Origin of the sequence: Pseudomonas sp. AU12215 (assembly GCF_001675465.2) — a bacterium.
In the GTDB taxonomy this organism is placed as follows: Bacteria; Pseudomonadota; Gammaproteobacteria; order Pseudomonadales; family Pseudomonadaceae; genus Pseudomonas; species Pseudomonas nitroreducens.
The window spans coordinates 1-56,800 of the sequence record NZ_MACM02000190.1; the positions used below are offsets into that span (position 1 = coordinate 1).

Sequence of the window (56,800 nt, forward strand, 5' to 3'; positions counted from 1 at the left end):
AGCCGGCASCACGGCATGGCGCTGTTCGGCCTGCTGCTGGCGCTGCTCTATCCGCTGATCGTCAGTGAGAAACGCATCGCCCCGGTCGCCGCCGCCGAAGCGCCGCGCCAGGTGGGCGGGCGTTCCCTGCGCAGCCTGTTCGGCAGCCGTTCGGTGATCGCCGCCTACCTGGGCAGTGGCCTGCAACTGTTCGTCGCTGCCGCCGTCATGGTGTGGATTCCCAGCTACCTGAACCGCTACTACCACCTGGACACCGGCAAGGCCGGACTGATCTCGGCGGTGATCGTGCTGGTCGGTGGCAGCGGCATGGTGCTCTGCGGCATCCTTTGCGACCGCCTGGGCCGCGCCAACCCGCCGCGCAAGATCATCCTCGCCATCGGCTTCTGCCTGGTCAGCTGCGTGCTGCTGTCCATCGCCTTCCACCTGTCACCGGGCACCACGCAGCTGAGTCTGATCTGCCTGGGCATGCTGGTCGCCGCCGGTACTTCCGGGCCGTCCGGCGCCATGGTCGCCAACCTCACCGCGCCGGCGGTGCATGGCACCGCCTTCGCCACCCTGACCCTGGCCAACAACTTGCTGGGCCTGGCCCCCGGCCCGCTGCTCACCGGTGTGTTGGCCGATCATATCGGCCTGGATCGCGCCTTCCAGCTCATCCCGCTGCTGAGCATCCTCGCCGCGCTGGTGTTCATCTATGCCCGCCGCCACTACCACAACGACATGCGCCGCCTGCGCGGTGAAGAGGAGGGCGCCTGATGCCGACTCTGAACCTGGAAATGACCTTCGACTTCATCTGTCCCTGGTGCCTGATCGGCAAGCGCAACCTCGACGCCGCGTTGCGACTGCTGGCACGCCAGCGTCCGGAGCTGAACGTGCGGGTGAGCTGGCTCGGCCTGCAGCTGCTGCCGCAGATTGCCATGGAGGGCGAGCCCTTTGCCGAGTTCTACCAGCGCCGCCTGGGCGGCAAGCGTGCGGTGAAGGCACGCATGGGCGAGGTGCGGCGGGCGGCGGAGGGCGCGAAGGTTGATCTTGACCTCGAACGCATCCTCACCATGCCCAACACCACCTATGCGCACCGGGTATTCCAGCGCGCGGTGCACGTGGGCAGCGACAACCAGAAGGAACAGTTGCTGGAGATGATCTTTCGCGCGCACTTCCAGCTCGGCCAGGACATCGGCCAGCGCGATACCCTGCGCCGCCTGCTGCGCGCCTGCGATTTCAACGTGGTCGACTTCGACGACGCGCTGGCCGATGGCGCGCGGCAGTTCATCGGCCGCCGCGTGGCCCTGGCCGACTCCAGCGTGCCGATGTTCCTCCTCGAGGGCCGCGCGTTCGCCCTCGGCGGGCAGAGCCCGGAACAGCTGCTGGCGGCGCTCTATCGTGCGCTGGAACGGCAGTTCCCGGAGGCGATTCCGGCATGAGCGGTGTGGTCCGTATTCCCGCTGAACGCCTGCCGGCGCGCGGCGGCAGAAGCCTGTTCCATCATGAGAACGGCATCTTCCTGTTGTTCGATATCGACGGTGAGCTGCATGCCATCGAAGACAGCTGCCCCCACGCCGGCGCGTCGCTGTTCAGCGGGCGCCTGGATGGCCCCTGGTTGCAGTGCCCGGCCCATGGCCTGCGCTTCGACCTGGCCACGGGTTGCCCGGCGGGCATCAAGGGTTTCGGCCTGCGCCGGCACGGGATTTCCTGGATTGCCGGCGAGTGTCATGTGGTGATCGCCGATCAGGAGGTGCCTGCATGACCGTGCTGACGATTTCCGCACTTGGCACGCGCAGCCGCACGCTGCTGCCGGGCCTGCTGGTCAGCGCCATGGTGGCGGCGGCCGCGACCTTCCTCTCCGAACACTACGGCGCGCCGGTGATGCTCTTCGCGTTGCTGCTCGGCCTGGCGATGAATTTCCTCGCGGCCGACAGCGTGTGCAAGGCCGGCATCGAATTCACCGCCCGTGAAATCCTGCGCCTGGGCGTGGCGCTGCTCGGTATCCGTATCACCTTCGGGCAGATCGCCGAACTGGGCTGGCAGCCGGTGGTCATGGTGGTGGTGCTGGTGACGGTGACGATCCTGGTTTCCATTGCGGCGGCGCGCGCCATGGGCTTCAACTTCCTCTTCGGCCTGCTCACCGGTGGCGCCACCGCCATCTGCGGCGCCTCGGCGGCCCTGGCGCTGGCCGCGGCGCTGCCGGCGCACACGCAGAAGGAAAAGGCCACGCTGTTCACCGTGCTTGGCGTGTCGGCATTGTCGACCCTGGCGATGATCCTCTACCCGATGATCGTCCGTGCACTGGGCCTGCCGCCACTGCAGGCGGGGATCTTCCTCGGCGGCACCATCCATGACGTGGCCCAGGTGGTCGGCGCCGGTTACAGCATCTCGAAGGAAGTCGGTGACAGTGCCACGGTAGTCAAGCTGATGCGTGTGGCCATGCTGCTGCCGGTGATCCTCTGCGCGGCGATGATCACCCGCGCCCGCGGCGTAGAACCGGGCGACAAACGTCCGCCGCTGTTGCCGTGGTTTGCCGTGGGCTTCGTGCTGCTGGCGGCGGTGAACAGCACCGGCTATCTGCCGTCGATGCTGGTAGAGGCCGGCGGGAAGCTGTCGCAGTGGTGCCTGGTGATTTCCATCGCGGCGCTGGGCATGAAGACCCAGCTCAAGGCTTTGGCGACGGTGGGGGTGAAGCCGATCCTGCTGATGGTGGGGGAGACGGTGTTCCTGGCCCTGTTGGTGTTGGGGATGTTGAAGGTCGCGGGGTGAGCCGATCCGCCCTACGTACTTTGCTCTTGAAGATTTCCAGAGAAACTTCCGCGTACGCCGAGGCCTCCTGAACGGGGCGTTCGAAGCGCGCTGACGTTTATCTGGAAGTCTTGCAAAGCCAAAGCCAAAGCCAAAGCCAAAGCCAAAGCCAAAGCCAAAGCCAAAGCCAAAGCCAGGGCGTGCTCTTGCAGGAGCGAGCTTGCTCGCGAACCGCACGGCACCGTTCCCCTCAGGGAAAAATTACTCCCCCTCCCGCCCCAGATGCTCCTTGCGCCACGCCGCCGGCGACATCCCGTACTGCACGGCGAACCAGCGGGTGAAGGAGCTGGGCATCGAATACCCCAGCAAATCCGCGATGCGCCCCAGCGAATAGCGCGGGTTCTCCATGTAGCGCAGCACCAGCTCGCGGCGGACCTCGTTGATCAGGTCGGAGAAGGTCACTCCGTTGTCTTCCAGGCGCCGTTGCAGCGTGCGCACGTTCAACCCCAGCGACTGGGCGATCTGCTCGATGGTCGCGCGGCCCATGGGCAGCAGCAGGTAGATGGACTTGCGCACCTCGTTCAGCGTGCTGCCGTCGGTGGCGCCGGGCAGGGAGTCGACGAAGCTGCGCGCATGCCGGGCCATGGCCGGGTCGGCCATGGGGTTGGCGGCGTCCAGGTCGGCGGCGGGGATGACGATGCCGTTGAACTCGCTGCCGAACTCGATCTTGCAGCCGAACAGCCGGCGGTGCACCTGCAGGTCCGCCGGGGCGTCGTGGCTGAAGTTGACGCTGATCGGTCGCCAGTGCGGGCCGAGGAGTGCGGCGCAGAGGCGGTACAGCGTGCCCAGGGCCAGCTCCAGGCCCTGGCGCATGGGCATTGGCGGTACGGTGAGGAGCTCTTCGCGCAGGATCGCCATCTTGCCTTCCTGGTCGACGTACAGCGCCAGGGATTCGTTGAGCAGGTGCCGATAGCGAATGATGGTATCCATCGCCTCGCGTAGCGTCGCCTGGTGCGACAACAGCAGGCTGATCACGCCAAAGTCGGCGAGCTGGCGCGATTCGGCCATGCGCAGGCCGAAGGTTTCGCAGCCGCTGATGCGCGCCGACTCTTCCAGCAGGGTCACTGCCGTTGCAACGGGAATGCGCTGCTCCGGGTGCTCGAGCATGGATTGGGAAAGGCCCACCGCACTCAGTTGTTGCTGCGGGTTGAGGCCCAGATGCCTGGCCACTTCCAGGTAGTTGGTGAGGGCCGCAATGCGAACCATTGGGGTCATGCGTGAATCGCCTTCTTGTTCTTGTGGTTGCTCCGTGCCGGCAGGGTTCATGGACACCTGGCGACCGGGGCGCACGCTGGCTGGGTCGATGACATCAGATTCTAGCGACAGCTGTAACCAAGCGTGTACGAAAGTTCGTGCTTCGGCCAGTGCTTCCGGCGCTCTGGAATGCACCGTACGTCCCGTAACGCACGGCCCCTGGCTCAGCGACGACATGCCGGGTGGGGGGCAGGCTGTCATCAAATGCGAAGTGCCTGACGCTCAATGCAAAGCACCGCCACCGGGGCATCTCTACTGTCTGTCCAACAAGTTCGAAATCACTGAAAGGTGAACCGGTGAACAACAATAAATCTTCCACCACCGTCCTCATGGTTCCCGGCCTGCGCGACCACGTGGCCGAGCACTGGCAGACCCTGCTCCAGCAGCGCCTGCCCAATGTTCGCAGCGTGCCGCCACTGACCGAGAACAAACTCGACCTGAACGCCCGTATCGAAGCCATTCAGTGCGAGCTTGAAGGCATCGACGGCGAGGTGATCCTGGTGGCCCACAGCGCCGGTGTGCTGATGGTCGCGCACTGGGCGGCGCGCTACAGCCGGCCGATCAAGGGCGCGCTGCTGGCAACCCCGCCGGACCTGGACGGCGACTGGCCGGCCCACTATCCCAGGCCTGCCGTGCTTGCCGAGATGGGGTGGGCACCGCTGCCGCAACAGCCTCTGCCGTTCCCGACCCTGGTGGCGTGCAGCGACAACGATCCGCTGGCCACGCCCGATGCCGTACGGCGACTGGCCGAGGCCTGGGGCGCGAGCCTGGTAGAGCTGGGCCGTGTCGGCCACCTCAATCCCGCTTCGGGGTTCGGCGACTGGCCAGAGGCCGAAGCACTGATCCAGATGCTGGACCACTGATCCACCACACCTGACTCAACGACAACCCCCGGTTCCGGCGTTCGCGCCGGGGCAGGCCCTCGTGCGCCCCGGCGCACGCCCTTCCAGAGCAAAGAATGGGCCGCGGGACGGGCCCGGAAAGCGTCCCGACCACAACAAGAAACGGAGCACACGCATGCATCACCAGAGCAATCCGAATCGTCCCCTGCAGCGTTGCCTGCTGGCGACCGCAGTCCTCGCCGCCATGGCCGGCCAGCCCCTGCAGGCCTTCGAGCTGGACACCGGCAACCCGGACCTGTCGATCCGCTTCGACAACACCGTCAAGCTCAGCTACGGGCAGAGGGTCGAGTCACCTAACAGCAAGATCGCCGGTACCGCCAACACCAACGACGGCGACCGCAACTTTTCGTCCGGTACTCCGGTGACCCAGCGCTTCGACCTGCTCAGCGAACTGGACTTCGTCTACCGCGACAGCATGGGCTTCCGCCTTTCCGCCGCCGGCTGGTACGACCATGCCTACGATGATGTCGGCGCGAGCAACCCGTTCCCCGGCCAGAAAGGCAACGCCGGCCATCTGGTCACCCGCAACGGCACGGTGGTTTCCCCGCGTGGCGCACAACCGGCCACCCATGGCCTGAGCAACTTCGCCGACCGTTACTACAACGGCCCGTCCGGCGAGCTGCTCGATGCCTTCGTCTTCGCCAGCCACCAGGTCGGCGACGACATGCAGCTCAGCGGCAAGCTCGGCCGCCACACCATCTACTGGGGCGAGACGCTATTCAGCGCCGCCAACGGCATCAACTACGGCCAGTCGGCCCTGGACCTGGGCAAGCTGTACAACGTGCCCGGCACCGAGGCGAAAGAGCTGTTCATGCCGCGCAACCAGCTGTCCGCCTCGCTGACGGTGAACCCCGAGCTGACCCTGGCCGCGCAGTACTTCCTCGAGTTCGAGAACTCGCGCTTCCCCGAAGGCGGCACCTACATGGGCCCCTACGACATGCTCAACGACGGCGGCAACGTCTTCTGGCTGCCGCTGCCCGCGCAGAACGCCTTCTACGGCGCCGCGCGCGGCCATGACCGCAAGCCCGACAACACCGGTGACTTTGGCCTGATGGCCAAGTGGAGCCCGGAATGGCTCGACGGCACCCTGGGCTTCTACTACCGCAAGACATCCGACACCCTGCCGGCGGTACTCATCGACGCACCGAACCTGCACAAGCCCGGCCTCGCCGGCCTGCAGGGGATGAACTACATCACCGCCTATGCCGACGACATCGATATCTACGGCATCAGCCTGTCCAAGGAAATCGCCGGCGTGAGCGTCGGCATGGACCTGAACTACCGCGAGAACATGCCGCTGGCGAGCAACTTCACCACGGTCAACTCCACGCTCTACGCAGCGGCCAAGCGCGGCGCGATCAACGGCGCCAACCTGATCGGCGAGCTGCCCAGCGACGGCGACACGGGCCTTGCCCGCGGCAAGACCTTCCACGTCGTGCTCAACGGCCTGGTGACCTTCGGCGCCACTCCGCTGTGGGACGCCTCGTCGCTGGCGGTGGAAGGCACCCTGACGCACCTGATCGACGTCACCGAAGGCGAGCAGACCTTCAAGGGCGACTCCAGCTACCACGGTGTCGACAAGGTCACCACCAACGCCTACGCCATGTCGGCCAACTTCACTCCGACCTGGTACCAGGCTTTCCCCGGCGTCGACCTGTCCATGCCCATGTCCTACAACGTCGGCCTGCACGGCAACTCGGCGGTGCAACTGGGCGGCAACGAGGACGCCGGCAGCTACTCCGTTGGCGTGGCCGCGGACTTCCACCAGAAGTACCGCCTGGACCTGAAATACGTTGACGCCTTCGGCCCCTTCGATACCTGCGAGAGCGGCCGCGACAACAACACCCCCGGCGCCAACGGCCAGTACCAGTGCATCCCCGGCCAGATCACCTCGCAAGGCGGCCTCGCGCCCCTGCTGAAGGACCGCGGCATGGTCACCGCCTCCCTGAAGGCCACCTTCTGATTTCACGTAAGGCTTCGCTCTCGAAGCAGGAGAAACCCAGCATGAACTTCAAACCCACCCTGATCGCCACCGCCCTCGGCCTGACCCTCTGCGGTCTGGCCCAGGCCGCTGTCTCCCCGCAGGACGCTGCCCAGCTGGGCAGCACCCTGACCCTGGTCGGCGCCGAGAAAGCCGCCAGCAGCGACGGCTCGATTCCCGCCTACGCCGGCGGTCTGACCAGCGCCCCGGCCGGCTTCAAGGCCGGCGATTCCATGCGCCCGGACCCATTCGCCGGCGAGAAGCCGCTGCTGGTGATCGATGGCAAGAACGTCGAGCAGTACAAGAATCAGCTGTCGGCCACCACCGTCGAGCTGGCCAAGCGTTATCCGACCTTCCGCGTCGACGTCTATCCGACCCACCGTAGCGCCGCGCTGCCGGATACCGTGCTGGAAAACAGCAGGAAGAACGCCGTCACCGCGCAGTCCCTGGAAGGCGGCACGGCCATCGACAACGCGCTGCCGGGCGTGCCGTTCCCGATTCCGCAGACTGGCGCGGAAGCCATGTGGAACTTCCTGCTGCGCTACCAGGGCGTGAACATCAAGGCCAAGTACGACTCCTGGAACGTCGACGCCTCGGGCAGCGCGAACCTTGCCACCACCGGCCAGGCCTTCATTAATTACCCGGTGTACGAAGACCTCACCCAGCCGGTGAAAGGCTCCGAGGTCTACTACCAGATGAAGCTGTACTACAGCGGCCCGGCCCGTCGCGCCGGCGAGGCGATGATGCTCAAGGACGCTGCCAACCCGCTGCAGCAGCCGCGCCGCGCCTGGCAGTACCTGCCCGGCCAGCGCCGTGTGAAGCTGGCGCCGAACCTCGCCTACGACACCCCGAACCCCGGCATGGCCGGCGCCGGCACCTACGACGACGTGTTCGTCTTCAACGGTGCGCTGGACCGCTACGACTGGAAGCTGGTGGGCAAGCAGGCAATGATCGTGCCCTACAACACCTACCGCCTGACCTATGCCAGTGACATCAAGCCGGTGGTCACGCCCAACCACCTGTCGCCGGATTACGTGCGCTGGGAGAAGCACCGCGTGTGGGTCGTCGAAGGCACCCTGAAGTCCGGCGCGCGGCACATCTACGCCAAGCGTCGCTTCTACCTCGACGAAGACAGCTGGGTGGCCCTGGCCTCCGACCAGTACGACGCCCGCGGCCAGCTCTATCGCGGCTCCTTCGCCTTCCTCAGCCAGAGCTACGACAAGCGTATCCCGGACGCCACGCCGTTCATGATCTACGACCTGACCGCCGGCTCCTACAACATCAACGGCGTGGTCGGCCCGTACGGCGGCATCAGCTACATCGACCCGCTGGCCAAGACCCAGTGGTCCCCCGAGGCGCTGGCCGGTAGCGGTATTCGCTGACGAAAGAAGTGGCGGCTCCCCCCGGAGCCGCCGCTGCTCTACCCGAGGAAAGCTCCATGCAGATCCCCTTCAAGCGCCTGTTATTCCTGGGCGCGTTGCTGCTGGCGGGCGGCGTCCAGGCTGGCGAACAGGCTGATGGTTTTGTCGACGTGCTCGACCTGCCGGCGGCCTACAGCAACGCACCGAGCCGCGTACCGCTGCTGGCCGTCACCCGTGCCGGCAACAGGCTGGTGAGCGTCGGCCAGCGCGGCCATATCCTGTACTCCGACGACGGCGGCAGCCACTGGCGCCAGGCCGAAGTGCCGGTCAGCTCGGACCTGACTGCCGTCTACTTCCCGACGCCGAACGAGGGTTGGGCCGTGGGCCACGATGGCGTGGTGCTGCACAGCGCCGACGGTGGCATCCACTGGGGGCGCCAGCTCGATGGCCGGCAGATCGGCCAGCTGATGCTCGACTACTACGCCGCCCATCCGCAGCCGGACAACGCCACCTGGCTGGAGCAGGCGCGGCGATTCAAGGAGGAGGGCGCCGACAAGCCGTTCCTCGACCTGTGGTTCCGCGATGCCAATGAAGGCTTCGTGGTCGGTGCCTTCAACCTGATCCTGCATACCCGCGACGGCGGGCGCACCTGGGAGCCCTGGAACCATCGCGTCGACAACCCGCAGGCGTTGCACCTGACCGCCATCGCAGCCAGCGGCGATGACCTGTTCATCGTCGGCGAGCAGGGCCTGTTGCTGCGCCTTTCCCACCAGCAGGAGGGCCAGCAGGAACGCTTCGTCGCCCTGCCATCGCCCTATGCCGGCAGCTTCTTCGGCGTGGTCGCGCGGCCTGGCCTGGTGTTCGCCTACGGCCTGCGCGGGCACGCGGTGCGCAGTGTCGACGGTGGAGAGAGCTGGAGCGCGGTCGACACCGGCCTGCCGGTGAGCCTGACCGCCGCCAACTTCGACGCCAGCGGCCGGCTGTACCTGTTCAGCCAGGCTGGCCAGGGGCTGGTCAGCGATGACCGCGGTGTCAGCTTCAAACCGCTGGAACTGGCCGAGCGCCTGCCCGTCAGCGGCGCCGTGGCTGGTCCCGGTCGCCTGCTGCTGGTCGGCACCCGCGGCGTTCGCGAGAACGCCATGCCGGTGCGCTGAGTGCGCCGACCCTTCATAAGAACAAGAGAAAGAGAGACAGCCTGATGGTCGACCTCAAGCAAGGCGAGATGCCTGTAGTCCGCGAACTGCGGGACTTCGACGCCCACAGCGGCAACCTGCTGGAGCGCCTGGTGTTCAACCACCGTGCGCTGTTCATCGCCCTGATTGCCCTGGTCACCCTGGTGCTGGGCTACATGGCCGTGACCCGCCTGGAGATGCGCCCGGCCTTCGAGAAGATGATCCCCCACGGCGATCCCTACATCCGCAACTACCTGGACAACCGCGCCGCGCTGCGCGGCCTGGGCAACTCGGTGCGGGTGGTGGTGGAGAACCCCAACGGCGACATCTTCGACCCGGCCTACCTCTCCAGCCTGCGGCAGATCAGTGACCAGCTGTTCCTCAGCCACGGCGTCGACCGCGCCTGGATGAAGTCGCTGTGGTCGCCGGCGGTGCGCTGGACCGAGGTCACCGAGGAAGGCTTCCAGGGCGGCCCGGTGATGCCCGACGGCTACGACGGCAAGCCCGAGGCCATCGGCCAGTTGCGCCAGAACATCGCCCGCGCCGGCATCGTCGGCAGCCTGGTGGGCAATGACTTCCGCTCCAGCATGCTGGTGGTGCCGTTGCTGGACCGCGACTCGGCCACCGGTAAGGGCATCGACTACCGCGAATTCTCCCACGCCCTCGACGAGCTGCGCCTGAAGTACGAATACCTGGGCGATGCCCGGGCCTTCGCCGCTGGCGAAGAGGGCAAGGGCGCAGTACGCCTGCACGTGATCGGCTTCGCCAAGCTGGTGGGCGACCTGATCGACGGCCTGCTGCGGGTGATGCTGTTCTTCGGCCTGGCGGTGGTCACCGCCTTCGTCATCATCGTCTTCTACACCCGCTGCCTGCGCAGCAGCCTGCTGGTGATCGGCTGCTCGCTGCTGGCGGTGGTCTGGCAGCTCGGCCTGGTGGCGTGGCTGGGCTATGCGCTGGACCCGTACTCGATCCTGGTGCCGTTCCTGATCTTCGCCATCGGCGTGTCCCACGCCACCCAGAAGATGAACGGGATCATGCAGGACATCGGCCGCGGTACCCACAAGCAGGTGGCCGCGCGCAACACCTTCCGCCGCCTGTTCCTGGCCGGCGTCACCGCGCTGCTGTCGGATGCGGTGGGCTTCGCCGTGCTGATGCTGATCGACATCCCGGTGATCCAGGACCTGGCCATCGCCGCCAGCATCGGCGTAGCCGTGCTGATCTTCACTTCGCTGCTGATGATGCCGGTGGCGCTGTCCTATGTCGGTGTCAGCCAGCGTGCCGCCGAGCGCGCCCTGCGCGAGGAACGTCAGGTGGATCGCCGGCAGGGCCTCGGCAAGCTGTGGGCGCTACTGGATCACTTCACCGAGCGACGCTGGGCGACTATCGCGCTGGCCGTGGCGGCGCTGCTGGGCTCGGGTGGCCTGCTGGTCAGCCAGCACCTGCAGATCGGCGACCTCGACGCCGGCGCTCCGGAGCTGCGCGCCGACTCGCGCTACAACCGCGACAACGCCTACATCACCAGCCATTACGCACTTTCCAGCGACCTCTTCGCGGTAATGGTGAAGACCGCGCCGGAAGGCTGCCTGAACTACCGCACGCTGATCCTCGCCGACCGCCTCGGCTGGGCGCTGCAACAGCACGACGGTGTGCAGGCGACGACCTCGCTGGTCAACGCGGTGCGCCAGATCACCGCCGGCACCTACGAGGGCAACCCCAAGTTCGCCAGCCTGCAGCGCAACCAGGACGTGCTCAACTACGCCGCCCAGCAGGCCTCGGTGAACACCCCGGAGCTGTTCAATACCGAATGCTCGCTGATGCCGGTGATCGCCTTCCTCAAGGACCACAAGGCGCAAACCCTGGACGAAGTGGCCGGCATCGCCGAGAACTTCGCCCGCGCCAACAGCACCCCGGACCGCCAGTTCCTCCTCGCCGCCGGCAGCGCCGGCATCGAGGCGGCGACCAACCGCGTGGTGCGCGAGGCCAACCACCGCATGCTGTTCTACGTCTATGCGGCGGTCGGCATCTTCTGCCTGATCACCTTCCGCAGCTGGCGCGCAACCCTGGTCGCGCTGCTGCCGCTGGTGCTCACCTCGATTCTCTGCGAGGCGCTGATGGTGATGATGGGCATCGGCGTGAAGGTCGCCACGCTGCCGGTGATCGCCCTGGGCGTGGGGATTGGAGTGGATTACGCGCTCTACCTGCTCAGCGTGCAGCTGCAGTTGCAGCGGGCCGGGCTGCCACTGTCGGTGGCGTATCAGCAGGCGGTCGCCTTCACCGGCAAGGTGGTCGCGCTGGTTGGCGTGACCCTGGCAGCGGGTGTGATCACCTGGGCCTGGTCGCCGATCAAGTTCCAGGCGGACATGGGCATCCTGCTGACCTTCATGTTCCTCTGGAACATGCTCGGGGCGCTGATCCTGATTCCGGCGTTGTCGCATTTCCTGCTCGGTGGGCGGAAGCTCTGAGGACATAGCCGCCCGCCACAGCGGGTCTTTGTTCGCGAGCAAGCTCGCTCCTACAGGGTGCGCCATGGTGCTCTTTGTAGGAGCGAGCTTGCTCGCGAACGCCCAACGCGGGCCCTGCCGGATAGCCTCCACCCATCCTACAAGAGCATTTCGCTCCTCAATCAAACGCCGGAATCGCCTCCAGCTCGTGCAGCAACCAATCTGCGAACTCTCGCGCCAGGGCCTGGTTGCCGTGGGGCGGGATGATCAGGAAGTAGGGGTGGGGCGCTGGGAAGTCGATGTCGAACAGGCGCACCAGGCGGCCCTCGGCCAGCTCCTCGCCGGCCAGGATGTGGTCGCTGATGGTCACGCCGCCGCCGGCCAGCGCGGCGCGGATGGTCAGGTAGGCGTCGGGCAGGAAGACGTTCTGCCGCGCCTGCAGGCCGGGTACGCCGGCGGCGAGGAAGTAGCGGCTCCAGTCGAAACCATCGTCCTCGTGCAATAGCACCTGGCGCGCCAGGTCGCGCGGTTTGCGCAGGTGTTCCTGGGTGTTGAGCAGGCGCGGGCTGCATACCGGGAAGTAGCGGATGTCGCCCAGCGCGGCGAAGCGCTGGCCCTCGATGTGCGTCTCGCCGAAGGAAATCACCATGTCCACCTGGCCCAGGTCGCTGCTCATCGGCAGCAGGTGCAGGGCGACTTCCTGGTAGTTGCGCAGGAATTTCTCCAGCAGCGACGACACCCGCGCGAGCAGCGCCGGGGCGCAGGCGATGCGCAGTTCGCCGGCGGGTTCCTCGCTGGGCAGGGCACGGCGGATGTCGCGCAACTGGTCGAAGGCGCTGCTGATCTGCTGGCTCAGCTGGCGCCCGGCGGCGGTCAGTTTCACGCCCTTGCCCTGGCGCTCCACCAGCGCCATGCCCAGCTCTTCTTCCAGCTTCTTCACCTGGTGGCTGACCGCCCCGTGGGTGACGTGCAGCTCCAGCGCCGCACGGCTGATGCTGCCTTGCCGGACCAGTGCCTCGAAAGCGCGCAGGGCGATGAGGGAGGGCATTCGGAACGCACTGTTCTGACGCATGGAAGACCTTTTTGTGTGAATTTGACTAACGATTCAGGCGGAAATCTATTGAATTGTCGTTAGTTAAATTTGCACAGAAGATGGCCCCAAGCCAATACAAAAAAAGCACCAAGCCAACACCGATCAACAAGAAAAACGGCTGGAGACCCGCCATGCAGCATCTCGTCGACTTGCTCGGCCTGGGCAAGCGCTACGGCAACCTGCAGGTCCTGAGCGACCTCAGCCTGAGCATTCGCCAGGGCGAATTCCTCACGCTGCTCGGCCCTTCGGGCTCGGGCAAGAGCACCACGCTGATGATGCTCGCCGGCTTCGTCGAGCCCAGCGAAGGGCATATCGAGATGGACGGCCGCGATATCACCCAGCTGTCGCCGGACCAGCGCGATTTCGGCGTGGTGTTCCAGGGCTACGCGCTGTTCCCGCACATGAGCGTGGCGCAGAACGTCGCCTACCCGCTGCGCATCCGCAAGGTGCCGGGCGCGGAGATCGAGCGCCGGGTGGCCGAGGTGCTGGAGCGCGTCGGCCTGGCCGGCATGGGCAATCGCGGCATCGCCCAGCTCTCCGGCGGCCAGCAGCAGCGCGTGGCGCTGGCCCGTGCGCTGGTGTTCAAACCCAGGCTCTTGCTGCTCGACGAACCGCTGTCCGCCCTCGACCGTCGCCTGCGCCAGGAAATGCAGGGCGAGCTGGCGCGCATGCACAAGGATTTCGGCACCACCTTCGTCTTCGTCACCCACGACCAGGAAGAAGCCCTGGCGCTGTCCGACCGTATCGCCGTGTTCAACAAGGGCCGCCTGGAGCAGGTCGGCACCCCGCGCGAAGTCTACGAACGCCCGGCCAGCCGTTTCGTCGCCAATTTCCTCGGTGACACCAACCTGCTGGAGGTCGGCGTGGTACGACGCGAAGCCGAGGCCACGCTCTGCGATTTCCGTGGCCAGCACCTGCGCGTGGCCCATTCGGCCCAGGCGAACCAGGGCGGCAAGAGCTGGCTGGCGGTGCGCCCGGAGCATATCGACCTGCGCCCGCTGCAGGACGCCGGCCGCGACAACGGCCTGTGCGCCACCGTCGGCAATGCCACTTACCAGGGGGCCCAAGTCAACCTCGAACTGACCCTGGAGCAGGGCGAGCGCCTCGACCTGCGCCTGCCGGTCGCGCACCCGCTGCTGGCCGATCTGCGCAGCGGCCAGCGCTACTGGTGCAGCTGGTCGCCGCAGCACTGCCACCTGTTGTCCGCCTGACAACCACATAACGAAAACAACGATCGGGGAGCAATCACCATGAAAGAACGCCAAGGCTTCATCGAAGACGCCATCGAAATCGCTGCCCAGAAGGGCGAGCGCGCCGGCATCAGCCGCCGCGATTTCAACCGCAGCCTGCTGCTGCTCGCCGCCGCCAGCGCGCTGCCGTTCGGCACCGGCGGCCGCGCCTTTGCTGCCGGCGGCAACCTGGTGGTGGCCAACTGGGGGGGGGATGCGGTGCCGGCCTTCGAGAAGAGCTTCGGCGGCTTCAACGAGGTGGCAGGGCTGACGCTGAAGATCGATGGCAGCGGCCCCACCGAGGGTGCGCTGAAGACTCAGGTCAGCAGCGGCGCGGTGCGCTGGGACGTGTGCGACGGCGAGATGTATTCGTCCTATCGCCTGGGCAAGGACAAGTTCCTCGCGCCCATCGATTTCGGCATCGTCGACAAGTCGCTGATCGGCTACGGCGACGTGCATGATTTCGGCCTCGCCAACTACACCTACAGCTACGTGATCGGCTACGACCACGAGCAGTTTGGCAAGAACCCGCCCAAGTCCTGGGCCGACTTCTGGGACGTGAAGAAGTACCCGGGCAAACGCACCCTCTACAAATGGATGAGCGCCAACCTCGAATGCGCCCTGCTGGCCGACGGTGTGCCGCCGGAGCAGCTCTACCCGCTGGATGTGGACCGCGCCCTGCGCAAGATCGAGGAACTGCTGCCGCACATCGCCACCCACTGGTCCACCGGCGCCGAGTCGCAGCAGCTGATCCGCGATGGCGAAGTGAGCATGGCGCAGATGTGGCACACCCGCGCCGAGCTGGTGAAGAACGACACCGGCGGCAAGATCGACTGGAGCTTCGACGGCGGCATCGTCTCGCCTTCGGTGTGGATGGTGCCCAAGGGCAACCCGGCCGGCGCCAAGGCGGCCATGGAGTTCATCGCCTACGCGCTGCGGCCGGAAGTGCAGGCCAAGCTCATGGAGGTCTACAACATGGGACCGGTGAACCTTGCGGCCAACGACCTGCTCAGCGCCCAGCTGCAGGCGATCAACCCCACCGCGCCGGACAACCTGAAGAAGCAGGTGTCGCTGAACAACAAGTGGCATGCCGAACACTACGGCGAAACCCTGGAGCGCTACCTCGCGCTGATCGGTGGCTGAGATGCGACGTTTCGCACCGGGCGTGCTGCCGGTCTACGGCCTGCTGATCCTGCCGCTGCCATTGCTGGTGGTGGTCGGCTACCTGCTGCCGACCCTCGGCGTGCTGGGCTGGAGCTTCAGCCTGCCGGAGTGGGGCACGCAGAACTACGCGGCGATTGCCGACAACGCCAACCTGCAGGCCGTGATCTGGCGCACCCTGCGCATCTGCCTGCTGACCACCGCGATCAGCGTCGCCATCGCCTACCTGATCGCCTACCGCTGGCGGTTCGCGACGCCGCGCGGCCGGCAACTGATCGAGCTGTTCGTGCTGCTGCCGTTCTGGCTGTCGATGCTGATCCGCGCCTTCGCCTGGCTGGTGCTGCTGCGCAACGGTGGGCTGGTCAGCCAGGGGCTGATGGCCACCGGCTGGTTCGACGCGCCGCCGCCGCTGGTGCGCAACGAACTGGGCGCGCTGATCGGCATGGTGCACTTCATGGTGCCCTATGCGGTGCTGCCACTGCTGTCGTCGCTCAAGCAGGTGGACGACAGCCTGCTGCGCGCATCCAGCAGCCTGGGCGCCAGCCACTGGCAGACGCTGAAGGACATCTTCATCCCGCTGACGCTGCCCGGTGTGGTCGCCGCATCGGCCATCGTCTTCGTCTTCAGCCTCGGCTGCTTCGTCACCCCGGCGCTGCTGGGCGGCGGCAAGGCGGCAATGCTCGCGGAGTACATCTACGTGCAGATGTTCCAGCTGTCCAACTGGGGCCTGGGCGCCGCGCTGAGCATCGTGCTGATGCTGCTGGTGGTCGGTTGCGCGCTGCTGTTCGGACAACTCATCGGCTACCGCCGCCTGCTTGGGAGGGCTGAGCTGTGACTCCGCAGGGAACCTATCTCTCCGCCATGCCCAAGGGCGTGAAAAAGCCGCAACTGCCACGCCCGCAGATCGGCCGCTGGCTGTCCTGGGCCGCCCTGGCGCTGTCCGCGCTGTTCCTGCTGCTGCCGATCCTGGTGATCGTCCCGCTGTCGTTCGGCAACCAGCGCTACCTGGCCTTCCCGGACGGCGGCTGGTCGCTGCGTCACTATGCGACGCTGTTCGACGGCGCCTGGCTGGTGTCGATCCTGCAGAGCCTGGGCCTGGCCCTGGTGGTCGGTGCGCTCTCCACGGCGCTGGCTTTCCTGTTCGCCACCGGCATCTGGCTGCAGCGCCGGCACCGCACGCTGCTGACCGCCATCGTGCTGCTGCCGATGATCGTCCCGCAGGTGGTCTCGGCCATGTCGATCTACTACCTCGATGCGCGCCTGGGCGTGCTCGACAGCCTGCTGGGCGTCGGTTTCGGCCACCTGCTGATGGCGCTGCCGTACTCGGTGATCGCCATGCTGGTGGCCTACGCGCGGCTCGACCAGAGCCTGTACAAGGCCTCGCGCTCCCTCGGTGCCGGGCTCTGGCCGACGCTGTGGAACGTGCTGCTGCCCAACGTGCGCGGCGGTGTGCTCGGCAGCTTCTTCATGGGCTTCGTGATGAGCTGGGAAGAAGTGGTGGTGACCCTGTTCACCAGCGGCCTGAACGTGGTGACGCTGCCCAAGCGCATCTGGGACGGCCTGCGCTACAACCTCGACCCGGCGATTGCCGCCGTGTCCACCCTGATGATCGTCCTCACCCTGGTGGTGATGCTGGTACGCCTGTACCTGGCGCGACAGCAACCACCCAGCTGACTGTTTCAACCCAGCATACGGCCGCTGGATGGCGGCCCCAAACAACAACACCTGTGTCGCTTGCACCTTGTCCCTGAGGAGGGAATCCCCATGCTTACTGCTTTCCCCGCTCGCACCTACCGTCAACGCGTCGAAGCCGTCAAACGCCGCATGGCCGACCGTGGCCTGGATGCCCTGGTGGTCAACTACCCGGACAACATCAACTACCTGAGCGGCTTCGACAGCCTGGGCTTCCTCTGGTACCAGGCGCTGATCATCTCGCCGAAGCTGGCCGAGCCGGTGTTCCTCACCCGCACCAGCGAAGAGCCCTGCACCTGGGAGCTGTCGTGCATCAACGAGGCGATCTTCTATGACATCGCCAAGCAGGACCCGCTGAAGATCGTTGCCGACGTGCTGGCCCAGGCGGGTTTGAGCCAGGCGCGCATCGGCCTGGAGATGACCGCTTCGACCTTCTCTCCGGCACAATACAACGCGCTGCTCGGTTATATGCCAGAAGCCCGTTTCGAAGACGCCGGCCCGCTGGTCGCCGAGAACCGCCTGATCAAGACCGCCGAGGAAATCGAGTACCAGCGCAGCGCCGCGCGCATGGCCGACCAGGGCATGCTGGCCGCCTTCGAGGCACTGCGTCCGGGCATCTCCGAGGTGGAAGTAGCGGGCATCGTCGCCAACGCCCTGGGCCGCGCCGGCAGCGAGTACTCGGCGATCAGCCCGATGTGCGCCACCGGCCGCCGCAGCACCATGACCCACGCCATGCCGCACCGCCAGACCATCAGCCATGGCGACGTGGTGATCCTCGAACACGCCGGCGTGTGCAACCGCTACCACGCCATCCTCATGCGCACCGCAGTGATCGGCAAACCCAGCCCGCGCGTGAAGGAAGTCGCGACCCTGCTCACCGAGGCGTTCAACGCCGCCATCGAGATCGCCAAGCCGGGCACCCCGGTGGGCGAGGCCAACCGCGTGTGCAACCAGATCCTCGACCGCATCGACCTCTCGCGTACCCGCGTGCACCGCATCGGCTACAGCCTGGGCCTGGCCTACCCGCCGACCTGGCTGGAAGCGATGATGGTGGACGAGGCCGACGACCACGTGTTCCAGCCGAACATGTCGTTCTCCATCGAGCCCAACCTGTCCTTGTACAACGAAGGCTTCGGCATCAAGCTCGGCGACACCGTGCTGTGCGGCGAGAAGGGCTCGGCGAGCCTTTCCGAGCTGGCGCCGGAACTCACCATCATCGATTGATGGGCGTTCGCCCCCGGTCTGGCCGGGGGCGAACTTGTGTCAGTTGTCTGCGCCTGCGCGCGCAGTGATGGAAACCGAGGGCTTCTGATGAGTCACACGATGGATGTTTTCTGGCACGACGACGTGTTGCGCCACGACACCGCCGCCGGCGTGTTCGAGGCGCCGCCCAGCGACCTGCTGGCCGAACAGCTGCTGCACCCGGAGAGCAATCCCCGGCTGCTCAACATGCGCGCCATCCTCCAGCGCGGGCCGGTGGCCGGCTCGCTGCGTTGGCACGAAGGCCGCCACGCCAGCGAAGAAGATCTGCTGAGCTTCCACGATGCCGACTACCTGCGCGGCATCTTCGAGGCGGACGCCGCCGGCAAGCGCTTCAGCAGCACCACGCTGATGTCCGCCGGCAGTCTCGCCGGGCTGCTGGCCGCTGCCGGCACCAGCCTGGCGGCGCTGGAAAGCGTCCTGGCCAGCGGCCATCCGGCCATGGCCCTGGTGCGTCCGCCGGGTCACCACGCCGCGCCGGCCATGGCCGACGGCTACTGCTTCTTCAACCACGCCGGGATTGCCGCGCGCGCCGCACAGGCGGCTGGCCTGGAACGCGTCGCCATCGTCGACTGGGACGTGCACCACGGCAACGGTACGCAGGAAGGCTTCTACGACGATCCCTCGGTGTTCACCGTCTCGCTGCACATGGACCACGGCGCCTGGGGCCCGAGCCACCCGCAGACCGGCGCGGTGGACGAGCGCGGCTTTGGCGCGGGACTGGGCAGCAATCTCAACCTGCCGCTGCCGATGGGCTCTGGCGACCAGCTCTATGAGATGGTCTTCAGCCGCTTTGTCGAGCCGGCGTTGCGCGCGTTCAAGCCGGACCTGCTGATCATCGCCAACGGCCTGGACGCGTCTCAGTTCGACCCCAACGGCCGCCAACTGGTGACCATGCAGGGCTTCAACCGCCTGGCCCGCCGTGCCCGTGCGCTGGCCGACGAGCTGTGCGCCGGGCGGCTGCTGGTGGTGCAGGAGGGCGGCTACAACCCGGCGTATAGCGCTTACTGCCTGCACGCGGCGACCGAAGGCTTCCTCGGCCAGCCGTCCTCGCTGCCCGATCCGCTGGCCTACATGCCGGAACCGGCAGCGCGGGTGGAGGCCGACCTCGCTACGCTGGATGCGCGGCTGGCGGCGGCGGGGTGGACGTTCGGCTGAAGCCTTGGCGCCCTTCGTAGGGCGCATAACGCGTCAGCGTTATCCGCCGAAAAGCCGGCGGATAACTTGTTCCAGGTTATGCGCCCTACATGCTTGCTCGCGAGCCGCCTCCGTCCCCGGCGCCCTACGGATGGTTGCGATAGCGCTCGGTCAGGGACTGCACGCGGGCGACGTAGGTTTGCGTCTCGGCGTAGGGCGGTATCCCGTTGTACTTGTCGACCGTCATTTCACCCGCGTTGTAACTGGCCAGCGCCAGCCGCTGATTGCCGTTGAAGCGCTTGAGCAGCCACGCCAGGTAGCGCACGCCGCCTCGGATGTTCTGCCGCGCGTCGAACGGATCGCTCACGTTGAAGCGCTCGGCGGTGTCGGGCATCAACTGCATCAGGCCCTGGGCGCCGGCGATGGAAATGGCATTGGGCTGGAATGCCGATTCGGCATGGATGACGGCGCGCACCAGCGCCCTGTCGACACCGTAGCGCACCGATGCGGCCTCGATCTCCCTGCGATAGGAACGGGTGTCCAGGCGCAGTGTGGCGACGTTGAAATCCTTCGGCGCCATGCACAGGTAGCAGCCCTTGATGTAATACACCTCGATCACATCGACTCGCGCTGAAATGCCGACCGGGCGTCGGCTCACATACTGGCGAACGCCCTTGTGAACGAAGGTGTACACGCGAATCCGATCTGCCCCCTGGCTGTTGCCCCGCTCCAACGTGGATGCGGTCCTTGCCCGGGTGCTGCCAGCGGTGCTCGCCGGGTCTTTCTGGCGAGTGCAGTGCGCGCCGGCGATGGCCTGGCTGCTGAGGCTGACGGTTCCGTCCCGTGCCTGGCACTTGAACAGGGCGTTGGCGTAAAGCGGCGCGACCAGCAATGCCAGTCCGATGCAGCCAGGAAGGCTCCTGCGAGCCCATCGCCAGGTTCTGGAACTCATCACACCGCTCCGCGCCGCGGGCGCCGATCAGGCTGGGGCGCCTGATCCGGGCAAATGGGAAATGCCAATAGGGGCTGCCGTTGCTGGGTTCATCCCCGGCAGCCCGCCGTTTCGGTTCGCTAGTTATAGCCCTTTCAAACGGCAGTGGAACTTTGGGGGACGTACGGCCTGCGGGGAGTGTGGGGCAAGGCTTACGTCTGCGCGAAGGAAGCAGGTTCGGGGGCGCAGTAGAGGCAGGGCGGAATCGTCAACGGCGATGCCAGTGTGCAGGCTGTTCGCGAGCAAGCCCGCACCTGCCGGCAAGCTCCGAAGCTGGCCGCACCGGTAGGACCGAGGGAACGTCTGGGCCTTGCTCGCGAACAATAGGCAAACGCTGAAGTTACCCGAGAATGAAATACACCTTGCGCACCGGCGTGAGGTTTTCCCAGGTGCCCTTGAAGCCCGCTGCCACGACGAACGAGTCCCCCGGGCCAAAGGTCTTCGCCACGCCGTCCGTGTCGGTCAGGCGCACGGTGCCTTCGAGGATGTGGCACAGCTCGTCGTAGTCGCACTCGCAGCGCTCCAGATGCACGCCGGCTTCCCAGATGCCGGCGATGGCGTTCTTTTCGGGGGCGCTGAAGTGCCGCCAGCTGCGGCTCTGGTAGGGCGCATCGACGATGGCCGGGTCGTTGATCTCGCGCTCCTGCGGGGCAAGGGCGGGGTTGGCGAAGTCGATGACGTGGCGGGGCAGGGTGGACATGAAGTTCTCCATCAGGAATCGAAACCGATGCCAAAGGCATCGCAGGTCTTGAGCAGCAGGTCGCGGCGGCCGGTGCGGTCTTCCTTGGCCAGCGAGCGTTGGGCGAGCTTCACGCCGAGGTAGCGCAGCGGCTCGGGCGGGAAGGGGAAGGGCTTCTGCGAGGTCATGCGCAGCTGGGTGCGTTCGGTGCGCTCGCTACCTAGCTGGTCGAGCATGTTCAGCGCGGCGAAACGGCTGGCCGACACGCCCTGGCCGGTGAAGCCCAGCGCATAGGCGACGCGGCCGCCCAGCACACAGCCGGTGAACAGCGTGGTGCGCGCCGAGGTGTCGATGATGCCGCCCCAGGCATGGCTGAACTCGACCGGGCCGAGCTGCGGGAAAGCCTCGCGGAACTGCCCGGCCAGGCGCTCGAAGCTTTCCGGGCGCTGGGTCAGGGACTCGTCGCGGCGGTTGCCGAAGTGGTAGATGGCGTCGAAGCCTGCCCAGAGGATGCGGTTATCAGCGGTCTTGCGCAGGTAATGGAACTGGTTGCCGGCGTCGGCGATACCGTAGCGGTCGACCCAGCCGATGGCACGCAGCTGCTCGTCAGTGAGCGGCTGGGTGACCAACGAATAGTCGTACACCGGGATCACGCTGGAATTCAGGTGGCCGAGCAGCGGCGGTGCAATATTGGTCGCCAGGGCGATCTGCCCGGCCTCCAGCTCGCCACGATCGCAGCGCAGCATCAGGCGGTTGCCGCGCTGGTGCAGCTCGTGCACGGGGGTGTTCTCGAACAGCTCGACGCCTTGTTCCAGGCAGACGCGACGCAGCTCGGCGGCCATTTTCGCCGGGTTGAGCAGTGCATAGTTGGGCTCGAACACGCCGGCCTGGTAGGCGGGTGAGTCCAGTTTGTCGGCCAGTTGCGCCTTGTCGAGAAACTCCGAGGCGATGCCAAAGCGCTCGTAGTTCCGCTGCATGCTGCGCAGGCCGTCGACCTGCCAGGGTTGGGCGGCAACGCTGAGCTTGCCGCGGCGCTCGAATTCGACGTCCATGCCGAAGCGCTTCAGGTCCGCTTCGAATTCGTCGAGGTTCTGTCGGCCCAGGCGTACCAGGGTTTCGGCTTCTTCCGGCCAACGGCGCAGGGCATTGCCGACGCCGTGGGAAATGCTCGGCGCGCAGAAGCCGCCGTTGCGCCCACTGGCTTCGCCGCCGCAGCGCCGCGCCTCAACCACCGCGATGCTTGCACCAGGCCAGCGCAAGCGGGCGTGGAGGGCGGTCCAGAGACCGGTGAAGCCGCCGCCGACCACCACCAGGTCGAAGCGGCGATCCGCTTCCAGCGCCGGTGCGGCGGGAGCGGGGTCGAGGGTGTCGAGCCAGTAGGGTCTGGGAGTGGCGTGCGCAAGTGGGGCGGATGTCATCGGAAAACTCCGGCAGAATGTCGGAAGAAAAAGCGGTCTTCGGGCCGCGTCCGAGTTTTGTAATCGCTCCGGGGGGCCAGGCATACGGTCCGCTGCTCTTTGCGGGCACGCCCGGAGCAGGAAATGCCGGCCGAGACCGGCAGGGGAAAACAATGATCGAAGAACAGGGCTGGAGCTCCACGCTCGACGGGACGACTCACCAGCCCGACCCGGCCAGCGCCGCTACACACGCGGTGGTCATGCGCTACCACCAGGCCTGGCGACGCCACGACATCGAGGCCCTGATGGCGCTGTTCGACCCGCAGGTGGAGTACAACGATTTCTTCCAGGGGCGGCGGATCGCGCCGAGCGAACTGCGCGAGTACCTGCAGACCAGCATGCCGGCGGCGGGAGATGAGTCGCAGGTCTACACCGATCGCCTGCGGGTGGACGGTGACACGGCCTTCCTGCAGTACCAGGTGACACTGCGCGGCACGCAAGGGCTGGTGTCCTTCCGCACCACCGAGGCCTATACCGTGCGCGATGGCCTGATCATCCGGGTCAACGAGCACGCCGCGTTGATCGGTCAGCCGCAGAAAGCGGCCAGTGAGCCGCAACCGCGCATGGCCGACAGCCGGCTGGGGCTCTCAGCGCGGCAGCTGAGCCAGCTCGGCGGCGATATCCAGCAGTATTTCCAGCAGAACCGGCCGTTCCTCAATCCCGACCTGGACATGCCCCAGGTCGCAGCGGCCACCGGCTATACGCGCAACCAGATTTCCTACTTCCTCAACCAGGTGCTGGGCCTGAGCTTCTACCAGTACCTGAACCAGCTGCGCCTGCGCCACCTGCTCGGCCAACTCGACGGCGCCACCAGCGTCACGCGCATCGATGAACTGGCACGAGCCGCAGGGTTCCGTTCGCTGTCGACCTTCTACCGCTGCTTCCGCGAGGAGACGGGGCTGTCGCCCAAGGCCTATCTGGAGCAGAAGGCAGCGCTGTAGTTGAAGGTGCTGCCCCTGGCTATCCTGCTGTAGGCGGCAAGGGGCGGCTTACTTACCTATCAAGGATGATGCTATGAACCTGTTGAAGTGGGCGATCTGCCTGATCATGCTCGCTGCCTTCGCGAAGATGTGCAGCATGGAGTCCGATAGCCGCAATGGTCCCAGGGCCGATGCCGTGGTGGAGAGCACCGAGGTAGTGCGCGAGTTGGGGTCGAAGAACAGTTCTCCGCCAGCGAAATACCACGTCTACGCACACTACGTTTATGAGGTCGGCGGCAGGGAGTATCGTGCCCGCTATCTGGTCGCAATCACGGCACGCGAGTCGCGCGCTAACCAGGAAGCGGCCCAGTTTCCCGCTGGGCGGCCCATTACGATTGGCTACAACCCGAAGAAGCCTGCTTATTCGGTCATCGTCGTGCCGGAGATTCCACGCTTCCACGCGGTTCTTTGAGGTCGGGTGCGGGTCGTTGCGCGCTTCCCGGGCGTCCGCTCCGCGCGTGCCCGCATGCACGGCGCCCGCGTTCTCAACCCCGTGTCCATTTCCCTATGCTCGCCCGACAAGCATTCCAACAAGCTCAGGAGACCTTCGCATGCGCGACCAGCTCTATATCGATGGCCAGTGGCAGGCACCCGCACAGGGCGGCCGCTTCGAGGTGTACGAACCGTCCAGCGAAGCGGTGCTGACCGAGGTTGCCGCCGCTACCGGTGAGGATGTGGATGGTGCCGTGAAGTCTGCGCGTCGGGCCTTCGATGAAGGCGAATGGGGCCGGAGCACCGGCAAGGAGCGCGCCGGCTACCTGCGCGCCATCGCCGACAACCTGCGTGGCCGCCGCGAAGACCTGGCCCGCCTGGAAGTGCAGGACAACGGCAAGCCGCTTCCCGAAGCACAGTGGGATATCGACGACGCCATCGGCTGCTTCGACTACTACGCCGAGCTGGCCGAGGGGCTGAACGGCGAGGGCGAAGTGGTGGCGCTGCCCGACGAGCGTTTCGCCTGCCGCGTGCTGCGCGAGCCGGTCGGCGTGGCCGGGCAGATCATCCCGTGGAACTACCCGCTGCTGATGGCTTCGTGGAAGGTCGCGCCGGCGCTGGCCGCAGGCTGCACCGCCGTGCTCAAGCCTTCGGAACTGACTCCGCTGACCGCTCTGGAACTGGCCGCCGCCGCCGATGCCGTGGGCCTGCCCAAGGGCGTGCTCAACGTGGTCACCGGCCTGGGTCGCGGCGCCGGCTCGCCGCTTTCGGCGCATCCGGGCGTGGACAAGCTGGCCTTCACCGGCAGCGTGCCTACCGGGCGCGCGATCATGCAGGCGGCAGCCCAGGACATCAAGAACGTCAGCCTGGAGCTGGGTGGCAAGTCGGCCTTCATCGTTTTCGATGATGCGGATGTCGAAGCGGCCGTGGAGTGGATCCTGTTCGGCATCTTCTGGAACCAGGGCCAGGTGTGCAGCGCCACCTCGCGCCTGCTGGTGCAGGATGGCCTGCATGACCGGCTGATCGAACGCCTGGTGGAGGAAACCCGTCGCATCACCATCGGCAATGGCCTGGAGCCGGGCGTGCTGCTCGGCCCGCTGGTCAGCGCCGGCCAGCACGCCAAGGTGCTGCAGGCCATCGAAGCCGGCGTGCGCGATGGCGCAAAGCTGGCCACCGGCGGCAAGCGCCCGGCGCATCGGGACAAGGGCTGGTTCGTCGAGCCGACGGTGTTCATCGATTCGCCGCTGGAGAGCGCCCTGTGGCGCGAGGAAATCTTCGGCCCGGTGCTCGCCGTGCGCCGCTTCAAGGATGAAGCCGAGGCGCTGCGCCTGGCCAACGACAGCCAGTTCGGCCTGGCGGCGGCGGTAATGTCCGCCGACCCGGCGCGTTGCCAGCGCGTGAGCCGTGGCCTGCGCGCCGGCATCGTCTGGGTCAACTGCTCGCAACCGACCTTCACCCAGGCGCCCTGGGGCGGCTACAAGCAGAGCGGCATCGGCCGCGAGCTGGGCGTGTGGGGCCTGGACAACTACCTGGAGACCAAGCAGGTCACCGAGTACCTCAGCGACCAGCCTTGGGGCTGGTACATCAAGTAAGCTGAAACTACCGGCTCAACGTCGAGCATTTGCGTATGAGCGGAGGTCGTCCGCGATCGATACCCGGCGGCTCTGGGCTGGCCGGTGACACATCGCGGACAAAGTCCGCTCCTGCGTTCGACGGGAGCCGCGCCGGTTTCCTGTAGGAGTGGGCGATGCCCGCGATCACACATACGGCGTGCTTCTTCAGGTCAGTGCCATCGTTTCGGCTAAATCAGCCCCTTCCCCTGCAAATGCTCGCGCAGGTAGTCGATGAACACCCGCACCTTGCGCGTGCTCCTTCGGTGCGGCAGGTAGAGCACATGCACCCATGGCCCGAATGCACTCTGGTCGCGCCAGCAATCCGGTAGTTGCTCCACCAGCTCGCCGCGTTCGAGGTAGGGCAACGCGCTCCATTGCGGCAGGAATTGCAGGCCCTGGCCATCCAGCAGGCACGACAGCAGGAAGTCGTAGTTGTCGCTGGCCACGCGCGGTATCGGCTGGCGGATACGGATGCGCTCGCCGTCACGCTGCACCCACCAGAAATTCCGGTTCAGCAACGGGTGGCGGAAGATCAGCCAGTCGTGCTGCTCGTAGTTCTCCAGGGTCACATCCAGGCCCTTGCGCGCCAGGTATGTCGGGCTCGCGCAGAGCAGCAGGCGGTTTTCCAGCAGTGGCTGGGCGATCACGTCCGGCAGGTCGATGGGGCCGTCGCGCAGGGCGAGGTCGTAGCCGCCTTCCACCAGATCGGCGAACTCGTCGGCCAGGTCGACCTCCAGGCGCACTTGCGGGTGTTCGCGCAGGAAGCGGCAGCACACGGCATTGAAGAAGGCCGGCGCGAAGGAGGGCGGGGCGGCGATGCGCAGGCTGCCGCGCAATTCGGTCTGCAACTGCTCCACTTCCTCCTCGGCTCGCTGCAGTTGCACCAGCGCCTGGCGCGCACCTTCCAGGTAGATGTGCCCGGCCTCGGTCAGCGCCATGCGCCGCGTGGTGCGTTCGAACAGGCGCTGGCCCAGTTCGGCCTCCAGCTGTGCGACGCCCTTGGTGATCGCCGAGGGCGTCTTGCCCAGCTGTTCGGCGGCGCGGCTGAAGCCGCCATGGTCGGCGGTGGCGACGAACATCGTCAGGGCGGTCATCTTGTCCATGGATTGCTTCCTGACAGGAACAGAAGTTGTGCGGGAAGTCGGTGTTAAAGGCGCCGGGGCTTTTGCTTAACCTTCTTCGCAGACCAACAATAACGAAGGCTTTGCGATGAAACTACTGATTCCGGCGCTGGTATCCGCCGCTTGCGCTTTTTCCTCGATGGAAACGATGGCCGCCGCCGACCTGATCTTCCATGGCGGCAAGGTCTACACCGCCGAACCCGGCCAGGCACTGCAGCAGGCGGTGGCGGTGGAGAACGGCCGCATTCTCGCCGTCGGTTCCGACGCGCAGATCTTCAAGCTCAAGCAACCGGAAACGACCGTCATCGACCTGCATGGCCAGGTGCTGATGCCCGGTTTCATTGACGCTCATACCCACCTGGTCAAGGGTGGCCTGCAGATGCTCCAGGCCAACCTGGACAACCAGGACCTGCCGCTCGCCGAGTTCGAGGGCAAGCTGCGGCAGTGGCGCGAGGATGGCCGCGCGCGACGTGGCCAGTTCCTCTATGTCGGCGGCGTGCCCACGGCGTACTGGGACGAAATCGGTGAGCTGCAGCGGCGCTTCAACCAGGGCGAATGGGCTGATCAGCCGATCCTCCTGGCCGGTGGCGACTACCACACCGGCTGGGCCAACCAGGCGTTGCTGAAACTGGCCGGCATCGACGCCGCCAAGGTCAAGTCGTTGCAGGGCGAGGAGCAGGCCACCATCGGCCACGGTGCCGACGGTACGCCCAATGGTTTCCTGGTGGACGCCGGTCTCTATCCGGTGCAGGCACTGCTGCCGCTGCCGAGCGATGACGAGCTGCTCAAGGCGCTGAAAGGCGCGCAGAGCTATTACCATGAGCTGGGTATCACCGGCTGGATGGAGCCCCTGGCGAACGAGAATCCCGGTGGCGACATCCACAACGACTCTGTTGGCGTGCTGCCGGCCTACAAGCTGCTGGCGGAGCAGGGTGGGCTGACCGCGCATGTCGCTGCGCTGCTGATGGCCGATTCGAAGGCGACCCCGGCTGACCTCGACGAACTGGACAAGGTGCGCCAGCAGTTCATCGATGTCCCCAACCTGACGCTGCCGGGCATCAAGATCTTCGCTGACGGCGTGGCCGAGGTGCCGGCGCAGAGCGCGGCAATGCTCGAGCCCTACAGCAACTCGAAGAAGTACGGCGAACTGCTGATCGACCCCAAGCACTTCGGCGAACTGGTCAGCGCCGCCGACGCCCGCGGCTGGCTGGTGCACATCCACGCCATCGGCGATCGGGCGGTGCGCGAATCGCTCAATGGCATCGAGCAGGCGCGCAAGGATCGCCATAGCGGCATCCCGCACTCGATCACCCACCTGCAGATGGTCAACCCGAAGGATTTCCCGCGCTTCAAGGCGCTCGACGTGATCGCTGCCATGCAGCTCTATTGGGCGGCCGCCGACGAGAACAGCGTCGATCTGGTCAAGCCCTACGTCAGTGCCATGGCTTTCCTGCACATGTACCCGGCACGCTCGCTGCTGAAGCATGGCGCGACCATCTCCGGCGCCAGCGACTGGCCGATCACCACACCCGATCCGTGGAAGGCCATCTACCAGGCGATCCAGCGCGTCGGCCCGAAAGGCGTGCTCAACGCCGCCGAGGACATCGACCGGCAGACCATGTTCCAGGCCTATACCCTCAACGCCGCGCGCACCATCCGCCTGGAGGACCGCATTGGCTCGCTGAAGCCGGGCAAGCAGGCTGACCTGATCCTGCTCGACCGCGATGTGTTCACGGTCAAGCCGGAAGCGCTGCGTGACACCCGGGTGCTCAAGACCTGGTTCGCCGGCCGCGAAGTCTATAGTCGTTCGAGCGACAAACTCTGATCCAGCCAGAGCGCCGCGGCGCTCTGGCTTCTTGAAATAAAGCAATTGCAGGAGCCTTGCCGTGATCCTTCACACCTTCACCACCGACATCCGCGACCCGCTGCAGCGTGGCCGGCAGATCGGCGAAACCTTCTCCGAGCAGATCCGCCAGACCGTGGCGCTGTACCTGGACTTCTTCCCGCGCGTCGGCGTGGAGATCGACAAGGCACGGGCCATCGGCGAGGGCAGCCTGTCCGCGCTGGCCGACTGGTGCCCGGCGCTGGCGAAGGAAGTGGAGGGCCTGGCCCTGGGCGCCGGCCTGCCGCTGTGGCAGCTGGCAGCGCTGAATGCGCGCACCGAAGTGCTGGCGGTGATGCCCGCACAGCCGGTGGAGGGCGAGTGCTCCACTTCCGTCCATGCGCCCGCCGGCGCCATCGCACCGCGCAGCCTGCAGACCTGGGACTGGCACGACAGCCTGGTGCCCCACGGCCTGCTGCTGGGCTTCACCGGCAGCACCGGCCTGACCGCCAAGTTGTTCACCGAGTTCGGCATGCTCGGCAAGATCGGCGTGAACAGCGCGGGCCTGGGCGTGCACTTCAACATCCTGCACCACGAGAGCGACAACGGTAGCGCCGGTGTGCCGGTACACGCCATCGCCCGCCGCGTGCTGGAAGAAGCCACCAGCGTCACCGAGGCCATCGACATGGCGCGCTCGGCGCGGGTCAGTGCGTCCACCGTGCTCAGCGTGTTCACCCGCAACGATGTGCGCGCGCGTGCCGCGAGCATCGAGATGAGCCCGGCGCACACCGCCGTGGTGGTGCCGCGCGAAGATGGCTGGCTATTGCATACCAACCACTTCCTCGACGGCGAACTGAGCTGGGGGGAGCGTACCGCGGATGTCTCCACCACCTACGCGCGCCTGGAGCACCTCAAGGCGGGCACCACCGGCATGACCGGCAAGGCCCTGCGCGAACGTGCCGACGCCTTCTGTGGCGCCGACGGCGACCAGGCGGTGGTGTGCTTCCATCCGGACATGTCCGAGCCGGACACCGAGCGCTGGGAAACCCTGCTGAGCATCGGCCTGGACACCGCCGGTTGCGCGCTGGAGTACGTGGCTGGTACGCCGAAGAAAATGGCCGATGAGGGCTTCCTGCGGTTCTAGAGGCAAACGGGTGAGGGCAATGTCCGAGCGCTGAAGTTCGCTTCACCGCCGATCGTAAAACGTCACAACGCAACTACTCAATTTCAGAACTTACGCCCCCGTGGCAGCCCACCGGCCGCCGCGCGGGCTTCGTATTGCCACAAAAACAAGAGTGAACCGCCATGATCGACCACACGCCCGCCGCGCCGGGCTCGCGCTCGGCCTTTCGCACCTTCTGCGTCTCCGGCATGGGCACCGCGCTGGAGTTCTACGACTTCGTCATCTACGGCTACGCCGCCGCGCTGATCTTCCCGCAACTGTTCTTCCCTGGCATGGACCGGCTGACCGCCGTACTGGTGGCCTTCGCGGCCTTTGGAGCCGGCTTCTTCGCCCGGCCATTGGGCGGCGTGGTGTTCGGGCACCTGGGCGATCGTTATGGCCGGCAGAAGGCGCTGGTCGCCACCCTGATGCTGATGGGCCTGAGCACCTTGCTGATCGGCTTCCTGCCGACCCACGCCAGCATCGGTGCCGCCGCGCCCGTTCTGTTGGTGTTGCTGCGCCTGGTGCAGGGTTTCGCCGCCGGTGGCGAGTGGGGCGGGGCGGCGCTGTTCGGCATTGAGGTCGCACCTGAAGGCCGCCGCGGCCTGTGGGGCAGCTTCACCAGCATGGGTATCGGCATCGGCGGCATCTTCGGTTCGGCGGTGTTCGCCATCGTCAGCTTCGCCTTCGACGATGACCTGAGCGGTATTGCCTGGCGCATTCCGTTCTGGCTCGGTGGCCTGCTGGTGCTGATCGGTCTCTACGCGCGCCTGCAGAACACCGCGCCGCAGCCCAAGGCCGCGCCGAAAGCCGAGGCGCGCATGCCGCTGATGGAAGCTTTCCGCCGCCGGCCGCGCGAGCTGTTGCTGTGCATCGGCATCGCCTTCGGCTACGTCACCATCGCCTATATCGGCAGCACCTTCTTCCTCGCCTACGCGACCGACATCGGCTACAGCAGCAGCCACGCCCTGCTGTTCGACTTCTCGCTGTCGGTGGCCATCGTCGCGTCCGCGCCGTTCTTCGGTCACTTGTCGGACCGTTTCGGCAGGCGTGCAGTGATGATCTTCGGCGCGGCGATCATGGCGCTCGGGCTGTTCGCCTTCTTCCCGCTGATCGGCTTGCACAACCTGCCGCTGGCGTTGCTGGCGTATATCGCCGTGGGCTTCTTCATGGGGGCGACCCAGGGGCCGATCCCGGCTTTCCTCGCCGAGCAGTTCCCGCGGGAGATGCGCTACTCGGGGATTTCCTTCAGCTACCAGATCGGTGCGGCACTGGGTGGCGGCACGGCCTCGAGCATCGCTACCGCCATTCTCATCGCTACCGGGCGCAACCCGTTCGGCGTCGCGCTTTACGGCGCGGCAGCGCTATTGCTGGTGGCGATCTGTTCCTGGCTGCTGCGCGAAACCTCGCATCTGCCGATGGAGCTGATCGACCGCGATGACGCCTCGCCGGGTGTCGCCCAGGCTCAGGTCGGTTAAGTCACGGCGCGGGCTTTGGTGCCGGGCACCAGGCCGAGCACCAGGGCGCAGCCGATCAGGATGATCAGCGCGCCCACGCCCTGCACCAGCGACAGGCTCTCGCCCAGCACCAGGGCGCCGATCAGGACGGCGACCACGGTGACGACGAACTCCACGCTGATGGTTCTGGTCGCGCCGATTCGCGAGACGAGCTGGAAGTAGACGACGTAGTTCACCGCGCTGAATATGCAGCCGCAGATCAGCAGGAAGAACACATCAATCGGTTGCGGCGTGCCGGGCACCGGCACCCAGATCAGCAAGGGCAGGGTCAGCAGGCCGCCGATCCCGAACGCGCCGCAGGTCACTTCCCAGGGGCCGGCGGTGCGCAGCTTCAGGCTGGCGTAATTGCTGCCGAAGGCCGCGCAGACGGCGCCGAACACGGAGGCTGCGCTGCCGAGCATGAACTCGTGGGTGATCGGCACCGCCGGGAAGCCCACCAGCAGCACCATGCCGAAGAAACCCAGCACCAGCCCGCCGAGGCCGCTCCAGGTGATGCGTTCCAGGCCCCAGAGGCGGCCGATGAGCATCGAGAACAGCGGAATCCCGGCGACGAAGATCGCTGCCATGGCGGTGCCGATGCGCGGGGTGGCGTAGGTCATGCCGATCAGTTGCCCGGCCACCGTGGTGGCGCCAACCACGCACAGCGGCTTCCACAGCCCTGCGAAGTTCAGCTGGCGCCCGGCCAGCCGTGCCACGGCGAACAGCGTGAAGCTGGCGATCAGCGCGCGGAAGCTGACCGCGCCAACCCAGCCGAAGCCGGCGATGGCCTTGAGCAGCACAAGGAAGGACAGCCCCCAGCCGACGGCGAGGAACAGGTAGGCGGCAAGGTCGCGCGGTTGCATACGACTCCGGTGGCACAAGGCAGCAGGGGCCGCCAAAGCGTGGCAGCGAATGCCGCTATCTTGCCGGTCGCGCTTGACGCTTGGGAAGGCAGCACGCCGAGGTTTTCCGCCTGCCTGTGCCGCCCTGCGCTGGCGGTGGCGGCGCCAGGTGGCTGGTACTATGATTTTCAGCTCCTCACTTCAGCACGTCGCTGTCCTGCCACTCCCGCCAAGCGAGCCTTGTGAAGCCTTCGACCATCTGTGCAGCCTTGCTCTGTTCATTGCTCAATGCCGGGGCCTGGGCAGGGGACTATCGGGTCGTCACCGAAGAGTGGGCGCCTTACAACTACGTCGAGAACGGCCAGCTCACCGGCATGGCGACGGACATCGTCAAGGCCATCATGGGGCTGACCGGCGATGATTTCGCGATCGAGCTGTTGCCCAGCATGCGCACCAGCCTGGCCCTGCAGTCGCAGCCGAAGACCATCATGTTTTCCATGTTCCGCACGCCGGCGCGCGAGCCGCTGTACAAATGGGTAGGCCCGATCGTCGAAGAGTCGATCCATCCCTATCAGTTGGCCAATGCGCGCCAGCCGGCGAATACCCTGAGCGACCTGCGGGGCGCTCCGCGCATTACCACCCGGCATGCCGGGCTGGTTCCGGAGACGCTGGAGGCCATGGGCTTCGACAATCTCGACAAGCGCGCCACCGGCAGCCCGCAGCTCTATCTCATGTTGCTGGCCGGGCGTACCGACATCATCGTCGGCGACACCGATGCCGGCGTCGCGTATTACAGCCGCCAGTTGGGCCTGTCGCCCGGCACATTGCGCCAGGTGCCGGTCGAGCTGTTTCGCTCCACGCTCTACATCGCCTTCAGCCGCGACAGCGACGACCAGCGAGTCGCCGCCTGGAGTCGCGCGCTGGAGCGGTTGCGCGAGTCCGGCGAGCTGGCGCGCATTCAGCGTCGATACGAGAGCCCGGACCTGCAGTGAGATCGTCCGGGTACTTGCGTCGCGCCTTGTCCGTGTGCGGGAGGCTCAGCCCGCGATGTCCCGATACGGACGTGGCTCGCCGGGGGACTGGCTCGGCGGGCCAAGCTCAAGACGCCAGTAGCCCACGTCGTGCCATTGGCCGAGCTTGAAACCGACCTGCGGGAAGGTGCCGACATGCTGGAAACCCAACCGCTCATGCAGGCCGACACTGGCTGCATTGGGCAGGGCAATGCCGGCATAGGCGGCGGTGAATCCCTGCCTGGCCAGGATGGGGAGCAGCTCGGCATAGAGGCTGCGGCCCACACCCGAGCGCCGCTCGCTCTCCGCGATGTAGACCGTGACATCCACTGCCCATCGATAAGCAGCGCGCGCCCGGTGCTGGCTCGCATAGGCGTAGCCGGCCATGCGCCCATCGCGTAACGCAACCAGGTACGGGTAAGTCTGCAGGGTCGTGCAGATCCTCTGCCGAATCTCTGCGGCACTCGGCGGCACCTCTTCGAAGGAGATCGCCGTTCCACTCACGATCGGCGCGTAGATGGCCTGGATTGCTGGTGCATCCTCGGGGCGCGCCTCCCTGATTTCGCTGGGCATGGTCACCTCAGATCGAGCGCTGATTCACACGGGCGGACAGCTGCTCGGCATTCTCCTTGCGCTCCGAATAACGATCCACCAGGAACTCCTGGCGATCCCGCAGCAGCAGGGTGAACTTCACCAGCTCCTCCATGACGTCGACCACGCGGTCGTAGTACGCCGAGGGCTTCATCCGGCCCGCCTCGTCGAACTCCAGGTAGGCCTTGGGMACMGAGGAYTGGTTGGGRATGGTGAACATGCGCATCCARCGGCCAAGKACGCGCARYTGGTTGACCACGTTGAACGACTGCGAGCCGCCGCAGACCTGCATCACCGCCAGCGTCTTACCCTGGGTGGGGCGCACGGCGCCGAGTGCCAGGGGAATCCAGTCGATCTGCGCCTTGAACACGGCCGAAAGCGCTCCGTGGCGCTCCGGCGAGCACCACACCTGGCCTTCCGACCACAGCACCAGATCACGCAGTTCCTGCACCTTGGGATGCTCCACCGGCACGTCGTCAGGTAGCGGCAGGCCCGAAGGATTGAAGATGCGCGTCTCGGCGCCGAAGTGCTCCAGTAAGCGCGAGGCTTCTTCAATCAGCAGGCGGCTGAAGGAGCGTTCGCGCGTAGATCCATAGAGCAGCAGGATGCGTGGCTTGTGCTCACTGGTGCGGGTTGCCGCTGGCGGCAGGTCGAACAGCGAAAGGTCGAGGTTGGGCAGTTGCTCGGACATGTTTCCTCCTGCTCAGAGAGCGCCGATGCGATCCAGCTCGCGCTTGAGTTCGTCGCGGCCGAGGGTGGCGAAAGGAAGGCCGAAGAAGGCCCGGCAGCGCAGCTCGATGCGAGCCAGCGTGGCGCGGAAGGCGGCGTTGATCGAAGCCTCGTCCCCCTCGATATCCGACGGGTCTTCCAGTCCCCAGTGGGACCTGAGCGCCGGGCCAAAGTACACCGGGCAGGCTTCGCCGGCAGCCTTGTCACAAACGGTGATGACGATGTCCGGCGGGGTGCCTTCGAAGGCATCGTTGCCCTTGCTGCTCAGGTCCGCCGTGGAGATGCCGGCCTGCTGCAGGGTAGTGAGGCTGCGCGGCAACACCTGGCCCTTGGGGAAGCTGCCGGAGCTGACCGCCTCGAAGCCTTCSGGCGCCAGGTGRTTGAACAGCGCYTCGGAGAGGATGCTGCGGCAGCTGTTGGCCGTGCACATGAACAGGACTCGCATGGAGGTCTCCTCCGCTCAACGCGGACGTCAGAGGCTCAGGCGCAGCGCCAGGGCCGAAAGGGTGATCAGCAGGACGGGCAGGGTCAGCAGGATGCCGACCTTGAAGTAGTAGCCCCAGGTGATGCGCATGCCTTTACGCTCCAGCACATGCAGCCAGAGCAGCGTGGCGAGGCTGCCGATGGGGGTGATCTTCGGGCCGAGRTCRCAGCCGATSACGTTGGCGTAGATCATCGCCTCGCGCACCAGGCCTTCCGCRCCGCTGGCCTGGATCGACARSGCGCCGACCAGCACGCTGGGCATGTTGTTCATCACCGATGACAGCAGCGCCGAGAGCAGGCCGGTACCGATGGCAGCGCTCCACAAACCCTGTTCGGCAAGGTGGTCGAGCAGGTGGGTGAGGAACTCCGTGAGGCCGGCATTCTTCAGGCCGTATACCACCAGGTACATGCCGAGGGAGAAGATCACCACCTGCCAGGGCGCTTCGCGCAGCACGCGGCGGGTGGAGATGCGGTGCCCGCGAGCGGCGACGGTAAACAGAATGGCCGCACAGGCAACGGCCACCGCGCTGACCGGAATGCCCAGCGGTTCCAGGGCGAACAGGCCGACCAGCAGCACCAGCAACGTCCACCAGCCGACAATGAAGGTGGCGCGGTCGTGTATCGCCGCCTTCGGCTCCTTCAGCGCGTCGAGCGCGTACTGCCTCGGGATATCGCGGCGGAAGAACAGGAACAGCACCAGCAGGGTGGCGGCGACACTGGCGAGGTTCACCGGCACCATCACCGAGGCGTACTCGGCAAAGCCCAGGCCGAAGTAATCAGCCGAGACAATATTCACCAGGTTGGAGACCACCAGCGGCAGGCTCGCTGTGTCGGCGATGAAGCCCGCAGCCATGACGAAGGCCAAGGTTGCGGCCGGCGAGAAGCGCAGGGCGAGCAGCATCGACATGACAATGGGCGTGAGGATCAGTGCAGCACCATCGTTGGCGAACAGCGCCGAGACAGCAGCGCCGAGCAGTATGCAGAAGGCAAACAGCCGGTAGCCGCTGCCATTCGCCCAGCGCGCGACGTGCAACGCGGCCCACTCGAAGAACCCGGCCTCATCCAGCAGCAGGCTGATGATGATGACGGCGATGAACGTGGCGGTGGCGTTCCAGACAATCGCCCACACGGTCGGGATGTCATGCAGCGAAACCGCGCCGGCGGCCAGGGCGATGATCGCTCCCAGCGCGGCACTCCAGCCGACGCCGAGGCCCTTGGGTTGCCAGATGACCAGAACGAGGGTGAAGACGAAGACAGCAACGGCGACCAGCATGGAAGACTCGCTCGAGGGGATCAGCAGCAGGCGGCATCACGGACGGGGCGGCCGTCCATGTTCTGCAGGCGGAGGGTGTTGTCGGCCAGCCATTGCGCGTTGGCTCGCAGGGTGACCTGCAGCATCTCGTGTACCCAGTCAGGCAGCTCGGGGTTGAGGCGGTAATACACCCACTGGCCCTGGCGRCGATCCAGCAGCAGGCCGCTGCTGCGYAGYTGTGCCAGGTGGCGGCTGATCTTCGGCTGGCTGTCGTCCAGCGCGCACATCAGCTCGCAGACGCAGAGTTCGCCCAGACTGGCGATGAGCAGGGTGGCGCGAACACGGGTCTCGTCGGCCAGGCTCTTGAAGACTTCGGGCGGAGTGATCATGACTGCACCTCGCATATTCAAAATCGAATATACGTATATCCATATGTTTAATGCAAGAGCATCACCTAAAAATGCCGGTTGATGGCTGTCAGGTGTTCTGCAGCTAATCGCCTATTGCAGCGCTACTGCCGTCAATCACACGGAGACTTCCCGCTCGTGGATTAAGCAAATATCAGTGTTCAACTCAGTTTTCGGCAGTAGCAATAGAGGAATTTCTGCACCGTCCCGAAGGGGGTTCTGTGGTCTTCCTTAGCATGCCCCAGCAGTTGGTAGTCGGCACCGAACTCCCCATGCAGAGCTTCCGCGCTGTAGCGCCTTACAGGCAAACCGCTGCACTTCTTAGGGCCGTCCTCAGCAAAGGTCCCGATGATGACAAAGCCGCCGGGCTTCACCGCGCGGTCGACTACCTGGAGGTACCGCAGCCTATCCTGCGGCCCTGTCAAAAAGTGGTAAACAGCGCGATCGTGCCAGAGATCGAACTGGTGTCGCTGGAGCTCCACCTGGGTTATGTCCGCCTCCAACCAATGGACATCGCAGGCTTTAGTACCAAGCCGTGCCTTCGCTACTGCTAACGCGGAGGCCGAGATGTCGAGGACGGTCAGATCGTTGAAGCCCAACCCCAGAAGATCATCCACCAAAGTTGACGCCCCGCCGCCTACATCAATGACAGCAGACGCCGGGTTAACACCCAACTGGCGGATCAAGGCAACCGAGCTGTCGGCATGTTCCTGGTACCAACTCACTGCTTCGGCGCTTTTCTCGGTATACACGCGCTCCCAATGGGATTTGCTCTTCATCATCTGTTCCTGGGCTAACGAAGCAAGTGCAAGCATCTTTCGGAAAAACTCAGTCGATCAACTCAACCTCTGGGATACCAGCCGCGGTTGTCTCCTTGAGCAGCGAAATGAACTCCGTCAGATACGGCTTGCTGCTCTCGGAGGGCAAGGTCGCTGCCCAGATTTCCGATGTCAGTCCTTCTCGGGTAATCGGTTTGGCGGTCACGTATTGCCGTTGCAGATAACTCTGAACGGCCCAGCGAGGCAATACTGCTATCCCGCGCCCTGTGGCGACCAGCATCAGGATCGCCACGGTCAGCTCCGTGGTGCGTCGGACCGGCTTGATGCCAGCTGGGCGGAGCAGCAAGCGAACAACATCCAGGGCGTCGTCTTCCACCGGGTAAGTCACCAGGGTTTCGTCACGGAAGTCTTCCGCCTCCAGGTGGGCCTTCTGCGACAGCGCATGGTCGTTTGCCACCAACCCCACAAGGCGATAGCGGAACAGGCCATGAAAATCGACACCCTGCTCGTCCTTGTCCGCGCAGGAAACTAGCGCGAGATCGGCACGACCTTGATGAAGCAACCCGATCGGATCGGCGTGGTAACCCGACACCAGATCGATCTCCACCTCGGGCCAGCGCGCACGGAATGCATCCACCGCCGGCATCAGCCAGTCGAAACAGGTGTGGCACTCGATGGCGATCCGCAGCGTGCCGCTGACGCCGCTAGTCATGCGCAGCAGATCGCGAGTGGTCTGGTTGAGGATGGGAACGACCTGGTCCGCAGCTTCCAGCAGACGCCGCCCAGCGGGCGTGAACATCACGGGAGAGGATTTGCGCACGAACAATGACACGCCGTAAAAATCCTCCAACGCCTTGATGTGGTGGGACAGCGCACCCTGCGTCAGACGCATCCAGGTCGCAGCCTTGGACACACTGCCGCTGTCGCGCAGGGCAATCAGCGTTTGCAGGTGGCGAATATCGATGGGAATCCGATCCATTAAAAATACTGAGATCAAGTCGAGTGATTATTCGTTTGAATAATATTCGCTCAATTCCAATACTTCCACTCCTTGATCGTCGCCACTGCCACTTCCGGCAGACGACCTCCGGAACCCAACCCAGGCCCCGCAATGTTCAGACAATCCATGCACCGCCAGGTGCTCATCCTCGCCATCGCCCAAGCCTTGTTCCAGACCGTTTCGGTACTGGTGATGACGGTCGGCGGCTTGGCGGGCAGCCATCTCTCTTCCCGGCCGGAATTGGCCACAACGCCCATTGCCAGCATGTTCCTGGGGACCGCAGTGGCCATGTTCCCCGCGTCCATCTGGATGACCCTGGTCGGTAGACGTGCAGGTTTTCTGGTGGGTAGCTCGCTGGGTGTACTGGCCGGACTGGTCGCCGCGCTCGGCATCTGGATGGGCTCATTAGCGGTACTTGCGCTGGGCACCTTCCTGGTCGGCACGTACCAGGCCTTCGCTCAGTTCTATCGCTTCGCGGCCAGCGAGGTCGCCAACGACAGCTTCCGTCCCAAGGCGATTTCATTAGTCCTGGGTGGAGGCATCGTCGCGGCGCTGCTTGGCCCTACCCTGGGGCGATTCGGCGGTCCGCTACTGGAGCCGCTCTATCTGGGCTCGTTCCTTTTGCTAGCGGTGGTTTCGTTGGTGGCAATGGGCGTTCTGTTCTTCCTTGAAATGCCCAAAGGAGAGATTGCGCAGATCGATCACGACCAAGGCCGCCCCTGGGGGCAGATCGTGAGGCAGCCGACCTACCTGGTGTCGCTCTTCGGCGCAGCAACTGGCTACGGAATCATGATCCTGGCGATGACCGCCACCCCGCTCGCCATGGTGCATCATCAGCATGGTCTGGGCGCTGCCGCCACCGTCATCCAACTGCACGTACTGGGCATGTTCCTACCTTCGTTCTTTACAGGTGCGCTGATCTCACGCCTGGGAGTGTTGTGGGTAATGTTGCTGGGCGTGCTGCTGCTCGCCACCCATGTGCTGATGACCTGGACAGGGACCGGCTTCAACTCCTTTGCCAGTGCTCTGGTGCTGTTAGGTATGGGCTGGAACTTCCTCTACATCGGCGGGACGACGCTGCTCACCAGTACCTACAGCCCCGCCGAAAAAGGCCGGGCGCAGGCCACCAACGACATGACCATCTTCGCGGTGGGCCTGGCCTGTTCTTTCAGCGCTGGCGGCCTTCTGCAGCTGCTGGGCTGGCAGACACTGAATCTGCTGCTGTTGCCATGGCTGGTTCTTGCAGCGCTGGCAATTGTCTGGTTGAAGGTTCGCGCGTCTATCCAGTAGTAGCCTACCGGCAGGCGCATGACTGTAGTGAAAGCTGCTTCAGGCATCTGGCCGCCCGGCCCTGATCAATGCCGGAATGGCTCGCAGGTAGATCAGCTCACCCACCAGCTCCACCAGGGTTTGAGTTATCACGGCAGCCGCTGCCATCAGGCGCACTGACTCCGGGAGCGCCATGGCAAGGGGTAACACCACCAGAGAGTTTCGAGTGGCGGCGCTAAAGGCCACAGCCCGTCTCTCTGGAATCGCCAATCCCCAGGCTTTCGCGCAAAGTGCGCCGGTCGCAGGGGCCAGTACCATGAACGCGGCGTATATCGGCAACAGCGGCGCCAGTGTTTGCAGTTGGCCAATCACGGTAGCGATTTGCGACCCGACCACGGCGATCAGTACTCCCGCCATGGCGGGAACCGGCATCCAGGCCCAGGCCGCACTCCAGCTTGCAGCCGCACTCCAGCGCTGGGCCGTTGCCTGGGATATTACGGCGAGCAGCAATGGCACCACGATCAGCAACACGAACGCTTCGGCAAAGGGCATCAGGTCGATGACCACAGCCGAAGCGCCGCCGAGCATGAGAGAAAGGTAGAGCGGCAACAGAATCAGTTGCAGCAGCAGTAGAACCGGAGTTGCCGCCAGCACCAGCCGTGAATCGCCTTTTCCCAGATGGGTAAATACCACCACATAGTCGATACAGGGCGTCAACAGGACCAGCAGGGCCCCAACCAGCAGAGCACGATCTCCAGCGACAGGCAGCGTCAGCAGCCAGACCAGTAGCGGTACGACCACGAAGTTTGCCGTTAGCAGGGCCCCATGAATCGCCAATTGCCGAACGCCTGGCGCAGCTCCAGAAAAGGGATCTGCAGGAACATCGCGTACATGAGTATCGCGATCATTGGCTTGATTGCCGCCGTAGCGATGCCGGCGAAACTTGGCGACAGCAGTCCCGCCAAGGCAGCCAAGCCAACCGAAGCAAAGTAAACAGCGATCTGATAACGCTCCAATGAATCGCGAGTCACGCCTATGTCCGCCTTTTCCAAGTTATCGAGGGGCGCTCATTCTTGCAGAGACGTAGTTGATATTCCTCTTCGCCGTCACAACGAAATTCTCACCGGCCTCAGGTATCGTGCTGTTTCGACTTCCACCCCGGACACTGACACCTCCCATGGCTAACGCAGCCTCTTCCACCCTCAGCGTGTTCCTCGCCTTTCTACGCCTGGGCCTGACCTCCTTTGGTGGCCCGATCGCCCATATCGGTTACTTCCGCGAAGAGTTCGTGGTGCGGCGGCGCTGGCTGGAAGAGCGAACCTTCACCGACCTGGTTGCGCTATGCCAATTCCTTCCAGGCCCGGCCAGCAGCCAAGTGGGAATGGCCATCGGGCTGTCCCGGGCAGGCTATGGCGGAGCCATGGCTGCCTGGGTCGGTTTCACGCTTCCCTCGGCCGTCGTGCTGATTCTTTTCGCGCTGGGCCTGTCCCAGCATGCGCAGTGGATTCCCTCCGGCGCCCTGCATGGTTTGAAAGTCGTCGCGGTCGCCGTGGTCGCCCAAGCGGTCTGGGGCATGGCCCGCAACATGTGTCCGGATGCACCCAGAATCACGCTGATGTTGGGGGCAGCGGTTGCGGCGCTGATGTCCGCCTCTGCCTGGACGCAAGTAGGGATCATCCTGCTGACCGGCGCCGTCGGCGCGATATTGTTCAGACCTGCGCAAAGCAACGGGCACGAAGCACTGCGCATTCCCATCAGCGCTCGAACCGGCGCGCTGTGGCTGGCCGCCTTCGTCGCGCTGCTGCTAATCCTGCCCGTTCTCGCATCGTTGACCGCCAACCCAGTGCTGACCCGAATCGACGCTTTCTACCGTACCGGCTCCCTGGTTTTCGGTGGTGGCCACGTCGTACTGCCGCTGCTACAGGCCGAGGTCGTCGAGCCCGGCTGGGTCAGCAACGAAACCTTCCTCGCCGGCTACGGCGCGACCCAGGCGGTACCGGGCCCGTTGTTCAGCTTCGCTGCCTTCCTCGGCGCCTCGATGCAGAGCGGCCCCACCGGCTGGGGCGGCGGGCTGCTCTATCTTCTGGCAGTCTTCCTGCCCTCCTTCCTGCTGATCGCCGGCGCGCTGCCCTTCTGGGAACGGCTGCGTCGCTATCGACGAGCGCAGGCAGGCATGCTGGGTGTAAACGCAGGAGTGGTCGGATTGCTGCTTGCAGCGCTTTACCAGCCGGTCTGGACCAGCGCGATTCTCGATACCGGAGACTTCATACTGGCGTTACTGGCACTGGCAGCTTTGCAGTGGTGGAAACTACCGGCATGGCTGGTGGTGTGTGCCACCGCCGTAAGCGGTGCTGTGATGCAGGCCTCTAACTAGCCTTTGCCGTTGACGCAAACCTCTGCCGAAGGCCTGGCCAGGGGCATAAAAAAAGGCGCCCGTTAAGGGCGCCTAATAAATTCACCTCTTCCAAAGGAGCAATTAAGCTTCAAAGGTGAACTCTAGGGTAGAACCCGGCCTTGCGACCGGGCAGAACAATGCCGACAAAATCAAAAAAGGTTGAATCGCACAGAAATATTAACGATTCCCCTCTGACATGAAGATGGAGGCAACATTAAATTCCTGTCATCTTTCCTGCCGTGATTTCAGTGATCAGAGAACCGAGAGCGGGTACTCCACGATCAGACGAGTTTCATCGAGATCGGACTCGAACTGGGTTGCACGAGTGGTTGCCTGACGCAGTCGGAAGGACAAGTCTTTGAACTGTCCAGTCTGCACTACATATTTGGCTTCGATATCTCGCTCCCAGCGCTTCTGGTTGGTCAGCGGATTACCGTCGGCATCGCGGCGCATATAAACGCTGTTGGCGTTGGAGTAGTCGATATCGCTGCCGCGACCGTAACGGGTCATGAAGGTCAGGCCGGGCACGCCGTAACGCTCCATATCCAGGTCGTAACGCACCATCCACGACTTCTCCTTGGGCGAGTTGAAGTCGCTGTACTGGATGGAGTTGTCCAAGAAGATCGAGTCCGACTGGCGCAGGTAGTCGAAATCGTCGTTGCCGTTGTTCTGCTGGTGAGAAACGGAAACGGTATGGGCGCCAAACTGCAGCCCAACCTTGCCCGCCCAGATGTTGTTGTTGAACTCGCCGAGCAGCTTCTTGCCCTCGTCGACGGCCTTGTAGTAGTTGAAGTCGCCGATCAGCATCAGCTCTTCCGCCAGCGGATAGGCCAGGTAGGCACCGAAGTAATGCTGATTCCAGGCATCCTTCAGGCGGCTGGTGTACAGGCTCACGCTGACGTTCTTGTTGATCGCGTAATCACCACCGCCGTAAGCCACCCAGGGCGAATCCACCGGACCCGCATAGAAGGTGGCGAACTGGTCGCGCATGTTGCTGGAGGTCGGCTGGCTCATGGAGTGCAGACGACCGCCCTGCAGGGTCAGGCCCTCAAGGCTGGTATTGCTCAGGGTCACACCCCGGAAGGATTCGGGCAGCAGGCGCGAATCGCCAAATGCCACGACGGGCGTCGCCGGGAAGACATCGCCCACCTTGACTTCGGTATCGAAGGCGCGCGCCTTCACGGCGCCGCCGACCTTGGTGAATTCATCGCGTGCCTTGCCTTCGCTGTCCACCGGCATCATGTCGAAGGAGCTGCGCCCACCGTTACGGCCATCGCCGGTATCCAGCTTCAGGGCGATCATGGCGAAGGCGTCCACGCCTACACCAACGGTGCCCTGGGTGTAGCCCGACTCGAACTTGCCGATGATGGCATGGGCCCAGGTCTCCGAGTATCCGGCCCCGCCCGGCGCGGTTTCGCCGTTGCGGTTGTCACGGTTGAAGTACATGTTTCGGTTCAGGATCGAGAGCTTGCTGCCCTCGACGAAGCCCTCTTCGGCTTCCGCTGCACCAGCCATCGGGCTGATGCAAGTAAGCGCGGAGAGAGCCACAAGGGATAGGGATGGAATACGGGACATGATTGCTCCATGGTCAATGGCAGTTCTTGTTGGTCTATCAACACCACTATTTTTTATTCAGAGAATGCGTGCAGGTGTTAGCGACCTATGCTTACTGGCCATGTCTAACCGTAGGATTAACTGTTGATTACAATTTTGAAAGAATTCGAATGTAATAAGTCCCTCTTTCGGGGAGGCGGTTGTTATCACCCAGGTGATGGGCAAATTACAAATTTGTAGGATTTATCGAAGTAAGTTTCTTCCACGCTAGAATCCGCCAACAACCCATTCATGGGCTGGGCGCCAATCCGCAATACCCGGTGCGCCGGCAATCCAACGGACATGACGCACCCGCCATACCCCGCCTTAACGTTTCAGAGTGTCGTTCATGCGGATACTTGTTGTTGAAGATGAAGAAAAAACCGCCTCCTATATCAAACAAGGTCTCACCGAAAGCGGATTTATCGTTGATCGTGCCGCCAACGGCGTCGATGCACTGCATCTATTCGGCCATAACAACTACGAACTTATCCTGCTCGATGTGAATATCCCCAGCATCGATGGCTGGGGCGTGCTCGAATTCATCCGCAAGACCAGCCGCGTTCGTATCCTCATGCTCACCGGGCGCAGCCGGTTGAATGACCGGATCAAGGGGCTCGATGCCGGCGCCGACGATTACATGACCAAGCCCTTCGAGTTCCCCGAACTGCTGGCCAGAGTAAGGGCCCTGATGCGGCGCGGCGACAGCCTGAGCGAAACACCGACGTTCAGGGTTGCCGACCTGGAGCTGGACCCTGGCCGCCATCGCGCCTTCCGCGGTGATCACCGCATCGACCTGACCACCAAGGAGTTCGCCTTGCTCCAGCTGTTGATGAGCCGTACCGGCGAAGTGCTCAGTCGCACGCAGATCATCTCGCTGGTGTGGGACATGAACTTCGACTGCGACACCAACGTGATCGACGTTTCCATACGCAGGCTTCGGGCGAAGATCGATGACCCGTTCGAGACGAAGCTGATCCACACCATTCGCGGCGTCGGCTATGTGCTCGAGGACCGTACATGAGCCTGGCCACTCGGCTGGGCGTCAATGTGGGCCTGATGACCGCCATCCTGGTCGCCGCCCTGGCAGTCGTCTGCTATTTCCTGCTGTCGCAAGGGCTGGAGCGCTCGGTCAAGACCACCCTGGGAGCGAAGATGGTCAGCGTTGCCCACAGCGTTTCGCAGATGAGCGAGATCGGCGAGATTCGCAGCGAACCACACATCCTGATGGATCTCGCGCTGGGGCACACCAACATGTTCCTCAACATCTACACACCGTCGGATCGCCAGAAGCCCCTGCTGACCATTGGCACCCTGAAGGTCGCTTTCAACCCGCCCTCGCTGGACCTGGGGCGTGATCTGAACTTTCACGAGTGGCGCGACGAGGGTGGTCGCCCAATGCTGAGCGTCGCGCAAGCGCTGAGCATCAAGGACGGAAGCCCGGTAGTGGTGTACCTGACGATCGACAGGACATCGGACCGGGAGCTGCTCAACTCGATTTCCCGCACGGCGCTCGTGGCCTACCCCTCCGTGCTGCTACTGATCCTGTTCCTCGCCTGGTGGACGGTCAGGCAGGGACTCAAGCCGCTGAACAGCTTCCTGCGTGTAGCCTCGAAAGTTTCGACCGACAATCTGGACCATCGCCTGCCCACCGAGCGGCTGCCGGCGGAGCTGGGCAACCTCGCCGAGGGCATCAACGTCATGCTCAATCGGCTGGACGATGGCGTGCAGCAGTTGTCGCAATTCTCCGATGATCTGGCCCACGAGCTGCGCGCGCCCATCACCAACCTGATGGGCAAGGCACAGGTGGCGCTGACGCGCACCCGCTCCCCCGAGGAATACCGCGACGTGCTCGAATGCTGCACCGAGGAGCTCGACCGTCTGACGCGCATCGTCGCCGACATGCTGTTCCTGGCCCACGTCAGCCACCCGCTGGAGCTGGTGCATTTCGAGCGCGTGAACCTTCGCGACGAAGCCGAGCGGGTCTGCGATCTGTTCAGCCTTTCCGCCGAAGAGGCTGGTGTGGAGCTGCAGATCGAGGGCGAGGCAACCGTCAGCGGCAATCGCCTGATGATCCAGCGAGCGATCTCCAATCTACTGTCCAACGCGATTCGTTACTGCCCCTCGGGCTCGGCCGTGACCCTGCACATTGCAACGTACGGCTCCAGCGCGCGCCTAAGTGTCAGCAATCCCGGCAAAGGCATCCCCGCCGAACATCTGCCGCACCTGTTCGAACGCTTCTACCGGGTCGACAAGAGCCGTGCGCGCAGTGAAGGCGGGACGGGCCTGGGCCTTGCCATTGTGCGTTCGATCATGACGCTGCACCAGGGCGCTGCAGATGTCGAAGTAGCGCCGGACCGGGTCACCCGCTTCTACCTCGAATTCCCATCGCAACACTGAGCGCAGTCCAGCTGCCGCTCATTTGCGCAAGGCGCCGAGCGGCGGCAAACGCCGCCCCTCTCTTCGAATCACCCTCTTCGCCATCGCTCTCGCGCCACTTGCCTCCCATCAGCCCGACCTGCCGCGCACGCAGCGCCCATTCCAGTCGCGGTGCCCTGCAAACTGGCCGACCATGGGTAGCTCCGAGCCGGAGGGCGGCTTCAGCCGCTGCAGGTTGTCCCGGCGTGGCCAGGAAAAAGCAGCGTGGAGAGGCGCGCGGTCAAGCTGTCGAAATTGTCACACCGTGCTCACCGACGCGTTAAACGGCCGAAGGTATAACGGTAAGCGTCACCTTCCCCAAGACGGTGGCTGATTTCCCTATCCGTTTCTCCTCCCAGTGCTCCAGACTTCCTTTGGGGGAAGAGAAACCCTCCGCAGCGCCCTCCCGGGCGCTTTTTTTTGCCCGCCATCCCGCCTGCCGCTGCGCGCGCTCACATCCAGTACCCGAATCCCGGGCTTGGCTACCGTGGCTTCGCCTGTGCGTTGATGGAGCAGGACGGGAGGCGCCCACAAAAAAGGCGGCACCCTCAGGTGCCGCCTTTTCCGTTGCTGGTCGTCAGGATCAGTAAAGCGCCGGCGCATCCTCGCTGGCCTCGGCATCTTCGTCCTTGCGATGCATCCAGCGATACAGCGCCGGTAGCACCAGCAACGTCAGCGTGGTGGAGGACAGAATGCCGCCAATCACTACCGTTGCCAGCGGGCGCTGCACCTCGGCGCCAGTGCCGGTGGCCAGAGCCATGGGCACGAAGCCCAGCGACGCTACCAGAGCCGTCATCAGCACCGGCCGCAGACGCGTCAGCGCCCCTTCGCGAATCGCGGCGTCAAGGCTGCGTCCCTCCTCTCGCAGGCTGCGGATGAAGGAGATCATCACCAGGCCATTGAGCACCGCCACGCCGGACAAAGCGATGAAACCGACGCCAGCGGAGATCGACAATGGGATGTCCCGCAGCCACAAAGCCACCACGCCGCCGGTCAATGCGAAGGGAATACCGGTGAACACCAGCAAGCCATCGCGCACGTTGTTGAACATCATCATCAGCAGCGTGAACACCAGCAGCAGCGCCACCGGCACCACGATCTGCAGGCGCTGCGCCGCCGACTGCAGTTGCTCGAACTGCCCACCCCAGGTGGTCCAGTAGCCGGCCTGCAGCTTGACCTGCTGCTCCAGGCTCTGGCTCGCCTCGGTGACGAAGGAGCCGATATCGCGGCCACGGACGTTGGCGCTCACCACCACCAGGCGCTTACCGTTCTCGCGGCTGACCTGGTTCGGCCCCTGCACCAACTCCAGGCGCGCCACCTCGCCCAGGGTAATGAAGCCGATGCGGGTCGCCGAGCCAGTAGCAGGCACTGGAATCAGCATGCGCGACAGCGCGTCGATGTCGCTGCGCAGTCGCTCAGGAAGGCGCACGATCATGTCGAAACGACGGTCGCCCTCGAACAGTGTGCCAGCCTCGCGACCACCAATGGCCACCGCGACAGTGTCCTGGATGTCGCCAACGTTCAATCCGTAGCGTGCCGCACGCTGGCGGTCGATGTTCACGGTAAGCACCGGCAGGCCGCTGGTCTGCTCGACCTTCACCTCGGAAGAACCCTGGACTTTGCGCAACACGCCAGCGATCTGCTCCGCGGTCTGGTTCAGCACCGCCATGTCATCGCCGAACACCTTCACGGCCACGTCACTGCGTACGCCGGAAATCAGCTCGTTGAAGCGCAACTGGATCGGCTGTGACAGTTCGTAGGCACTCCCGGGCACGCCGTCGGCGGCTTTCTGGATATCCGCTTCCAGTTCGGCACGGCTCTTCTTTGGATCCGGCCACTGGTCCTTGGGCTTGAGCATCACGTAGGCGTCGGAAATGTTCGGCGGCATCGGATCGGAAGCGATTTCCGCGGTGCCGGTGCGGCTGAACATGCGTTCCACCTCGGGCACCTTCGCCAGGACCTGCTTCTCCAACCGCTCCTGCATGGCTACGGACTGCGACAGGCTGGTGCCCGGCGTACGCAGCGACTGCAAGGCGAAGTCGCCCTCGCCAAGGCTGGGAACGAACTCGCTGCCCATGCGGCTGGCGAGCACGCCCGAAAGCACCACCAGCACCGCCGCGAAAGCGAAGATCACTGCGCGACTCCCCATCACCCAGTCCAGCACCGGTTCGTAGGCCCGGCGGGCACCGCGCATCAGCAGGTTTTCCTCTTCCTTGACCTTGCCGGTAATGAACAGCGCGATGGCCGCCGGAACGAAGGTCACCGAGAGGATCATCGCCCCCAGCAGGGCCAACACGACGGTGAAGGCCATGGGGTGGAACATTTTCCCTTCCACGCCGGTGAGGGCGAAGATCGGCARGTACACCACCATGATGATCAAYTGCCCGTAGATCAGCGCGCGGCGCGCYTCCTTCGACGCGGCGAAGACTTCGTGCATYCGCTCGCTGCGGGTCAGCAKGCGGCCRTGGTGCTGCTGYGCGTGGGCCAGGCGGCGGATGGCGTTCTCSACKATCACCACGGCGCCRTCGACGATGATGCCRAAGTCCAGCGCGCCSAGGCTCATCAGGTTGGCRCTGATRCGGTTGCTGAACATGCCGGTGAAGGTGAACAGCATCGCCAGSGGGATCACCATGGCGGTGATCAGCGCCGCRCGGATRTTGCCCAGGAACAGGAAMAGCACCGCGACCACCAGGATCGCGCCCTCGGTGAGGTTGCGCTTCACCGTGGCAATGGCCTTGTCCACCAGTTGAGTACGATCGTAGACGGTCACCGCCTTCACGCCCTGGGGCAGCGTACGGTTAATCTCCGCCAGCTTGTTGGCGGCCGCCAGGGACACGGTACGACTGTTCTCGCCGATCAGCATGAACACCGTACCGAGCACCACTTCCTGGCCATTCTCGGTCGCGGCACCGGTACGCAGTTCCTTGCCCAGATCGACTTCGGCGATATCACGCATACGGATCGGCGTGCCATCGACGTTGGCAACCACGATGTTGGCGATGTCTTCCAGATCCTTTACCTGGCCAGGCGCGCGCACCAGCAACTGCTCGCCGCTGCGCTCGATGTAACCGGCGCCGACGTTGGCGTTGTTGCGCTCCAGGGCGGTGATCAGGTCCGTCAGCGTCAAGCCGTAGGCCGCCAGTCGGCGGGTGTCGGGCGCTACCTGGAACTGCTTGGCGAAGCCGCCGATGGTATTCACCTCGGCCACGCCGGGGACATTGCGCAGCTGCGGTTTGACCACCCAATCCTGAATGACTCGCAGGTCGGTCGGCGTGTAGGGGGAACCATCCTCCTTGCGCGCGCCCTCCTCGGCCTCGATGGTCCACAAGAAGATTTCCCCAAGACCGGTGGAGATCGGCCCCATGGCCGATTCCACGCCCTCGGGCARCTGCTCGCGCGCCTGCTGCAGGCGYTCGTTGACCAGTTGGCGGGCGAAGAACAGRTCGGTRCCGTCCTTGAAGATCACCGTCACCTGGGACAGGCCCGAGCGGGAGATCGAGCGAGTCTGCTGCAGGTCCGGCAGGCCGGCCATCGCCGTCTCCACCGGGTAGGTCACGCGCTGCTCGGTTTCCAGTGGCGAGAAGCCCGGCGCCGAGGTGTTGATCTGCACCTGGACGTTGGTGATGTCCGGCACGGCGTCGATGGGCAGCTTCTGGTAGCTGGCGATGCCCAGCCCGGCCATGCCGAGGACGGCGAGCAGCACCAGRTAGCGCTGCTCGATGGCGAATCGAATGATGCGTTCGAACATGTCAGCGCCTTGTCAGTGAGCGTGGGACGCCGAGCTCTTGCCCAGCTCCGACTTGAGGATGAAGCTGCCTTCGCTGGCGACCTGATCGCCCACCGCCAGGCCATCGATCACTTCCACATGGCCGTCGTTGCGCAGGCCCAGGCTGACCGGGCGTGCCTCGAAGCCTTCGGCGTTGCGGACGAACACGCTGGGCTTTTCCTCCACCGTCTGCACCGCCTGCTCCGGAATGGCCACCGGCACCTGGCGCGCTTGGGCGCTGACTCGCACGTTGACGAACAACCCTGGGCGCCAGGCGCCATCGGGGTTGTTCAGGGTGACGCGGGCTACGGCACTGCGGGTCTGCTCGCCGAGCAGATTGCCGACATAGGCAACGCGGCCCTCGACCTGCATGCCCAGGTCCGGTGCTTCGACTCGCGCGGGCTTGCCGACCTGGATGCGCGCCAGGTCCTGCGGGGCGACGCTGAAGGTCGCCCAGACCCGCGAGAGGTCCGAGAGGGTGAAGGCATTAGTGGTTTCGCTGACCACTTCGCCCTGCACCAGGTGCTTCTCCACTACCACACCGTCGAAGGGGGCCCGCAGCTCGTAACGGTTGCCACCACCGCTGGCGGTAACCCCGCTGAGGGCGCTGGTCTTCTGCTTGGCGTTGGCCAGCGCAATCTGCGCCTCTTCCAATACCTGGCGCGCCTGGAGGTAGTCCTGTTCGGCGGAAATCTTCTCGCGCCACAACTCGCGCTCGCGCTCGAAGGTGGTGTTGGCCAAGGCGACGCGACGCTGCGCCGCGGCCAGCTCGCTGCGCAGCTCGGAGATCTGTTGGCTGGAGATGATGGCCAGCAGGTCGCCTTTCTTAACGCTCTGGCCCAAATCGACCGACACCGACTCCACCACGCCCGCTGTACGCGGCACGATGTGCGCGGTGCGGTCCTGATCGAAGCCGATCTCGCCCGGCAGGCTGACGGCTTCATCGAGCGCACGCGGGGCGGCAGTGACCAGCTTGATGCCCGCGGCGCTGATCTGCTCCGCGCTCAGGTGCAGACCTTCCTCTTCGCCGGCTTCTTCCCCCCCTTCAGCGTTGTGATGCTCGCCATCGGCATGCCCGGACGCCTCCGCATGCGCCGATGCGCCGGCCTCGCCGTGGTGTTCGTTGTCGGCGTGGGTCGCATCGTCCTGATGCGCGCCTGGCTGGCTTTCCCCACCCAGCCAGGTGAAGGCGCTGATACCCAGGACGGACGCCAGTACGACGGCCCCTGCAATGTGGACTCTCTTGACCATGAGGACTCCGGAATGAGCCCGACCGCGCCAAAGGCGTCAGACGTCGGGACTGGAAAATAATTGATGCAGGTCCTGAAACAGGTCATGGACGCACCAGTGCGCCACTCCCAGATCCCGGACGAAACCCGGGGCGGGTGCGCAAGTCGGCAAGACCAGCAGCACCCACCCCACCAGAAAACGCGCCGCGCGCCCTTTAGCGTGAGGCCGAGCCGACATCACCGTAGACACGCTCTATGCGCCCCCAGGCATCGCTGACTTGGGCCAGCGCCTGCAAGTACTGATCGCGAGCGGTAATCAGCGTGCGCTGGGCGTCGAGCACTTCGAGGAAGCCGAACTTGCCCATCTCGAAACCACGGGTGGCGCTCTCTACCGCGGTCTGCGCGGTGGGCAGGATGGTCTGGCGGAAGGCATTCACTTCCATCTGCGCGGTGCTCCACTGCTGCAGGGCCTGCTGCGTTTCCTGGCGCAGCCGCAGTTCGGTGGCATTGCGCAGGTCGCGGGCCTGATCGGCACGGCGCGACTCGGCCAGGATGTTGCCCTGATTGCGGTCGAACAGCGGCAACGGCAGGCTCAGGCCGACGACGGCAATGCGGTCGCGGTTGCCTTCCTCGATGGCCTCCTGGGTGCCGACGGTGACGTCCAGGTCCGGGATGCGCTGAGTGCGCGCCAGGCGCAACGCGGCTTCGCTCTGATCGATGCGGCTCTGCGCAAGACGAAGCGAGGCGCTGTCGCCCAGTCGATCGAGCAGCGTCACATCCGAAGGCAGCTCCGGCAGCGGCCTGGTGGTGTCGCTAAGCACGCTGGTGAAATCGGGGCGCGGCAGGCCCATCAGCACGGCGAGGTTCTGGTAGGCATCGGCGCGATCCCGTGCGGCACGCTCCTGCTCCAGCTTTACTTCCGCCAGCTGCACCTGGGCGCGGTTGGCTTCCAGTGGAGGCGCCTTCCCGGCGTGAACACGACCTTGGGCTGCCTTCACTCCCCGCTCGGCCAATGCCACAGACTGCTGTGCCAGGCGCTCGCGCTCCTGGGCGCGCAGGGCAGAATAGAAGCTGGCAATGACATCGCCGCGCAAGGCGTTGCGTTGCTCTTCGACGCTCAGTGCCGCAACTTCCTCCCCCCGCTCGGCCAGCTCGACGCGCGCGCCGCGCTTGCCGCCCAGCTCGAAGGGTTGGGTCAGGCCGACGGTGGTCGTGCGATTGCGTGACTCGGTGCCCTCCTGCTCCCAGGACAAGGTAGGGTTACGCAGCAATCCCGCCTGCTGGCGAAGCCCCTGGGCAATGCCGATTTCACGGGAGCCGGCGGAGTACGAGGGGTTGTTCGCAACCGCCGCCTGCATCGCCTCCTCGATACCCAGATCACGTGCTGCGGCGGAATTCGACAGACTCCAGGCCACGGCGAGGCCAATGGCCCAACGCCCTCCTGATCGAACTCCCTTTGCGAATCGACTCGAACACACCATAGACCTCACCCGCTGGCTCCAGATTCGACGGCAAGAGCCGTCATTTGCTGCGCCAATCTAAAGGTGAGCCACTAGCGACAAGGTGACTGTCAAATTACAAAGATGTAATCCAGCCCCCCGCGCCAGAGCGGCTGAGCACGACAGCGTTCCGGTAATCCGCAGAAACAGTTACCCAGCCCTGCACCACATTGACCTTGTAGTAACTACAGCTTTTAGACTCCGCGGCCATTGCGCCCCGCACATTGGGGCACTGCCCGATGAAGTAGAGCGGAAGCTGACCGATGAAAATTCTTCTCGTCGAAGACGAACCCAAGACTGCCCAGTACCTGCGGCAGGGGCTGAGCGAAAGCGGTTATGTGGTGGACCACGCCGACAACGGCCTGGACGGACTGCACCTGGCCCGCCAGTTTCCCTACGACCTGATCGTACTGGACGTAAACCTGCCGAAGATGGACGGCTGGGAAGTACTGAGCCAGTTGCGCAGCAAATCCGATACCCGCGTGATGATGCTCACTGCACGCGGCCGCCTCAGCGAAAAGGTCAAAGGCCTGGACCTGGGGGCCGACGACTATCTGCTCAAGCCCTTCGAGTTTCCCGAACTGCTGGCGCGCATCCGCTCCTTGCAGCGGCGCGGAGAGCGTGCGCAACCCAGCCAGGTTCTACAGGTGGCCAATCTGGAGCTGGACCCAGGCCGTCACCGTGCCTTTCGCGGTGAACAGCGCATCGATCTGACCAGCAAGGAATTCACTCTGCTCCAGTTACTGATGAGCCGCAGCGGCGAAGTCCTGTCGCGCACGCAGATCATTTCCCTGGTGTGGGACATGAACTTCGACTGCGATACCAACGTGGTCGAAGTGACTATCCGCCGCCTGCGGGCGAAGGTCGACGATCCGTTCCCCAGCAAGCTGATCCACACGATCAGGGGCGTGGGCTATGTACTGGAGTCACGCGAATGAAGCCGGCTAGCCTGTCGCTGAGGATCGGTTTGTGGGTTGGCCTACTCGGCTCGGTGCTGATGGTGCTGTTGATCACCCTGACCTATCTGGTACTCGAACACCAGCTCGACATCCGCGCGCGGCAGTCGCTGGACAGCAAGATGGATCAGGTTCGCCATCGCCTTGACGAGGACATGGGCCCCGGCATCCTGCCTCAGGGCACCCATGCCCTTCGTGACCTGATCATAGGCCATGACTACCTAAGCCTGACATTGCTACCGACTGCGCCTGGCCTACCTCCGCTGATGCAGACCGAGTCTTTCGTAGACTGGCAGACCCTGGATCGCCTGCCGCTACAAAAGGGCAGTCGCGAATGGACGGCGGGCAACGGCCATAACCTGCTGACTTCGCGCAGTGTCGTGACGCTTGAGAACGGTGAGTCCGTGCGGGTATTTCTCACCCTTGACCGCCACGCCGATGCCGCACTGCTCGGCGCCTTCCTGCGCTCTTCGCTGCTGTCGACGCCGCTGCTTCTGCTACTGATCGCGCTGGGCGCAAGACTCGCGGCGCAACGCGGGCTTCTGCCCTTGCGGCGTTTCGGCAAGGTGGCCGCACTGGTCTCCACCGACGACATGAGCCATCGCATTCCAGTCAAACGCTTGCCGGATGAACTCAAGGATGCCGCTCATGCCCTCAATACCATGCTGGGCCGGCTGGACGAAGGTGTACGGCAACTCACGCAGTTCTCTGACGATCTCTCCCATGAGCTGCGCTCACCGATCAACAACATGCTGGGCAAGACCCAGGTAGCGCTTTCCCGCCCGCGTGACAACGACGCTTACCAGGCAGTGCTGGAGTCCAATGTCGAAGAGCTGGAACGGGTCGCCCGCATCGTCAGCGAAATGCTGTTCCTCGCCCAGGTCAGCCATCCGAAGACCCTCCTGCCCGGCGATCCCGTGCATCTGGCCGCAGAGGCGCACAAAGTTGCCGAGCTGTTCGAACTCAGCGCGGAAGAGAAGGACCTGCAGATTCAAATAACCGGCGATGCACAGGTGCTGGGCGACCGACTGATGATCCAGCGAGCCATCTCCAACCTACTCTCCAACGCGATCCGCCATACCCCTGAGCGGAGCATCGTCGAAGTCCGGATCAGCGAGGATGAATCAGGCATCGCACTGCAGGTTGAAAACCCAGGCTCTGGTATTGCCGCCGAGCACCTGCCACACCTGTTCGAGCGTTTCTATCGCGTCGATCCGAGTCGCACCCGTGCCGCGGGGGGAACCGGGCTGGGTCTGGCCATCGTCAACACGATCATGGACCTGCATCAGGGAACGGTCAGCGCCCAGAGCTCGGAAGCGGGCCCTACCCGCTTCCTGTTGAAATTCCCGCGCCGGGCCGACTGACTCAGCGAATCGAGCGGCAGGCGAAGCGCTCCTGGCGATACTCGACCAATTGCTCTTCGCCGAAGGAGTCCTTGTAGCGCATCTGTACGGGGACCACGCCGCAGTCGCGGCTGAGTGGGGTCACCGAAACGACCTCGGCGATATCCAGGTCCATGCCGTAGGTGTATTGCTTGGCCTGTGCGACCTCTGTGGCCGAGGGTTGAGCAGCCGCCATCGCGTGCTGCCGCGCTTGCTGCATGCGCGAGAAGGTGATGTCGCCACCGCCGTCGGCCAGGGCCAGCGATGTCGAACCGAACAGGACGGTGAACAGAAGAGCGTGCTGAATTTTCATCGTGATCGCCTCGGTGGAGTCAGTGCTATGCATTGACTCCACCTTACGATCCGGCCCCTAACAGCAGCCTGAGCAACTCATGACGATTCGGTAATGCGGCACGGCGAGCTAGCGCTCGTTGCGGCAGTTGCCGTTGACGGTATAGCGGATGCTCTTCAGCTCTCCCGTGCTGTCCTCGTAGGACATCAACTTGGGAACATTGCCGCACAGGTTAGCGCTCGCCGTTGGAGTGACATGAATGACCTTGGCCACATCCATTTTCATGCCAAAGCGATAGTCTTCCACCGCGGGAACGGCCTTGCCTTCCGCCTCGGCATGTTGACGCACGGCCTGATCGTTGAGGGTCTCCATGCGCTGCACATAGTCCTCCGGCACCGCCTGGGCAGAGGCGAAGAATGCCTGGCTTAGCAGAAAGACCGCGGTAATGCCGATTGCCTTGGAAAAGCTCGATTTGCTCATTGCCTGTCTCCTTTCGAGTTTCCAACACGATACGAGGCAGGTGCTGACCAGAGCATGGCGAGCGACTTACATTACTGAAACGTCCTCGCCGGAAAGCCGGAAACGGCAAAAGCCGCGCCCCTTTCGGGACGCGGCCGCTGTTCTGTCGACGGCTGTTCAGTTCTTCGCGGTTTCGATCTGCGCCGGCACTTGCTGGGCTGCTTTCATTGCCTGCTGGCGAGCCTGCTCCATGCGCGCAAAGGTGATATCGCCGCCGCCATCGGCCAGGGCGAAGGAAGAGGTACCGAGCAGAGTGACGAGGAGCAGAACACTTTTGACTTTCATGGAGGGCCTCATGGCTGTTGTCCGTGGATGACAACACCTTAAGGCCCCATGCCTAACGGCATCCTGAGCGAAAGATGACGATTCGGTAATGCGCGGAGCTCGCCGCTCACAAGTAACGGGTGATCTCGCGAAACTCGTCCAGCGCGCCCGGCTTCACCCCCTGTGGATCATCCAGCGCATGCTCCAGGCAATGATCGATGTGATCCTGAATCAAGGTTCGCTTGGCCCGGCAGACCGCCTTTTCCACGGCGTGCAGCTGCTGGGCGATGTCCACGCAGGCGCGCTGTTCCTCGATCATTGCGATGATGCTGCGCAAGTGCCCTTCCGCGCGCTTGAGTCGCTTGCGCACCGCCTCATGGGAAGAGTGCGGCCCGTGATCCTGCATGTGAATTCCTCGTGCAGCGTAAAAAGTGGCTCTACCACAGCTCGATGCCGAATCGGTGCATCAGCAATGAAAAGAGGGCGAACAACAGCAAGGTGACGAAGATGCTGGCGATCAGCGTCGGCCAGAACCCCAGGCGCGGCAGGAGCGCCGGAAACAGCAGGAACATCGGCAGCGTCGGCACCACATACCAGAAGGTGTACCAGGCATGGTTGGCGATCTTGTCCTGCCCCTGGTTCTCCACCTGCAGCCAGATCAGCGTGAGCACGGTGACCAGCGGCAATGCCGCCACCAGCCCACCCAGTCGGTCACTGCGTTTGGCCAGCTCCGAGACGAGCACGACGATGCCGGCAGTGGTGGCGTACTTGGTCAGAATCCAGAGCATCGGGAGCCCTCCGGGGCATGAAACCCTGAAGCCCAGAATATCCCCCCAGGGGGGATACGACAAGTGACGCCCTCAGCGATTCAGCGATTCAGCGATTCAGCGATTCGATGATCC

Annotated in this window: 52 protein-coding genes and 1 pseudogene (1 of these 53 cut by a window edge); 28 read left to right on the top strand and 25 right to left on the bottom strand. The window is 64.6% G+C overall.

Going from position 1 to position 56,800, the window contains the following annotated elements; translation table 11 throughout:
* The 4 genes from A9513_RS33740 to A9513_RS33755 all read left to right on the top strand — a co-directional run.
* Positions 1–753: MFS transporter (locus tag A9513_RS33740; protein WP_141678571.1), on the top strand; the 753-nt coding region annotated here is incomplete at its 5' end.
* The gene (locus A9513_RS33745; RefSeq protein WP_065086620.1) at positions 753–1,418 is read left to right on the top strand and encodes a DsbA family protein; all 666 of its coding nucleotides are present in this window, start codon (positions 753–755) and stop codon (positions 1,416–1,418) included. The genes A9513_RS33740 and A9513_RS33745, both read left to right, overlap by 1 nt.
* The gene (locus A9513_RS33750) at positions 1,415–1,741 is read left to right on the top strand and encodes a Rieske 2Fe-2S domain-containing protein (protein WP_065086621.1); all 327 of its coding nucleotides are present in this window, start codon (positions 1,415–1,417) and stop codon (positions 1,739–1,741) included. Before A9513_RS33745 ends, A9513_RS33750 begins: the two co-directional genes overlap by 4 nt.
* Positions 1,738–2,748, top strand: a complete 1,011-nt coding sequence (locus tag A9513_RS33755; protein ID WP_065086622.1) for a YeiH family protein — start codon at positions 1,738–1,740, stop codon at positions 2,746–2,748. The genes A9513_RS33750 and A9513_RS33755 overlap by 4 nt, the downstream gene beginning before the upstream one ends.
* Before the next feature lie 240 nt (positions 2,749–2,988).
* Here the strand turns inward: A9513_RS33755 and A9513_RS33760 are convergent, their stop codons facing one another.
* Complete coding sequence (locus A9513_RS33760) at positions 2,989–3,993, bottom strand: AraC family transcriptional regulator (RefSeq protein WP_051445555.1); 1,005 nt, start codon at positions 3,991–3,993, stop codon at positions 2,989–2,991.
* A 344-nt stretch (positions 3,994–4,337) separates the two neighbouring features.
* On the opposite strand from A9513_RS33760, the gene A9513_RS33765 reads away from it, so the two are divergent.
* The 5 genes from A9513_RS33765 (at position 4,338) to A9513_RS33785 (ending at position 11,919) form a co-directional block, all read left to right on the top strand.
* The gene (locus A9513_RS33765; RefSeq protein ID WP_089285752.1) at positions 4,338–4,904 is read left to right on the top strand and encodes an alpha/beta hydrolase; all 567 of its coding nucleotides are present in this window, start codon (positions 4,338–4,340) and stop codon (positions 4,902–4,904) included.
* A gap of 154 nt (positions 4,905–5,058) precedes the next feature.
* Positions 5,059–6,906, top strand: a complete 1,848-nt coding sequence (locus A9513_RS33770) for a DUF1302 domain-containing protein (protein ID WP_065086623.1) — start codon at positions 5,059–5,061, stop codon at positions 6,904–6,906.
* A 41-nt stretch (positions 6,907–6,947) separates the two neighbouring features.
* A complete protein-coding gene (locus tag A9513_RS33775) occupies positions 6,948–8,306 on the top strand; it encodes a DUF1329 domain-containing protein (protein WP_065086624.1) in 1,359 nt (452 codons plus the stop codon).
* A 56-nt stretch (positions 8,307–8,362) separates the two neighbouring features.
* On the top strand, positions 8,363–9,439 hold the full coding sequence (locus A9513_RS33780) for a YCF48-related protein (RefSeq protein WP_065086625.1): 1,077 nt from the start codon (positions 8,363–8,365) through the stop codon (positions 9,437–9,439).
* Between the two features lie 44 nt (positions 9,440–9,483).
* Positions 9,484–11,919, top strand: coding sequence for an RND family transporter (locus A9513_RS33785; RefSeq protein WP_065086626.1), 2,436 nt, complete (start codon positions 9,484–9,486; stop codon positions 11,917–11,919).
* 157 nt (positions 11,920–12,076) lie between these two features.
* On the opposite strand, the gene A9513_RS33790 is transcribed toward A9513_RS33785, so the two are convergent.
* Positions 12,077–12,946: a LysR substrate-binding domain-containing protein gene (locus A9513_RS33790; RefSeq protein WP_045207678.1), complete on the bottom strand. Its 870-nt coding sequence runs from the start codon at positions 12,944–12,946 to the stop codon at positions 12,077–12,079.
* 176 nt (positions 12,947–13,122) lie between these two features.
* Between A9513_RS33790 and A9513_RS33795 the strand changes: the two genes are divergently transcribed.
* The 6 genes from A9513_RS33795 (at position 13,123) to A9513_RS33820 (ending at position 19,491) form a co-directional block, all read left to right on the top strand.
* Complete coding sequence (locus tag A9513_RS33795; protein WP_083196270.1) at positions 13,123–14,202, top strand: ABC transporter ATP-binding protein; 1,080 nt, start codon at positions 13,123–13,125, stop codon at positions 14,200–14,202.
* Positions 14,203–14,241: 39 nt separating this feature from the next.
* Positions 14,242–15,363 (top strand): ABC transporter substrate-binding protein, encoded by a 1,122-nt coding sequence (locus tag A9513_RS33800; protein WP_065086627.1) that lies wholly within the window; start codon positions 14,242–14,244, stop codon positions 15,361–15,363.
* Position 15,364: 1 nt separating this feature from the next.
* On the top strand, positions 15,365–16,216 hold the full coding sequence (locus A9513_RS33805; RefSeq protein WP_054909776.1) for an ABC transporter permease: 852 nt from the start codon (positions 15,365–15,367) through the stop codon (positions 16,214–16,216).
* Positions 16,213–17,055: an ABC transporter permease gene (locus A9513_RS33810; protein ID WP_218060711.1), complete on the top strand. Its 843-nt coding sequence runs from the start codon at positions 16,213–16,215 to the stop codon at positions 17,053–17,055. Before A9513_RS33805 ends, A9513_RS33810 begins: the two co-directional genes overlap by 4 nt.
* A gap of 90 nt (positions 17,056–17,145) precedes the next feature.
* A complete protein-coding gene (locus A9513_RS33815; RefSeq protein WP_024762764.1) occupies positions 17,146–18,297 on the top strand; it encodes a Xaa-Pro peptidase family protein in 1,152 nt (383 codons plus the stop codon).
* A 99-nt stretch (positions 18,298–18,396) separates the two neighbouring features.
* A complete protein-coding gene (locus A9513_RS33820) occupies positions 18,397–19,491 on the top strand; it encodes a hypothetical protein (protein ID WP_083196271.1) in 1,095 nt (364 codons plus the stop codon).
* A gap of 124 nt (positions 19,492–19,615) precedes the next feature.
* Here A9513_RS33820 and A9513_RS33825 read toward each other — a convergent pair whose 3' ends face one another.
* The 3 genes from A9513_RS33825 to A9513_RS33835 all read right to left on the bottom strand — a co-directional run bounded on the left by A9513_RS33825 (position 19,616) and on the right by A9513_RS33835 (position 22,558).
* A complete protein-coding gene (locus tag A9513_RS33825) occupies positions 19,616–20,422 on the bottom strand; it encodes a lytic transglycosylase domain-containing protein (protein WP_065086630.1) in 807 nt (268 codons plus the stop codon).
* 379 nt (positions 20,423–20,801) lie between these two features.
* The gene (locus A9513_RS33830) at positions 20,802–21,161 is read right to left on the bottom strand and encodes a cupin domain-containing protein (protein WP_024762766.1); all 360 of its coding nucleotides are present in this window, start codon (positions 21,159–21,161) and stop codon (positions 20,802–20,804) included.
* A gap of 11 nt (positions 21,162–21,172) precedes the next feature.
* Positions 21,173–22,558: an FAD-binding oxidoreductase gene (locus A9513_RS33835; protein ID WP_065086631.1), complete on the bottom strand. Its 1,386-nt coding sequence runs from the start codon at positions 22,556–22,558 to the stop codon at positions 21,173–21,175.
* Positions 22,559–22,710: 152 nt separating this feature from the next.
* On the opposite strand from A9513_RS33835, the gene A9513_RS33840 reads away from it, so the two are divergent.
* From A9513_RS33840 to A9513_RS33850, 3 genes are all read left to right on the top strand, one after another.
* The gene (locus tag A9513_RS33840) at positions 22,711–23,538 is read left to right on the top strand and encodes a nuclear transport factor 2 family protein (protein WP_038803177.1); all 828 of its coding nucleotides are present in this window, start codon (positions 22,711–22,713) and stop codon (positions 23,536–23,538) included.
* 73 nt (positions 23,539–23,611) lie between these two features.
* On the top strand, positions 23,612–23,989 hold the full coding sequence (locus tag A9513_RS33845) for a DUF3592 domain-containing protein (RefSeq protein WP_024762768.1): 378 nt from the start codon (positions 23,612–23,614) through the stop codon (positions 23,987–23,989).
* 139 nt (positions 23,990–24,128) lie between these two features.
* Entirely contained in the window at positions 24,129–25,601 is a 1,473-nt protein-coding gene (locus A9513_RS33850) for an aldehyde dehydrogenase family protein (protein ID WP_024762769.1), read from the top strand.
* 209 nt (positions 25,602–25,810) lie between these two features.
* Here the strand turns inward: A9513_RS33850 and A9513_RS33855 are convergent, their stop codons facing one another.
* Positions 25,811–26,725 carry a LysR family transcriptional regulator gene (locus A9513_RS33855; protein WP_024762770.1) on the bottom strand — a complete coding sequence of 305 codons (915 nt, stop codon included), beginning with the start codon at positions 26,723–26,725 and terminating at the stop codon, positions 25,811–25,813.
* A gap of 106 nt (positions 26,726–26,831) precedes the next feature.
* Between A9513_RS33855 and A9513_RS33860 the strand changes: the two genes are divergently transcribed.
* From A9513_RS33860 to A9513_RS33870, 3 genes are all read left to right on the top strand, one after another.
* Entirely contained in the window at positions 26,832–28,568 is a 1,737-nt protein-coding gene (locus tag A9513_RS33860; RefSeq protein WP_065086632.1) for an amidohydrolase, read from the top strand.
* A 61-nt stretch (positions 28,569–28,629) separates the two neighbouring features.
* A complete protein-coding gene (locus A9513_RS33865) occupies positions 28,630–29,709 on the top strand; it encodes a C45 family peptidase (protein WP_038803178.1) in 1,080 nt (359 codons plus the stop codon).
* Positions 29,710–29,870: 161 nt separating this feature from the next.
* On the top strand, positions 29,871–31,205 hold the full coding sequence (locus A9513_RS33870; protein ID WP_024762772.1) for an MFS transporter: 1,335 nt from the start codon (positions 29,871–29,873) through the stop codon (positions 31,203–31,205).
* Here A9513_RS33870 and A9513_RS33875 read toward each other — a convergent pair.
* Positions 31,202–32,086 (bottom strand): DMT family transporter, encoded by an 885-nt coding sequence (locus A9513_RS33875; RefSeq protein ID WP_038803179.1) that lies wholly within the window; start codon positions 32,084–32,086, stop codon positions 31,202–31,204. The two genes, A9513_RS33870 and A9513_RS33875, sit on opposite strands and share 4 nt — an antisense overlap.
* 221 nt (positions 32,087–32,307) lie before the next feature.
* Between A9513_RS33875 and A9513_RS33880 the strand changes: the two genes are divergently transcribed.
* Positions 32,308–33,057, top strand: a complete 750-nt coding sequence (locus tag A9513_RS33880; protein WP_065086633.1) for an ABC transporter substrate-binding protein — start codon at positions 32,308–32,310, stop codon at positions 33,055–33,057.
* A gap of 45 nt (positions 33,058–33,102) precedes the next feature.
* On the opposite strand, the gene A9513_RS33885 is transcribed toward A9513_RS33880, so the two are convergent.
* The 7 genes from A9513_RS33885 to A9513_RS33915 form a co-directional block, all read right to left on the bottom strand.
* Complete coding sequence (locus tag A9513_RS33885) at positions 33,103–33,648, bottom strand: arsinothricin resistance N-acetyltransferase ArsN1 family B (protein ID WP_024762774.1); 546 nt, start codon at positions 33,646–33,648, stop codon at positions 33,103–33,105.
* 7 nt (positions 33,649–33,655) lie between these two features.
* Positions 33,656–34,357: an arsenical resistance protein ArsH gene (gene arsH, locus A9513_RS33890; RefSeq protein ID WP_065086634.1), complete on the bottom strand. Its 702-nt coding sequence runs from the start codon at positions 34,355–34,357 to the stop codon at positions 33,656–33,658.
* Positions 34,358–34,369: 12 nt separating this feature from the next.
* Positions 34,370–34,840, bottom strand: a complete 471-nt coding sequence (locus tag A9513_RS33895) for an arsenate reductase ArsC (protein ID WP_043273942.1) — start codon at positions 34,838–34,840, stop codon at positions 34,370–34,372.
* Positions 34,841–34,867: 27 nt separating this feature from the next.
* Positions 34,868–36,151 carry an arsenic transporter gene (locus A9513_RS33900; protein ID WP_043273941.1) on the bottom strand — a complete coding sequence of 428 codons (1,284 nt, stop codon included), beginning with the start codon at positions 36,149–36,151 and terminating at the stop codon, positions 34,868–34,870.
* A 20-nt stretch (positions 36,152–36,171) separates the two neighbouring features.
* Positions 36,172–36,519 carry a metalloregulator ArsR/SmtB family transcription factor gene (locus A9513_RS33905; protein WP_043273940.1) on the bottom strand — a complete coding sequence of 116 codons (348 nt, stop codon included), beginning with the start codon at positions 36,517–36,519 and terminating at the stop codon, positions 36,172–36,174.
* Between the two features lie 179 nt (positions 36,520–36,698).
* Positions 36,699–37,316, bottom strand: a complete 618-nt coding sequence (locus tag A9513_RS33910) for a class I SAM-dependent methyltransferase (RefSeq protein WP_043274015.1) — start codon at positions 37,314–37,316, stop codon at positions 36,699–36,701.
* A 49-nt stretch (positions 37,317–37,365) separates the two neighbouring features.
* Positions 37,366–38,295, bottom strand: a complete 930-nt coding sequence (locus tag A9513_RS33915; protein ID WP_043273939.1) for a LysR family transcriptional regulator — start codon at positions 38,293–38,295, stop codon at positions 37,366–37,368.
* A gap of 147 nt (positions 38,296–38,442) precedes the next feature.
* Here A9513_RS33915 and A9513_RS33920 point away from each other — a divergent pair, with 147 nt between their 5' ends.
* On the top strand, positions 38,443–39,606 hold the full coding sequence (locus A9513_RS33920) for an MFS transporter (protein ID WP_236175244.1): 1,164 nt from the start codon (positions 38,443–38,445) through the stop codon (positions 39,604–39,606).
* 39 nt (positions 39,607–39,645) lie between these two features.
* Here A9513_RS33920 and A9513_RS33925 read toward each other — a convergent pair.
* Positions 39,646–40,616 (bottom strand): annotated as a pseudogene (locus A9513_RS33925) (bile acid:sodium symporter).
* A gap of 146 nt (positions 40,617–40,762) precedes the next feature.
* On the opposite strand from A9513_RS33925, the gene chrA reads away from it, so the two are divergent.
* A complete protein-coding gene (chrA, locus tag A9513_RS33930) occupies positions 40,763–41,959 on the top strand; it encodes a chromate efflux transporter (RefSeq protein WP_043273936.1) in 1,197 nt (398 codons plus the stop codon).
* 273 nt (positions 41,960–42,232) lie between these two features.
* Here chrA and A9513_RS33935 read toward each other — a convergent pair whose 3' ends face one another.
* Positions 42,233–43,495 (bottom strand): OprD family porin, encoded by a 1,263-nt coding sequence (locus A9513_RS33935; protein ID WP_236175246.1) that lies wholly within the window; start codon positions 43,493–43,495, stop codon positions 42,233–42,235.
* Positions 43,496–43,922: 427 nt separating this feature from the next.
* Here A9513_RS33935 and A9513_RS33940 point away from each other — a divergent pair, with 427 nt between their 5' ends.
* Both A9513_RS33940 and A9513_RS33945 read left to right on the top strand, forming a co-directional pair.
* Positions 43,923–44,597 (top strand): heavy metal response regulator transcription factor, encoded by a 675-nt coding sequence (locus tag A9513_RS33940; protein WP_043273934.1) that lies wholly within the window; start codon positions 43,923–43,925, stop codon positions 44,595–44,597.
* On the top strand, positions 44,594–45,973 hold the full coding sequence (locus A9513_RS33945) for a heavy metal sensor histidine kinase (RefSeq protein ID WP_043273932.1): 1,380 nt from the start codon (positions 44,594–44,596) through the stop codon (positions 45,971–45,973). Before A9513_RS33940 ends, A9513_RS33945 begins: the two co-directional genes overlap by 4 nt.
* 601 nt (positions 45,974–46,574) lie before the next feature.
* Here A9513_RS33945 and A9513_RS33950 read toward each other — a convergent pair.
* The 3 genes from A9513_RS33950 to A9513_RS33960 form a co-directional block, all read right to left on the bottom strand.
* Positions 46,575–49,739, bottom strand: a complete 3,165-nt coding sequence (locus tag A9513_RS33950) for a CusA/CzcA family heavy metal efflux RND transporter (RefSeq protein WP_065086635.1) — start codon at positions 49,737–49,739, stop codon at positions 46,575–46,577.
* 12 nt (positions 49,740–49,751) lie between these two features.
* Positions 49,752–51,008, bottom strand: a complete 1,257-nt coding sequence (locus A9513_RS33955) for an efflux RND transporter periplasmic adaptor subunit (RefSeq protein ID WP_043273929.1) — start codon at positions 51,006–51,008, stop codon at positions 49,752–49,754.
* Positions 51,009–51,201: 193 nt separating this feature from the next.
* Positions 51,202–52,401, bottom strand: a complete 1,200-nt coding sequence (locus tag A9513_RS33960) for a TolC family protein (protein ID WP_236175243.1) — start codon at positions 52,399–52,401, stop codon at positions 51,202–51,204.
* A 347-nt stretch (positions 52,402–52,748) separates the two neighbouring features.
* Here A9513_RS33960 and A9513_RS33965 point away from each other — a divergent pair, with 347 nt between their 5' ends.
* The gene (locus A9513_RS33965; RefSeq protein WP_043273927.1) at positions 52,749–53,423 is read left to right on the top strand and encodes a heavy metal response regulator transcription factor; all 675 of its coding nucleotides are present in this window, start codon (positions 52,749–52,751) and stop codon (positions 53,421–53,423) included.
* Entirely contained in the window at positions 53,420–54,805 is a 1,386-nt protein-coding gene (locus tag A9513_RS33970) for a heavy metal sensor histidine kinase (protein WP_043273926.1), read from the top strand. The genes A9513_RS33965 and A9513_RS33970 overlap by 4 nt, the downstream gene beginning before the upstream one ends.
* 1 nt (position 54,806) lies before the next feature.
* On the opposite strand, the gene A9513_RS33975 is transcribed toward A9513_RS33970, so the two are convergent.
* The 6 genes from A9513_RS33975 to A9513_RS33995 form a co-directional block, all read right to left on the bottom strand.
* Positions 54,807–55,169: a DUF2790 domain-containing protein gene (locus A9513_RS33975; protein WP_236225492.1), complete on the bottom strand. Its 363-nt coding sequence runs from the start codon at positions 55,167–55,169 to the stop codon at positions 54,807–54,809.
* Between the two features lie 75 nt (positions 55,170–55,244).
* A complete protein-coding gene (locus A9513_RS33980; RefSeq protein WP_051879426.1) occupies positions 55,245–55,595 on the bottom strand; it encodes a DUF2790 domain-containing protein in 351 nt (116 codons plus the stop codon).
* Between the two features lie 156 nt (positions 55,596–55,751).
* Positions 55,752–55,919, bottom strand: coding sequence for a co-regulatory protein PtrA N-terminal domain-containing protein (locus A9513_RS36265; protein WP_169890401.1), 168 nt, complete (start codon positions 55,917–55,919; stop codon positions 55,752–55,754).
* A gap of 106 nt (positions 55,920–56,025) precedes the next feature.
* The gene (locus A9513_RS33985) at positions 56,026–56,304 is read right to left on the bottom strand and encodes a metal-sensing transcriptional repressor (RefSeq protein WP_043273924.1); all 279 of its coding nucleotides are present in this window, start codon (positions 56,302–56,304) and stop codon (positions 56,026–56,028) included.
* A 31-nt stretch (positions 56,305–56,335) separates the two neighbouring features.
* Positions 56,336–56,686 (bottom strand): DUF3147 family protein, encoded by a 351-nt coding sequence (locus tag A9513_RS33990; RefSeq protein WP_043273923.1) that lies wholly within the window; start codon positions 56,684–56,686, stop codon positions 56,336–56,338.
* 88 nt (positions 56,687–56,774) lie between these two features.
* Positions 56,775–56,800 carry the 3' portion of a helix-turn-helix domain-containing protein gene (locus A9513_RS33995; RefSeq protein ID WP_043273922.1) on the bottom strand. Its footprint extends 376 nt past the window's final position, so 26 of the gene's 402 nt are visible here — the last part of the coding sequence; its start codon lies beyond the right edge, outside the window — the gene reads right to left on this strand; its stop codon occupies positions 56,775–56,777.

Excerpts from the sequence above, each read along its gene's own strand:
- A9513_RS33815 (WP_024762764.1), top strand. The coding sequence starts at position 17,146 with ATGCTTACTGCTTTCCCCGCTCGCACCTACCGTCAACGCGTCGAAGCC.
- A9513_RS33980 (WP_051879426.1), bottom strand. The coding sequence starts at position 55,595 with ATGAGCAAATCGAGCTTTTCCAAGGCAATCGGCATTACCGCGGTCTTT.
- A9513_RS33825 (WP_065086630.1), bottom strand. The coding sequence starts at position 20,422 with ATGAGTTCCAGAACCTGGCGATGGGCTCGCAGGAGCCTTCCTGGCTGC.
- A9513_RS33875 (WP_038803179.1), bottom strand. The coding sequence starts at position 32,086 with ATGCAACCGCGCGACCTTGCCGCCTACCTGTTCCTCGCCGTCGGCTGG.
- A9513_RS33975 (WP_236225492.1), bottom strand. The coding sequence starts at position 55,169 with ATGCATAGCACTGACTCCACCGAGGCGATCACGATGAAAATTCAGCAC.
- A9513_RS33835 (WP_065086631.1), bottom strand. The coding sequence starts at position 22,558 with ATGACATCCGCCCCACTTGCGCACGCCACTCCCAGACCCTACTGGCTC.
- A9513_RS33780 (WP_065086625.1), top strand. The coding sequence starts at position 8,363 with ATGCAGATCCCCTTCAAGCGCCTGTTATTCCTGGGCGCGTTGCTGCTG.
- A9513_RS33805 (WP_054909776.1), top strand. The coding sequence starts at position 15,365 with ATGCGACGTTTCGCACCGGGCGTGCTGCCGGTCTACGGCCTGCTGATC.
- A9513_RS33850 (WP_024762769.1), top strand. The coding sequence starts at position 24,129 with ATGCGCGACCAGCTCTATATCGATGGCCAGTGGCAGGCACCCGCACAG.
- A9513_RS33770 (WP_065086623.1), top strand. The coding sequence starts at position 5,059 with ATGCATCACCAGAGCAATCCGAATCGTCCCCTGCAGCGTTGCCTGCTG.
- A9513_RS33965 (WP_043273927.1), top strand. The coding sequence starts at position 52,749 with ATGAAAATTCTTCTCGTCGAAGACGAACCCAAGACTGCCCAGTACCTG.
- A9513_RS33745 (WP_065086620.1), top strand. The coding sequence starts at position 753 with ATGCCGACTCTGAACCTGGAAATGACCTTCGACTTCATCTGTCCCTGG.
- A9513_RS33860 (WP_065086632.1), top strand. The coding sequence starts at position 26,832 with ATGAAACTACTGATTCCGGCGCTGGTATCCGCCGCTTGCGCTTTTTCC.
- A9513_RS33970 (WP_043273926.1), top strand. The coding sequence starts at position 53,420 with ATGAAGCCGGCTAGCCTGTCGCTGAGGATCGGTTTGTGGGTTGGCCTA.
- A9513_RS33855 (WP_024762770.1), bottom strand. The coding sequence starts at position 26,725 with ATGGACAAGATGACCGCCCTGACGATGTTCGTCGCCACCGCCGACCAT.
- A9513_RS33795 (WP_083196270.1), top strand. The coding sequence starts at position 13,123 with ATGCAGCATCTCGTCGACTTGCTCGGCCTGGGCAAGCGCTACGGCAAC.
- A9513_RS33755 (WP_065086622.1), top strand. The coding sequence starts at position 1,738 with ATGACCGTGCTGACGATTTCCGCACTTGGCACGCGCAGCCGCACGCTG.
- A9513_RS33820 (WP_083196271.1), top strand. The coding sequence starts at position 18,397 with ATGGATGTTTTCTGGCACGACGACGTGTTGCGCCACGACACCGCCGCC.
- A9513_RS33990 (WP_043273923.1), bottom strand. The coding sequence starts at position 56,686 with ATGCTCTGGATTCTGACCAAGTACGCCACCACTGCCGGCATCGTCGTG.
- A9513_RS36265 (WP_169890401.1), bottom strand. The coding sequence starts at position 55,919 with ATGAAAGTCAAAAGTGTTCTGCTCCTCGTCACTCTGCTCGGTACCTCT.
- A9513_RS33830 (WP_024762766.1), bottom strand. The coding sequence starts at position 21,161 with ATGTCCACCCTGCCCCGCCACGTCATCGACTTCGCCAACCCCGCCCTT.
- A9513_RS33760 (WP_051445555.1), bottom strand. The coding sequence starts at position 3,993 with ATGGTTCGCATTGCGGCCCTCACCAACTACCTGGAAGTGGCCAGGCAT.
- A9513_RS33885 (WP_024762774.1), bottom strand. The coding sequence starts at position 33,648 with ATGCCCAGCGAAATCAGGGAGGCGCGCCCCGAGGATGCACCAGCAATC.
- A9513_RS33940 (WP_043273934.1), top strand. The coding sequence starts at position 43,923 with ATGCGGATACTTGTTGTTGAAGATGAAGAAAAAACCGCCTCCTATATC.
- A9513_RS33845 (WP_024762768.1), top strand. The coding sequence starts at position 23,612 with ATGAACCTGTTGAAGTGGGCGATCTGCCTGATCATGCTCGCTGCCTTC.
- A9513_RS33775 (WP_065086624.1), top strand. The coding sequence starts at position 6,948 with ATGAACTTCAAACCCACCCTGATCGCCACCGCCCTCGGCCTGACCCTC.
- A9513_RS33800 (WP_065086627.1), top strand. The coding sequence starts at position 14,242 with ATGAAAGAACGCCAAGGCTTCATCGAAGACGCCATCGAAATCGCTGCC.
- A9513_RS33870 (WP_024762772.1), top strand. The coding sequence starts at position 29,871 with ATGATCGACCACACGCCCGCCGCGCCGGGCTCGCGCTCGGCCTTTCGC.
- chrA (WP_043273936.1), top strand. The coding sequence starts at position 40,763 with ATGGCTAACGCAGCCTCTTCCACCCTCAGCGTGTTCCTCGCCTTTCTA.
- A9513_RS33945 (WP_043273932.1), top strand. The coding sequence starts at position 44,594 with ATGAGCCTGGCCACTCGGCTGGGCGTCAATGTGGGCCTGATGACCGCC.
- A9513_RS33915 (WP_043273939.1), bottom strand. The coding sequence starts at position 38,295 with ATGGATCGGATTCCCATCGATATTCGCCACCTGCAAACGCTGATTGCC.
- A9513_RS33985 (WP_043273924.1), bottom strand. The coding sequence starts at position 56,304 with ATGCAGGATCACGGGCCGCACTCTTCCCATGAGGCGGTGCGCAAGCGA.
- A9513_RS33785 (WP_065086626.1), top strand. The coding sequence starts at position 9,484 with ATGGTCGACCTCAAGCAAGGCGAGATGCCTGTAGTCCGCGAACTGCGG.
- A9513_RS33750 (WP_065086621.1), top strand. The coding sequence starts at position 1,415 with ATGAGCGGTGTGGTCCGTATTCCCGCTGAACGCCTGCCGGCGCGCGGC.
- A9513_RS33840 (WP_038803177.1), top strand. The coding sequence starts at position 22,711 with ATGATCGAAGAACAGGGCTGGAGCTCCACGCTCGACGGGACGACTCAC.
- A9513_RS33910 (WP_043274015.1), bottom strand. The coding sequence starts at position 37,316 with ATGAAGAGCAAATCCCATTGGGAGCGCGTGTATACCGAGAAAAGCGCC.
- A9513_RS33920 (WP_236175244.1), top strand. The coding sequence starts at position 38,443 with ATGCACCGCCAGGTGCTCATCCTCGCCATCGCCCAAGCCTTGTTCCAG.
- A9513_RS33955 (WP_043273929.1), bottom strand. The coding sequence starts at position 51,008 with ATGGTCAAGAGAGTCCACATTGCAGGGGCCGTCGTACTGGCGTCCGTC.
- A9513_RS33935 (WP_236175246.1), bottom strand. The coding sequence starts at position 43,495 with ATGGCTGGTGCAGCGGAAGCCGAAGAGGGCTTCGTCGAGGGCAGCAAG.
- A9513_RS33790 (WP_045207678.1), bottom strand. The coding sequence starts at position 12,946 with ATGCCCTCCCTCATCGCCCTGCGCGCTTTCGAGGCACTGGTCCGGCAA.